This is a genomic window from Cupriavidus phytohabitans (assembly GCF_017815025.1).
GTDB lineage: Bacteria > Pseudomonadota > Gammaproteobacteria > Burkholderiales > Burkholderiaceae > Cupriavidus.
On record NZ_JAGIQB010000050.1, the window covers coordinates 1 to 53,454 of the forward strand.

At 65.0% G+C, this 53,454-nt stretch carries 55 protein-coding genes and 1 tRNA gene; 8 read left to right on the forward strand and 48 right to left on the reverse strand.

Annotated elements, in window-relative coordinates; all coding sequences use genetic code 11:
* Nucleotides 1-124: 124 nt before the first annotated feature.
* Nucleotides 125-1,792 carry an energy-dependent translational throttle protein EttA gene (gene ettA / locus J8I34_RS27085; protein WP_209807439.1) on the reverse strand — a complete coding sequence of 556 codons (1,668 nt, stop codon included), beginning with the start codon at nt 1,790-1,792 and terminating at the stop codon, nt 125-127.
* 138 nt (nt 1,793-1,930) lie between these two features.
* On the opposite strand from ettA, the gene J8I34_RS27090 reads away from it, so the two are divergent.
* The 3 genes from J8I34_RS27090 to J8I34_RS27100 all read left to right on the forward strand — a co-directional run bounded on the left by J8I34_RS27090 (nt 1,931) and on the right by J8I34_RS27100 (nt 3,213).
* Nucleotides 1,931-2,155, forward strand: a complete 225-nt coding sequence (locus tag J8I34_RS27090) for a hypothetical protein (protein ID WP_029048367.1) — start codon at nt 1,931-1,933, stop codon at nt 2,153-2,155.
* Between the two features lie 59 nt (nt 2,156-2,214).
* Nucleotides 2,215-2,703 carry a M48 metallopeptidase family protein gene (locus J8I34_RS27095; protein ID WP_209807452.1) on the forward strand — a complete coding sequence of 163 codons (489 nt, stop codon included), beginning with the start codon at nt 2,215-2,217 and terminating at the stop codon, nt 2,701-2,703.
* A 189-nt stretch (nt 2,704-2,892) separates the two neighbouring features.
* On the forward strand, nt 2,893-3,213 hold the full coding sequence (locus J8I34_RS27100) for a 2TM domain-containing protein (protein WP_209776152.1): 321 nt from the start codon (nt 2,893-2,895) through the stop codon (nt 3,211-3,213).
* Nucleotides 3,214-3,252: 39 nt separating this feature from the next.
* On the opposite strand, the gene J8I34_RS27105 is transcribed toward J8I34_RS27100, so the two are convergent.
* On the reverse strand, nt 3,253-4,017 hold the full coding sequence (locus J8I34_RS27105; RefSeq protein WP_209807440.1) for a LytR/AlgR family response regulator transcription factor: 765 nt from the start codon (nt 4,015-4,017) through the stop codon (nt 3,253-3,255).
* Nucleotides 4,014-4,925 (reverse strand): sensor histidine kinase, encoded by a 912-nt coding sequence (locus tag J8I34_RS27110; RefSeq protein ID WP_371748147.1) that lies wholly within the window; start codon nt 4,923-4,925, stop codon nt 4,014-4,016. Before J8I34_RS27110 ends, J8I34_RS27105 begins: the two co-directional genes overlap by 4 nt.
* Before the next feature lie 84 nt (nt 4,926-5,009).
* Here J8I34_RS27110 and J8I34_RS27115 point away from each other — a divergent pair, with 84 nt between their 5' ends.
* Entirely contained in the window at nt 5,010-5,198 is a 189-nt protein-coding gene (locus J8I34_RS27115) for a hypothetical protein (RefSeq protein ID WP_209776247.1), read from the forward strand.
* 65 nt (nt 5,199-5,263) lie between these two features.
* Here J8I34_RS27115 and J8I34_RS27120 read toward each other — a convergent pair.
* The 6 genes from J8I34_RS27120 to petA all read right to left on the reverse strand — a co-directional run bounded on the left by J8I34_RS27120 (nt 5,264) and on the right by petA (nt 9,571).
* Nucleotides 5,264-5,339: transfer RNA gene (locus J8I34_RS27120), tRNA-Thr, on the reverse strand.
* A gap of 52 nt (nt 5,340-5,391) precedes the next feature.
* Entirely contained in the window at nt 5,392-5,880 is a 489-nt protein-coding gene (locus J8I34_RS27125) for a ClpXP protease specificity-enhancing factor (protein ID WP_209807441.1), read from the reverse strand.
* A 57-nt stretch (nt 5,881-5,937) separates the two neighbouring features.
* Nucleotides 5,938-6,549 carry a glutathione S-transferase N-terminal domain-containing protein gene (locus J8I34_RS27130; RefSeq protein ID WP_010812311.1) on the reverse strand — a complete coding sequence of 204 codons (612 nt, stop codon included), beginning with the start codon at nt 6,547-6,549 and terminating at the stop codon, nt 5,938-5,940.
* Between the two features lie 218 nt (nt 6,550-6,767).
* Complete coding sequence (locus J8I34_RS27135) at nt 6,768-7,511, reverse strand: cytochrome c1 (RefSeq protein WP_029047650.1); 744 nt, start codon at nt 7,509-7,511, stop codon at nt 6,768-6,770.
* A 36-nt stretch (nt 7,512-7,547) separates the two neighbouring features.
* Nucleotides 7,548-8,951: a cytochrome b gene (locus tag J8I34_RS27140; RefSeq protein ID WP_029047649.1), complete on the reverse strand. Its 1,404-nt coding sequence runs from the start codon at nt 8,949-8,951 to the stop codon at nt 7,548-7,550.
* A gap of 2 nt (nt 8,952-8,953) precedes the next feature.
* Complete coding sequence (gene petA / locus J8I34_RS27145; RefSeq protein ID WP_209807442.1) at nt 8,954-9,571, reverse strand: ubiquinol-cytochrome c reductase iron-sulfur subunit; 618 nt, start codon at nt 9,569-9,571, stop codon at nt 8,954-8,956.
* Between the two features lie 214 nt (nt 9,572-9,785).
* Here petA and mscL point away from each other — a divergent pair, with 214 nt between their 5' ends.
* Nucleotides 9,786-10,211, forward strand: coding sequence for a large conductance mechanosensitive channel protein MscL (gene mscL, locus J8I34_RS27150; protein ID WP_209775500.1), 426 nt, complete (start codon nt 9,786-9,788; stop codon nt 10,209-10,211).
* A 45-nt stretch (nt 10,212-10,256) separates the two neighbouring features.
* Here mscL and J8I34_RS27155 read toward each other — a convergent pair whose 3' ends face one another.
* On the reverse strand, nt 10,257-11,003 hold the full coding sequence (locus J8I34_RS27155) for a Nif3-like dinuclear metal center hexameric protein (RefSeq protein WP_209807443.1): 747 nt from the start codon (nt 11,001-11,003) through the stop codon (nt 10,257-10,259).
* 20 nt (nt 11,004-11,023) lie between these two features.
* Here J8I34_RS27155 and J8I34_RS27160 point away from each other — a divergent pair, with 20 nt between their 5' ends.
* Nucleotides 11,024-12,217, forward strand: coding sequence for a Do family serine endopeptidase (locus J8I34_RS27160; protein WP_029047645.1), 1,194 nt, complete (start codon nt 11,024-11,026; stop codon nt 12,215-12,217).
* A 441-nt stretch (nt 12,218-12,658) separates the two neighbouring features.
* Here J8I34_RS27160 and J8I34_RS27165 read toward each other — a convergent pair whose 3' ends face one another.
* The 27 genes from J8I34_RS27165 to J8I34_RS27295 all read right to left on the reverse strand — a co-directional run bounded on the left by J8I34_RS27165 (nt 12,659) and on the right by J8I34_RS27295 (nt 33,928).
* Nucleotides 12,659-13,759, reverse strand: a complete 1,101-nt coding sequence (locus J8I34_RS27165) for a porin (RefSeq protein WP_209807444.1) — start codon at nt 13,757-13,759, stop codon at nt 12,659-12,661.
* Between the two features lie 243 nt (nt 13,760-14,002).
* Entirely contained in the window at nt 14,003-14,800 is a 798-nt protein-coding gene (gene tatC / locus J8I34_RS27170) for a twin-arginine translocase subunit TatC (protein WP_209775499.1), read from the reverse strand.
* Nucleotides 14,801-14,933: 133 nt separating this feature from the next.
* On the reverse strand, nt 14,934-15,443 hold the full coding sequence (gene tatB / locus J8I34_RS27175; RefSeq protein WP_209807445.1) for a Sec-independent protein translocase protein TatB: 510 nt from the start codon (nt 15,441-15,443) through the stop codon (nt 14,934-14,936).
* A gap of 84 nt (nt 15,444-15,527) precedes the next feature.
* Nucleotides 15,528-15,767 carry a Sec-independent protein translocase subunit TatA gene (gene tatA / locus J8I34_RS27180; RefSeq protein WP_029047641.1) on the reverse strand — a complete coding sequence of 80 codons (240 nt, stop codon included), beginning with the start codon at nt 15,765-15,767 and terminating at the stop codon, nt 15,528-15,530.
* A 147-nt stretch (nt 15,768-15,914) separates the two neighbouring features.
* A complete protein-coding gene (locus tag J8I34_RS27185) occupies nt 15,915-16,271 on the reverse strand; it encodes a histidine triad nucleotide-binding protein (RefSeq protein WP_029047640.1) in 357 nt (118 codons plus the stop codon).
* Between the two features lie 53 nt (nt 16,272-16,324).
* A complete protein-coding gene (locus J8I34_RS27190; protein ID WP_209775497.1) occupies nt 16,325-16,714 on the reverse strand; it encodes a DUF4870 family protein in 390 nt (129 codons plus the stop codon).
* Nucleotides 16,715-16,787: 73 nt separating this feature from the next.
* Nucleotides 16,788-17,165, reverse strand: a complete 378-nt coding sequence (locus J8I34_RS27195; RefSeq protein WP_029047638.1) for a phosphoribosyl-ATP diphosphatase — start codon at nt 17,163-17,165, stop codon at nt 16,788-16,790.
* Nucleotides 17,162-17,566, reverse strand: coding sequence for a phosphoribosyl-AMP cyclohydrolase (gene hisI / locus J8I34_RS27200; protein WP_029047637.1), 405 nt, complete (start codon nt 17,564-17,566; stop codon nt 17,162-17,164). The genes J8I34_RS27195 and hisI overlap by 4 nt, the downstream gene beginning before the upstream one ends.
* A 2-nt stretch (nt 17,567-17,568) precedes the next feature.
* Nucleotides 17,569-18,339 carry an imidazole glycerol phosphate synthase subunit HisF gene (gene hisF / locus J8I34_RS27205; RefSeq protein ID WP_029047636.1) on the reverse strand — a complete coding sequence of 257 codons (771 nt, stop codon included), beginning with the start codon at nt 18,337-18,339 and terminating at the stop codon, nt 17,569-17,571.
* An 81-nt stretch (nt 18,340-18,420) separates the two neighbouring features.
* Nucleotides 18,421-19,167, reverse strand: coding sequence for a 1-(5-phosphoribosyl)-5-[(5-phosphoribosylamino)methylideneamino]imidazole-4-carboxamide isomerase (gene hisA, locus J8I34_RS27210; protein ID WP_029047635.1), 747 nt, complete (start codon nt 19,165-19,167; stop codon nt 18,421-18,423).
* Between the two features lie 182 nt (nt 19,168-19,349).
* Nucleotides 19,350-20,003 (reverse strand): imidazole glycerol phosphate synthase subunit HisH, encoded by a 654-nt coding sequence (gene hisH, locus J8I34_RS27215; protein WP_209775495.1) that lies wholly within the window; start codon nt 20,001-20,003, stop codon nt 19,350-19,352.
* Complete coding sequence (locus J8I34_RS27220; RefSeq protein ID WP_018004934.1) at nt 20,000-20,623, reverse strand: YchE family NAAT transporter; 624 nt, start codon at nt 20,621-20,623, stop codon at nt 20,000-20,002. The genes hisH and J8I34_RS27220 overlap by 4 nt, the downstream gene beginning before the upstream one ends.
* Before the next feature lie 97 nt (nt 20,624-20,720).
* A complete protein-coding gene (gene hisB, locus J8I34_RS27225; RefSeq protein WP_019451384.1) occupies nt 20,721-21,308 on the reverse strand; it encodes an imidazoleglycerol-phosphate dehydratase HisB in 588 nt (195 codons plus the stop codon).
* A 4-nt stretch (nt 21,309-21,312) separates the two neighbouring features.
* Nucleotides 21,313-22,413 carry a histidinol-phosphate transaminase gene (gene hisC / locus J8I34_RS27230; protein WP_209807446.1) on the reverse strand — a complete coding sequence of 367 codons (1,101 nt, stop codon included), beginning with the start codon at nt 22,411-22,413 and terminating at the stop codon, nt 21,313-21,315.
* Between the two features lie 35 nt (nt 22,414-22,448).
* Nucleotides 22,449-23,792: a histidinol dehydrogenase gene (gene hisD / locus J8I34_RS27235; RefSeq protein WP_029047632.1), complete on the reverse strand. Its 1,344-nt coding sequence runs from the start codon at nt 23,790-23,792 to the stop codon at nt 22,449-22,451.
* Nucleotides 23,793-23,843: 51 nt separating this feature from the next.
* The gene (gene hisG, locus J8I34_RS27240) at nt 23,844-24,518 is read right to left on the reverse strand and encodes an ATP phosphoribosyltransferase (RefSeq protein WP_029047631.1); all 675 of its coding nucleotides are present in this window, start codon (nt 24,516-24,518) and stop codon (nt 23,844-23,846) included.
* Between the two features lie 18 nt (nt 24,519-24,536).
* Nucleotides 24,537-25,787 carry a UDP-N-acetylglucosamine 1-carboxyvinyltransferase gene (murA, locus tag J8I34_RS27245; protein WP_029047630.1) on the reverse strand — a complete coding sequence of 417 codons (1,251 nt, stop codon included), beginning with the start codon at nt 25,785-25,787 and terminating at the stop codon, nt 24,537-24,539.
* 80 nt (nt 25,788-25,867) lie between these two features.
* The gene (locus J8I34_RS27250) at nt 25,868-26,116 is read right to left on the reverse strand and encodes a BolA family protein (RefSeq protein ID WP_029047629.1); all 249 of its coding nucleotides are present in this window, start codon (nt 26,114-26,116) and stop codon (nt 25,868-25,870) included.
* Between the two features lie 51 nt (nt 26,117-26,167).
* Nucleotides 26,168-26,989: an ABC transporter permease gene (locus J8I34_RS27255; protein ID WP_029047628.1), complete on the reverse strand. Its 822-nt coding sequence runs from the start codon at nt 26,987-26,989 to the stop codon at nt 26,168-26,170.
* Nucleotides 26,986-27,936, reverse strand: a complete 951-nt coding sequence (locus tag J8I34_RS27260) for an ABC transporter ATP-binding protein (RefSeq protein WP_029047627.1) — start codon at nt 27,934-27,936, stop codon at nt 26,986-26,988. The genes J8I34_RS27255 and J8I34_RS27260 overlap by 4 nt, the downstream gene beginning before the upstream one ends.
* Nucleotides 27,937-28,198: 262 nt before the next feature.
* Nucleotides 28,199-28,516: an STAS domain-containing protein gene (locus J8I34_RS27265; RefSeq protein WP_029047626.1), complete on the reverse strand. Its 318-nt coding sequence runs from the start codon at nt 28,514-28,516 to the stop codon at nt 28,199-28,201.
* A gap of 149 nt (nt 28,517-28,665) precedes the next feature.
* A complete protein-coding gene (locus tag J8I34_RS27270) occupies nt 28,666-29,295 on the reverse strand; it encodes an MlaC/ttg2D family ABC transporter substrate-binding protein (RefSeq protein WP_029047625.1) in 630 nt (209 codons plus the stop codon).
* Nucleotides 29,296-29,519: 224 nt separating this feature from the next.
* A complete protein-coding gene (locus J8I34_RS27275; RefSeq protein ID WP_209807447.1) occupies nt 29,520-30,518 on the reverse strand; it encodes an MlaA family lipoprotein in 999 nt (332 codons plus the stop codon).
* A complete protein-coding gene (gene mlaD / locus J8I34_RS27280) occupies nt 30,515-31,033 on the reverse strand; it encodes an outer membrane lipid asymmetry maintenance protein MlaD (protein WP_209775494.1) in 519 nt (172 codons plus the stop codon). Before mlaD ends, J8I34_RS27275 begins: the two co-directional genes overlap by 4 nt.
* 76 nt (nt 31,034-31,109) lie before the next feature.
* A complete protein-coding gene (gene mlaE / locus J8I34_RS27285) occupies nt 31,110-31,889 on the reverse strand; it encodes a lipid asymmetry maintenance ABC transporter permease subunit MlaE (RefSeq protein ID WP_029047622.1) in 780 nt (259 codons plus the stop codon).
* Nucleotides 31,886-32,704, reverse strand: coding sequence for an ABC transporter ATP-binding protein (locus J8I34_RS27290; protein ID WP_209807448.1), 819 nt, complete (start codon nt 32,702-32,704; stop codon nt 31,886-31,888). Before J8I34_RS27290 ends, mlaE begins: the two co-directional genes overlap by 4 nt.
* 135 nt (nt 32,705-32,839) lie before the next feature.
* Entirely contained in the window at nt 32,840-33,928 is a 1,089-nt protein-coding gene (locus J8I34_RS27295; RefSeq protein WP_029047620.1) for a Bug family tripartite tricarboxylate transporter substrate binding protein, read from the reverse strand.
* A gap of 238 nt (nt 33,929-34,166) precedes the next feature.
* Here J8I34_RS27295 and J8I34_RS27300 point away from each other — a divergent pair, with 238 nt between their 5' ends.
* Nucleotides 34,167-34,706 carry a GNAT family N-acetyltransferase gene (locus J8I34_RS27300; protein ID WP_029047619.1) on the forward strand — a complete coding sequence of 180 codons (540 nt, stop codon included), beginning with the start codon at nt 34,167-34,169 and terminating at the stop codon, nt 34,704-34,706.
* An 85-nt stretch (nt 34,707-34,791) separates the two neighbouring features.
* On the opposite strand, the gene J8I34_RS27305 is transcribed toward J8I34_RS27300, so the two are convergent.
* The 11 genes from J8I34_RS27305 to pilM all read right to left on the reverse strand — a co-directional run bounded on the left by J8I34_RS27305 (nt 34,792) and on the right by pilM (nt 50,579).
* A complete protein-coding gene (locus J8I34_RS27305; RefSeq protein WP_029047618.1) occupies nt 34,792-36,255 on the reverse strand; it encodes a glutamate synthase subunit beta in 1,464 nt (487 codons plus the stop codon).
* 122 nt (nt 36,256-36,377) lie between these two features.
* Nucleotides 36,378-41,171, reverse strand: coding sequence for a glutamate synthase-related protein (locus tag J8I34_RS27310; protein WP_209775492.1), 4,794 nt, complete (start codon nt 41,169-41,171; stop codon nt 36,378-36,380).
* A gap of 286 nt (nt 41,172-41,457) precedes the next feature.
* Nucleotides 41,458-42,183, reverse strand: a complete 726-nt coding sequence (locus J8I34_RS27315; RefSeq protein WP_209807449.1) for a transposase — start codon at nt 42,181-42,183, stop codon at nt 41,458-41,460.
* A gap of 88 nt (nt 42,184-42,271) precedes the next feature.
* Nucleotides 42,272-43,408 (reverse strand): deoxyguanosinetriphosphate triphosphohydrolase, encoded by a 1,137-nt coding sequence (locus J8I34_RS27320; protein ID WP_156914387.1) that lies wholly within the window; start codon nt 43,406-43,408, stop codon nt 42,272-42,274.
* 57 nt (nt 43,409-43,465) lie between these two features.
* A complete protein-coding gene (gene aroB / locus J8I34_RS27325) occupies nt 43,466-44,572 on the reverse strand; it encodes a 3-dehydroquinate synthase (RefSeq protein WP_209807450.1) in 1,107 nt (368 codons plus the stop codon).
* Nucleotides 44,569-45,102, reverse strand: coding sequence for a shikimate kinase (locus J8I34_RS27330; RefSeq protein ID WP_209807454.1), 534 nt, complete (start codon nt 45,100-45,102; stop codon nt 44,569-44,571). Before J8I34_RS27330 ends, aroB begins: the two co-directional genes overlap by 4 nt.
* Nucleotides 45,103-45,455: 353 nt before the next feature.
* A complete protein-coding gene (locus tag J8I34_RS27335; protein ID WP_029047613.1) occupies nt 45,456-47,579 on the reverse strand; it encodes a type IV pilus secretin PilQ in 2,124 nt (707 codons plus the stop codon).
* The gene (locus J8I34_RS27340) at nt 47,576-48,073 is read right to left on the reverse strand and encodes a pilus assembly protein PilP (protein WP_371748148.1); all 498 of its coding nucleotides are present in this window, start codon (nt 48,071-48,073) and stop codon (nt 47,576-47,578) included. The genes J8I34_RS27335 and J8I34_RS27340 overlap by 4 nt, the downstream gene beginning before the upstream one ends.
* A 68-nt stretch (nt 48,074-48,141) precedes the next feature.
* Nucleotides 48,142-48,813 (reverse strand): type IV pilus inner membrane component PilO, encoded by a 672-nt coding sequence (locus J8I34_RS27345; protein ID WP_029047611.1) that lies wholly within the window; start codon nt 48,811-48,813, stop codon nt 48,142-48,144.
* A gap of 2 nt (nt 48,814-48,815) precedes the next feature.
* A complete protein-coding gene (locus J8I34_RS27350) occupies nt 48,816-49,490 on the reverse strand; it encodes a PilN domain-containing protein (protein WP_029047610.1) in 675 nt (224 codons plus the stop codon).
* Between the two features lie 18 nt (nt 49,491-49,508).
* Nucleotides 49,509-50,579: a type IV pilus assembly protein PilM gene (pilM, locus tag J8I34_RS27355; protein ID WP_029047609.1), complete on the reverse strand. Its 1,071-nt coding sequence runs from the start codon at nt 50,577-50,579 to the stop codon at nt 49,509-49,511.
* A gap of 380 nt (nt 50,580-50,959) precedes the next feature.
* Here pilM and J8I34_RS27360 point away from each other — a divergent pair, with 380 nt between their 5' ends.
* Nucleotides 50,960-53,335, forward strand: a complete 2,376-nt coding sequence (locus J8I34_RS27360; protein WP_029047608.1) for a penicillin-binding protein 1A — start codon at nt 50,960-50,962, stop codon at nt 53,333-53,335.
* Nucleotides 53,336-53,454: the final 119 nt, after the last annotated feature.

Sequence of the window (53,454 nt, forward strand, 5' to 3'; positions counted from 1 at the left end):
GCTTCGCTTCGTTCGCTGTGATCAACTTACGGTGGGACTTGCACCCACAAGAGTGCGCCCATGCTGGGCGCACAAAAAAAAACCAGGCCCGCCGGCCTGGTTCTCTTTCATACTCAGCAGTACTTCACCGCGCAATCGGCTTATACCGGATCCGCTTCGGCTTGGCCCCTTCTTCGCCCAGCCGCTTCTTCTTGTCCGCCTCGTATTCCTGATAGTTGCCCGGGAAGAACTCGACATGCGAGTCGCCTTCGAACGCCAGGATGTGCGTCGCGATCCGGTCCAGGAACCAGCGATCGTGCGAGATCACCATCACGCAGCCGGCGAACTCGAGTAGCGCATCTTCCAGCGCGCGCAGCGTTTCCACGTCGAGGTCGTTCGACGGCTCGTCCAGCAGCAGCACGTTGCCGCCGGCGATCAGCGTCTTGGCCATATGCAGGCGGCCGCGCTCACCGCCCGACAGCGTGCCGACCTGCTTCTGCTGGTCGCCGCCCTTGAAGTTGAAGCGGCCGATATAGGCGCGCGACGGGGTTTCGTACCGGCCTACCGTCAGGACATCGGCGCCGCCCGAGATTTCCTCGAACACGGTCTTGGTGCCGTCCAGCGCGTCGCGGCTCTGGTCGACAAAGGCCATCTTCACGGTCGGCCCGATCTTGATCTCGCCGCTGTCCGGCTGTTCCTTGCCGGTGAGCATCTTGAAGAACGTCGACTTGCCGGCGCCGTTCGGACCGATGATGCCGACGATGGCGCCCGGCGGCACCTTGAAGCTCAGGTTTTCGATCAGCATGCGGTCGCCGAATCCCTTGCTGACGTTGTCGAATTCGATCACTTCGTTGCCCAGGCGCTCACCCACCGGGATGAAGATTTCCTGGGTTTCGTTGCGCTTCTGGTATTCCTGGCTGTTCAGCTCGTCAAAGCGGGCCAGACGCGCCTTGGACTTGGCCTGGCGGCCCTTGGGGTTCTGGCGCACCCACTCCAGTTCCTTGTGCAGCGCCTTCTGGCGCGCCGATTCGCTGGCCTCTTCCTGCTTCAGGCGCGCTTCCTTCTGGTCCAGCCACGAGCTGTAGTTGCCCTTCCAGGGGATGCCCTGGCCGCGGTCCAGTTCCAGGATCCACTCGGCGGCGTTGTCGAGGAAGTAGCGGTCGTGGGTCACGGCCACCACGGTGCCGGGGAAGCGCGTCAGGAACTGCTCCAGCCAGTCGACCGACTCGGCATCCAGGTGGTTGGTCGGTTCGTCGAGCAGCAGCATGTCGGGGCGCGACAGCAGCAGGCGGCACAGCGCCACGCGGCGCTTCTCACCACCGGAGAGAAGTCCGATCTTCGCGTCCCACGGCGGCAGGCGCAGCGCGTCGGCGGCGATCTCCAGCTGCAGCTCGACGTTGTTGCCGTCGCTGGCTGCCAGGATGGCTTCGTACTTGGCCTGGTCGGCGGCCAGCGCGTCAAAGTCGGCGTCCGGCTCCGCGTACGCGGCGTAAATCTCGTCGAGCTTCTTGCGCGCCTCGAACACGCCGCCCAGTGCTGCTTCCACCGATTCGCGCACGGTCTGCTCGGGATCGAGCTGCGGTTCCTGGGGCAGGTAGCCGATGTTCAGGTTCGGCATCGGCGTGGCCTCGCCCTCGATCTCCTTGTCGAGGCCGGCCATGATCTTGAGCAGCGTGGACTTGCCCGAGCCGTTCAGGCCCAGCACGCCGATCTTGGCGCCGGGGAAGAACGACAGCGAGATGTCCTTCAGGATGTGACGCTTGGGCGGAACGATCTTGCCCACGCGGTTCATGGTGAAAACGTACTGTGCCATGGGTGCGTGTTGGGGTTGGTGCGGGAATGGCGGGAGTGTATCAGGCACGCCGGGGCGCTCAGGCCGGCCCCAGCCAGCTTTGGCCCCCGCCGGTACAATGACAGGTTCGACCTTCCGCTGATTTTTCAAGCCATCGCCATGAGCAGACCCGCCCTGACCCTGAAGTTCAAGTGCAAGAAGTGCGCGAAACCCGTCACGCTGTACCTGCAGAAAACGTCCGCGTGCTCGCACATCACTCCGTACCAGGGCTTCTGCAAGTGCGGCGAAATGATGCGCCACGCCACCGGCGACAAGGACGCGGTCGAGTCCTTCGTCAATTCGCTGGACAACAGCTGGATGCATCACCATCACCACCACCATTGACCACGACTAGGCAGGCCACTGCAGTGACCGAAACCTGGCGCCCCGCCGCCAAGGACCCGATGCGCTTCCTGGGCGGCTATCCGCCCGAAGTGCTCGACCAGGTGCGCGAACTCGCCGCCGCCGGTCGCCTGGGCGACCACCTGGCCCGCCGCTATCCCGGCCGCCATACCGTGCAGACCGATCGCGCGCTGTACGACTACGCCACCGAACTGAAGCAGGAATACCTGCGCAGCGCGCCGCCGCTGCACAAGGTCGGCTTCGATGCCACGCTCGACTCGGCGCACAAGGCATTGGGCCTGCACACCGCGATCTCGCGCGTGCAAGGCGGCAAACTGAAGGCCAAGAAGGAAATCCGCGTGGCCTCGCTGTTCAAGGAAGCGCCGCCGGAATTCCTGCGCATGATCGTCGTGCACGAACTCTCGCACCTGAAAGAGCGCGACCACGACAAGGCCTTCTACCGGCTCTGCGAACACATGGAGCCGCGCTACCACCAGCTGGAGTTCGACACGCGCCTGTGGCTGGCGTGGCGCGAAATGGAGCGCGCGTAGCAAATGTAGCGGCATGCACGTCCTTCGTGCAGCATAGAGAAGCTGCGCCGGGAGGCATTCGCGCCACGACGTTTGCCATTTGCGAACGATATCCGTCGATTCGGCCCATGGCGCTGGTACCCCTTACCGGTCGCATATACCTTACGCATGACAACGAACTCCATGCCGAGGTATTCCATGCGCCACGATATGCATCAACCCTATCCGCCAAACGACCCGAACGCCATGGCCTACTGGCGCGCCCGCCGCATGGTCCGCGCGCTGCGCGGCTGGTACATCCACCTGCTGGTCTATGCCGTGGTCAATGCCTGGTTGTGGTTTCGCTTCTTCTACTTCGGCAGCCCGGCCTGGTCGCACTACACCACCACCGGCTGGCCGTGGCCGCTGACCACCACGCTCGCCTGGGGCCTGGGGCTCGGTGTGCACGGATTGCTGGTCTGGATGCGGCTGTCGCGCCGCGGGCGGGACTGGGAGCAGCGCAAGATCCAGGAGTTCATGGATCGTCAGTAGAGCGCCCCGGCGGCGGCAGTGCGATGCGCTGCCGCCACGTTACATCTGCCGGAACTTGTGCATATAGGCGCGCGATACCGGCAACTCCGTATCGCTATTGCGCATCCGAACAAGCAGCCGCCCGGATTCATCGCGGCGCGTACCGGCCACGAATTCCATGTTGACGATGGACGAGCGGTGGATCTGCCAGAACACCTCGGGATCCAGGCCGGCGATCAGCTCCGCCAGCGGCGTGCGGATCAGGTGCTCGCCCTCGCGGGTATGGACGACCACGTATTTGTCGTCGCTCTGGAAGTACATCACCTCCTGGATCGGCACGTGGCTGGTGGTATTGCCGCGACTGGCACGGACCCAGCGCAGCAGACCAGGGTTCTCCGTGCGCGGCTGATGCCCGCGCGTCAGCCGGCTCAGGAGCTGGGCCAGTTCGGGTAGCGGTGCGGCATCCTGCAATGCCTTGCGCAAGCGCTCGATGGTCCGGCCGAGGCGTTCGTCGCTGACAGGCTTGACCAGGTAATCCACCGCGGCGCGTTCGAAGGCATCCAACGCAAATTCATCGTAGGCGGTAACAAACACCAGCCGAGTATCGGTCTCTATGCCCTGCGCCACTTCCAGCCCGGACAGCCCCGGCATCTTGATATCGAGGAATGCCACGCTGGGCGACAGCCTTGCGATGGCTTCGGCCGCTTCGATGCCGTTGGCGGCCTCGGCAACGATCAGCAGTTCCGGCCACAGACGCTCCAGCTTCCCGCGCAGATGGGCGCGCAGGTGTTCTTCGTCGTCGGCGATCAATGCGGTTAGGGTCATTGGGCGTCTCCGGGTCGGACAGGCTGCTGCATGGGAACATCGATCAGCACCGCGGTGCCGGGCGAGCGCTCCTCGATACGCACGTGCGCATCGCCGTCATACAGCACGGCCAGCCGCTCGCGCAGGTTGGCAAGGCCCACCCCCGAGCCCGCCGTCGGGCGAAAGCCCATGCCATCGTCCTCGATGGTCGCGAGCATTCGAGCGCCCTGCCGCTCCAGCCTGACCAGCAGCCGCCCGCCTTCGATCTTCGGCTCCAGGCCATGCTTGATCGCGTTCTCGACCACCGGTTGCAGCAGCATGGGCGCCAGCGGCATCGGTTCCAGTTCGGGATCGACATGGATCGAGTAATGCAGCCGGTCTCCCATGCGGATGCGTATCAGGGCCAGATAGTCGCGCAGCAATTTCGCCTCCTGCGCCACCGTTCCCTGCGCCGCGCGACTCGCGGCCAGCGAGGCACGCAAATACGCAATGAAATGCTCCAGCATCAGCGTCGCCTTCTGCGGCGCCGGCTCAATCAGGCTGACCACGTTGGCAAGCGTATTGAACAGGAAATGCGGCTCGATCTGGGCCTGCAGCAACTTCATCCGCGCCTCGACCAGCTGCTTTTCGGTGGACAACGTGCGCACCTGTTCGCGCGCCATGTACTCAGCAATCTTGCGCTCCTCCCACTCACGGCCAAGCAGGCCGACCCGGGCCCAGGTCATGACGCCGTGCATCGCCAGGCCGATGCCCCAACCGATGAGCGGTCCGCCAGACCAGGGACGATGCGGCGATCCCACCAAATGGAACGCGATGATCAATCCATTGACCACCACATAGACCATGGCGTGCACATAGAAGAAGCGCAGCGCACGGACGCGGCGGCGGGCGTCTTCATAAGCGCGCTGCTCGGGGGCGGATCGCCAGATGCGGGAGTCAGAGGGATGCACGGGCGGATGAGCTGGTGCTGAGTTGCGGGAGGTTACCACCGTGTCTCCGGAGGTGACACTGGGGTGACGGCAACCGACGGATTTCCGGCGCCAACTGCTGAATGCACGGCGCCGATGACTTGGACAGAACAACGCCGCAACCTCATCCTCGCCAACAGCAATCCTGGCTGGATACCCCCTGAACCGTTCAAGCGGATCGCCTCGGCCTATCGGCTCAGGCAGGCGCTTGCGGGCGCCGGCGGCGACATCTAGTCGAACGGCCGCCGGTCAAAACAAAACGGGCTACGCGATGGTGGTCGCATAGCCCGTTCTTTATCTGGTGCCGGCTGCAGGACTCGAACCCGCCACCTGATGATTACAAATCAACTGCTCTACCTGATGAGCTAAGCCGGCATGTCTGGTGCAGACCGCGATTCTACTGCATCGCGGCCTACTTTGGGATGGCTTACTTCACCACCTTCAACGCTGGCTTCTTGCCGCCGATGCGCGGTACCGGGGGCGGCGTTTCATCGTCTCCCGGGCCGGAGTCGGCCGTGGTGGCCGGCGTTTCGGCTTCCACCGGCGCCAGCTTGGGCGCCGGGTTGTTTTCGCGTTCGGTGGCCGCCTGCGTTTCCGGCAGGCTGCGCTCGACCGGGAAGGCCATGCCCTGCCCGTTTTCGCGGGCGTAGATGGCCAGCACGTTCTCGACGGGGACGTCGATCTTGCGCGACACACCGCCGAAGCGTGCGCTGAAGGTGATCCACTCGTTGCCCATATCCAGGCCGCTGGTGGCATCGAAGCTCACGTTGAGCACGATCTCGTTGTTCTTCACGAACTCGCGCGGCACGTTGGTGTTGGCATCGACGAACACGGCGACGTACGGCGTGAAGCCGTTATCCGTGCACCACTCATAAATGGCGCGGATCAGGTAAGGCTTGGTGGAGGTTTCAGGCATTGTGCTTCCAGTGGCGCCGTGTGGCCCGAGGGCGGGATGCCTTCGGGCCGGTGCCGATTAGCGGCGCATCACCTTCTCGGAGGGGGTGAGCGCTTCGATGTACGCGGGACGGCTGAAAATGCGTTCAGCATACTTCAGCAGCGGCGCGGCGTTCTTCGACAGTTCGATGCCGTAGTGGTCCAGGCGCCACAGCAGCGGCGCGATGGCGACGTCAAGCATCGAGAACTCTTCGCCCAGCATGTACTTGTTCTTGACGAAGATCGGCGCGAGCTGCGTCAAACGGTCGCGGATCGCGGCGCGGGCGCGTTCGTGGTTCTTCTCCGCGGCCTTGCCCTTTTCGTTCTCGAGCGTGTACACGTGCGTGAACAGTTCCTTTTCAAAGTTGAACAGGAACAGTCGGGCGCGGGCGCGCTGGACCGGGTCGGCCGGCATCAGCTGCGGGTGCGGGAAGCGCTCGTCGATGTATTCGTTGATGATGTTCGACTCATACAGGATGAGGTCGCGCTCGACCAGGATGGGCACCTGGCCGTAGGGGTTCATCACCGAAATATCTTCGGGCTTGTTGAACAGGTCGACGTCGCGGATTTCAAAATCCATGCCCTTTTCGAACAGGACAAGGCGGCAACGTTGGGAAAACGGGCAAGTCGTACCCGAATACAACACCATCATGGTTGGATTCCTTGGGCTTAGCCGGAGCTGGGTCGGACGGTAAGGTCTGCCATTCTGCCAAAAGCGGACACCGAAAAGCAAATAAGTGGCAATTGATCCACTTACCAAGGCATGTTTGATCACCCATCCAATGAAAAAGGCCAGAGCGATGCTGCTTTCGCAACGTCCGCATCTGGCCTTCGGCGTGGCTGCCGGCTCCGGGCCGCCACCAGCGAGACTTACTTCACATCCTTCCAGTAGGCCGCGTTCAGGCGCCACGCGAAGACGGTGAACATGCCCAGGAACAGCAGCACCCACACGCCAAGGCGCTTGCGGTGGTTCTGCGCGGGTTCGGCCATCCAGTCCAGGAAGCCGACCAGGTCGGCGGTGGCCTGGTCATACTCGACCTTGCTCATCTTGCCCGCGCTCAGTTGCTCGAAGCCGGCGAACTTGTGGACCTTCTCGCCGTGCTCTTCCACTTCCGTGAACTTCGCGGCGCGCTGGCCCTGCAGCTCCCACAGCACGTGCGGCATGCCGACGCTCGGGAACACCAGGTTGTTCCAGCCGGTGGCGCGGCTGTCGTCACGGTAGAAGGTGCGCAGGTAGGTATAGAGCCAGTCGTCGCCGCGGGCACGCGCAATCACCGACAGGTCCGGCGGCTGCGCGCCGAAGAAGGCCTTGGCTTCCTTCGGCTGCATGGCGATGGTCATGGTCTCGCCGACCTTGTCCGCGGTGAACAGCAGGTTCTGGCGGATCTGGTCGTCAGTGAGGCCGATGTCCTTGAGCCGGTTGTAGCGCATCATCGATGCGCCATGGCAGTTCAGGCAGTAGTTGACGAACAGCTTGGCGCCGCGCTGCAGCGACGACAGGTCGGCAGTGTTCACCGGTGCCGGCTCCAGCGGGAAGCCTCCCTCTGAAGCCATGGCAGGCGCGCCGGCAAAACAGGCGCCGGCCAGCGCGATGATCGAAAGCAGCTTTTTCATCTTGTGTCCTTGTGCTCTTGTCGGGGTTCGCGTCGCTCAGTGCGGATGGAACGTGACACGCTCAGGCACCGGCTTGAACTCGCCGGCACGGCTCCACAGCGGCATGGTCAGGAAGAAGGCGAAGTACAGCAGCGTACCAAGCTGCGACACCTTCTCACCAACCGGCGACGGCGGTTGCACGCCGAGATAGCCGAGCACCAGGAACACCACCACAAAGACGATCAGGATGGTCTTGTGGAAAGCGGGACGATAGCGGATGGACTTGACCGGCGAGCAGTCCAGCCACGGCAGGAAGAACAGGATCACGACCGAGCCGCCCATCACCAGCACGCCCCAGAACTTGGCGTCGATGAAGTAGAAGCCCACTGCCAGGATCACGGCGATGGCGATCGCACCGATCTTGACGCGTGCGTCCTTGCTGCGCAGGAACACCATGCCGAGCAGCAGCGCGAAGAACACCCACAGGATCGGCAGGAAGTTCGACGTGGTGGCGCGCAGCATCGAGTAGAACGGCGTGAAGTACCAGACCGGCGCGATATGCGGCGGCGTCTTCAGCGGATCAGCCGGGAAGAAGTTGTTGTGCTCCAGGAAATAGCCGCCCACTTCCGGGAAGAAGAAGATCACCGCCGAGAAGATGATCAGGAAGCCGGCAACGCCCAGCGTGTCGTGCACCGAGTAGTACGGGTGGAAGGGGATGCCATCCAGCGGCACGCCGTTCTCGTCCTTCTTGGCCTTGATCTCAACGCCATCCGGGTTGTTCGAGCCCACTTCATGCAGCGCGATGATGTGTGCAATGACCAGTGCCAGCAGCACCAGCGGCACCGCGATGACGTGGAACGAGAAGAAGCGGTTCAGCGTTGCATCGCTCACCACGTAGTCGCCGCGGATAAACAGCGACAGGTCCTGGCCGATCACCGGAATCGCCGAGAACAGGTTCACGATCACCTGCGCGCCCCAGTACGACATCTGGCCCCACGGCAGCAGGTAGCCCATGAAGGCTTCCGCCATCAGGCACAGGAAGATCAGGCAGCCGAAGATCCAGACCAGTTCACGCGGCTTGCGGTACGAACCGTACAGCAGTCCGCGGAACATATGCAGGTAGACCACGACAAAGAAGGCCGAGGCGCCGGTCGAATGCATGTAGCGCACCAGCCAGCCCCACGGGACTTCGCGCATGATGTATTCCACGCTGGCGAAGGCCACGGGAATGCCGGCGGCGTTGAGCGTGCCATCCGGCTTGTAGTTCATCACCAGGAAAATACCCGTGACGATCTGGATCACCAGCACCAGCAGCGCGAGCGAACCGAAGAAGTACCAGAAATTGAAGTTCTTCGGCGCGTAGTACTTGGAAAGGTGGTCTTCCCACAGTTGCGTTGCCGGGAAGCGGGCGTCGATCCAGCCCATCAGGCCGGTCGTCTTGACTTGTTTTTCGGCCGCCATGATCAGGCTTCTCCTTTCTCATCCTTGCCGATCACGATTTTGGTGTCAGTCAGGAATTGGTAGGGGGGAACATCGAGATTCTGCGGAGCCGGCTTGTTCTTGAAGACGCGCCCGGCCAGGTCGAACGTGGAGCCATGGCAAGGGCAAAGGAAACCGGGATCGGCGCCGAGTTGGGGATTGGCACCGGAAGCAAAGGGGCCGGAAGGCGAACAGCCGAGGTGGGAACAGATGCCGACCACGACCAGTACGTCCTTGTGCTCCGCACGCGAACGGGTTTCGTTCTTGCAGTAGTCCGGCGTCTGCATGGTAAACGGAACCTCGGAATCCGGATCGGCCACCTCGCCGTCCGTCTTCTTCAGCGATGCCAGTTGTTCCTCGGTCCGCTTCATGATCCAGACCGGCTTGCCGCGCCACTCGACAGTCATCATCTCGCCCGGCTTCAGCGCACCGATATCTGCTTCAACTGGCGCGCCCGCGGCCTTGGCTTTCTCCGATGGTGCAAAGGTACTGACGAAAGGAACCGCTACCGCTACGCCTCCGACGCCGCCGGCGACGGATGTCGCGATCAACCAATTGCGGCGACCTTTATCCACGCTCTTCACGTCTTGCTGGTCACTCATTCCAAACCCCAGGGGAAGTCAATTTAGATTTTGCGTCAACCATAAAGTGTACCTTAGACATCTGCGCGCTAGATAGGCGCAAATTGCCTTGTCCATGCGCGATAATCGGACATGCAAGCCGGAAAGCCGCCACCAGACTTGCTTTCAGGGCAGTGATGCGGCAGGCTGATAGCTTGATACCGTTCATCGCTAGCAACAAGAAGGAGAACCCCCCATGGGCATGATCTCGGAATTCAGGACCTTCGCAATGCGCGGCAATGTCATCGACCTTGCGGTCGGTGTGATCATCGGCGCTGCATTCGGGAAGATTGTTGATTCAGTGGTCAATGACCTGATCATGCCGGTAGTGGGCCGCATCGTCGGCAAGCTGGACTTTTCTAATATGTTTGTCACGCTGGCCGATCCACCGCCTGGAACGCCAATGACGTTGGATGCGTTGAAGAAGGCAGGTGTGCCCGTATTTGCCTATGGAAATTTCCTGACTATCGTTGTCAACTTTGTGATCCTGGCCTTCATCATCTTCATGATGGTGCGCGCCTTCAACAAGATGCGCGAAAAGGAACCGCCCCCGGCCCCGGCCGCACCGCCTGAAGAAGTGGTACTGCTGCGCGAGATCCGCGACGCCCTCAAGACGCGCTGAGTCCAGAACGATAATACGGCCCCGATGGGGCCGTATTGTTTTGAGTCAGACGGGATTGGGAATATCGATGAACGTGTGCCGCAATCCGAAGTGTTGCGCCACATGCTCGCCCAGTGAGCGGATGCCATAGCGCTCGGTGGCGTGATGACCAGCTGCCAGATATGCCACGCCGCTCTCGCGCGCAAGGTGCGTGGTCTGCTCCGAGACCTCGCCACTCAGGTAAGCATCGACGCCAGCCGCCACCGCCGCATCGAAGTAGCCTTGCGCCCCACCCGTGCACCAGCCGATCGTGCGGATCATCTGCTCCGGCTCGCCAATGGCCAGCGGCTCTCGCCCGAGCACGCCACCAACATGCGCTGCCAGGGCAGACAGCGGCATCGGCGCGGGCAAGGTGCCGGTCCAGCCGAGCTGGTCATCGCTGAAGCGTCCGGTCGGTGTGAAGCCGAGCTGCAGCCCGAGCTGCGCGTTGTTGCCGAATTCCGGATGGTTGTCCAGCGGCAGGTGGAAGGCGAACAGGTTGATGTCGGCGCCAAGCAACCGCTTCAAGCGCGCGTGCTTCTGCCCGACCACACGCGCATCTTCGTTTTTCCAGAAATAGCCGTGATGGACCAGGATGGCATCGGCGCCGGCTTCGGCAGCGGCCTCGACCAGCGCCAGGCTAGCCGTGACGCCGGTGATGATGTGAGTGACTTCCGGGCGACCTTGCACTTGCAGCCCGTTGGGACAATAGTCCTTGTAACGGGAAACCTCCAACAGGGCGTTCAAGTACAATTCAAGCTCTTTTGTTTTCATTTTCTGCTCAAAACTCCAATATGTTGCGGCGCTTTTGGCTGTTCTTTGCCCAGGCTGTCACCGTCGTGCTGGCGGTCTGGTTCGTCGTGGCAACGCTCAAGCCGGATTGGCTGCAGAGGGGGCGCGTCGCGGTCCAGTCTGGGTCGCCCATTGTGGCGCTGAAGGAAGTCGTGCCTAACGTCTCCGGCCCGGCCGCCGAAGGGTCTTACAGTGAAGCGGCCCAATCCGCCATGCCGGCGGTGGTCAACATCTTTACCAGCAAGAACGGCAACAAGCGCTCGCCCAACCCGCAGGCCGAGGATCCGTGGTTCCGCTTCTTCTTTGGCGACCGCCTGCCTGAACGGCAGGAGCCGGTATCGAGCCTGGGATCGGGCGTGATCGTCAGTGCCGAGGGTTACATTCTAACCAACCACCACGTGGTGGATGGCGCCGACGAGATCGAGATTGCCCTGACAGACGGCCGCAAGGCCAACGCCAAGGTCGTCGGCTCCGACCCGGAGACCGACCTGGCTGTGCTGAAGGTGACGCTGAAGGACCTGCCCGCGATCACTCTGGGCCGGCTGGAGAACGTCAAGGTCGGCGATGTGGTGCTGGCGATCGGCAACCCGTTCGGCGTGGGCCAGACGGTGACGATGGGCATCGTGTCGGCGCTGGGGCGCAGCCATCTCGGCATCAATACCTTCGAAAACTTCATCCAGACCGACGCGGCGATCAACCCGGGCAACTCGGGCGGCGCGCTGGTCGACGCACAGGGCAATCTGCTGGGCATCAATACGGCGATCTACTCGCGTTCGGGCGGTTCGCTCGGGATCGGCTTCGCGATACCGGTATCGACAGCCAAGCAAGTGATGGAGTCGATTATTTCCACCGGAAGCGTCACGCGCGGCTGGATCGGCGTCGAGCCGCAGGATATGACGCCGGAGATTGCCGAGTCCTTCGGGCTGGATGCCAAGGAAGGCGCACTGATCGCCGCGGTGGTCCAGGGTGGGCCGGCCGACAAGGCAGGCGTGAAGCCGGGCGATGTCCTGACCAAGGTTGACGGTCTTTCGATCACTGACACAACGGCGCTGCTCAATGCCATTGCGCAGCTCAAGCCGGGCGTAGACATCAAGATGACCGTGATCCGTCGCGGAAAGCCTGCCGATCTGACGGTGACGATCGGAAAGCGGCCACCGCCGCCGCGTAGGGTCTTGCCGTTTGATGAAGAGGAGTGAGGCCGGGCCGTTACCTCCCAGCCCCGTCTCCAAAGAGCCCCGTCAGCGATGACGGGGTTTTTTTGTGCGTTGGGATTGGAGCGTCGGTTGTGAGCGCCTGATTGATTACCCTGAGGCGCTTGCTGCGATATCTTTCCGTCGCGGTTAGCTACTCGTGACAAGAACCGCCCATACGTCGGCCACTACAAAGGGCAAGCACCGGTCACCCGCGAAGTTGCGGCAGACCCAAGGCAGAAGCGCCCGAGCGGGCCGTACCAAGTGCTCATCCGGACGGGCCCTCCACGCGTGCCACGGCCGCAAGCCTCGATTGGCCCCGCGAGCGGCCCATCCTTGGTCGAGTGGCTCGCACAGCGCTACGCCGTGAAATGACAAAAGGCCGGCATCCTTGCGGACGCCGGCCTTCTGCAAGCCAATCTCAAGCGAGCTTACGCCCGCATCAGATTAGAACTTGTGGCGCAGACCAACCACAGCACCGAACTGATCCTTGTTCGGCTGAACGTTGGTGGTCGTGGCGGTGTTGAAGCCGTTCACGCCCAGGGCCGAGCCCTTGTCGTTCAGAGCGTACGACAGCGAGGTGTACACGTCGGTACGCTTCGACAGCGCGTAGTCGGCCGTGATCACGAACTGCCACGGATCGGCTTCGCTCTTGCGGAAGTCCTGGTAGTACGCAGCGCCCGACAGCGAGAACGCCGGGGTCAGCTGGTAGCCCAGACCCAGCCAGTACAAGTTCGACGAGGTGGACGTGGTGACAACACCGTTGTCGACCGTCGTGCCGCCGGTCAGCGGGGCGCCGTCGAAAGCCTTGGCCCAGCGATAGCCAGCGTAGACCTTGGCCGGACCGAAGGCGTAGTTAGCGCCAACGGTAGCACGGCGGGTGCGCTGACCGCTTTGGTCAACACCAGCGGCCGACACGGTGCCGTGGATTTCGTCGTAGGCAGCACCAACCGAGAACGGGCCGGCTGCGTAGTTCAGCATTGCGCCGTACTGTTGGCCGCGGCGGAACGCACCAGCGGTTTCCTGGCCGTTGTTGTTGAAGCTGTAGAAGGCGTTAGCGGTCAAGCCACCGAAGGTGCCGATGTACTTGACGGTGTTGTCAGCGCGAGCAGCGAACTGGGCGTCTTGTGCCAGGATGCCGTAGCGCGACGAGATGGCCATCGGGTCATAGATCAGACCGAAGTCATAGAACGAGGTCTGTTGACGGCCCAGCAGCAGCGAACCGAACTGGCTTTGCACACCGACGTAGGCTTGACGACCGAACAGACGACCGCCTTGGGCCGAACGGCCGTCATCGAGGTCGAAACCGCTTTCCAGGACGAACACGCCCTTCAGGCCGCCGCCCAGATCTTCCACACCACGCAGGCCCCAGCGCGAACCGGACTGGTTACCCGAAGCCATACGGAACAGGTCGTCGCCATTGGCGTTGGCATTGCTGTTGTACTCGAGGCCAACGTCAGCCACGCCGTACAGGGTTACGCTCGATTGGGCATACGCGCCACCAGCGGCCAGAGCGGCGACGGCAGCAGCAAACAGTTTCATCTTCATATCGACACTTTCCTTGTCAACTGATTGGGAAATCTTGGTTGCCCAAGTGCTTGGGCGACGTATTTACATTCACGTCTGCTGCGTATTATGTGCCAGCCCCCCCAGCCCTCAGAAGGCTTTTTCGGCGTAAACCATGCTTAGCAGCGGTTTTTGTTGTGATCGAACAACACGATCGGGCAAAAAAAATCCCCGTTTTGGTGCAAAAACGGGGATCGATGGCTAGGAATACCTGCCTCAGCGGCACTAATCCGTTTGTGTTTCCCCTGAAGCTTCGGCTTGCCCGGCCGGACGGCCGACAAAGCGGGCCATGAGCAGACCAAGTTCATAGAGCATCACGAGCGGAACCGCGAGAAGCAACTGAGACAGCACGTCCGGGGGCGTCACGATGGCAGCAATGATGAACGCCCCGACGATCACATACGGGCGAATCTGCTTCAGCTTTTCCAACTCGACCACGCCGAACCGAACCAGCACGATCACTACCACCGGCACCTCGAAGGTGATGCCGAAGGCCAGGAACGTGGTCATGGCAAAGCTGAGGTATTTGTCGATATCCGTAGACATGTCCGCGCCCAATGGCGCGTTGTAGTGCGCCATGAAGTGGAACACGGTTGGGAACACCAGGAAGTACGCAAACGCCACGCCGCACAGGAACAGGATGTAGCTGCTCGATACCAGCGGCAGGATCAGCCGCTTCTCATGCTGGTACAGCCCGGGCGCAACGAACTGCCAGACCTGGTAGAGGACCCATGGCAGCGCGATCAGGAAAGCCACCAGCAAAGTGACCTTCATCGGTACGAAAAATGAGCCGGTGACGTCGGTCACGATCATCTTGCCACCCTTGGGCAGCGACTCCATCAGCGGCGCCGCAAACAGGTTGAAGATGACAGGCGCCCAGTAGACGAGGCAAACGAAGACCAGGATGATCCCGGCCACCGCCTTGACCAGGCGCTGGCGCAGCTCGATCAGGTGGGAAATGAAGGTTTCCTGCTGCGACTCGTCTTGCGGGTCTTGGGGATCTGGGGACCGGGTGTCGCTCATGGCGTGAACCGCTCAGCCGCACTGGCTGGCAAGTTGGGGATCGATGTGCCGCTCGCGCGGCGCGGTTGGACGGGCATGGCGATGGCAGCGGCGGCCCTGGCTCGGGCCATCGACCCGTCGCCGCGCAACGTGCTCACTCGAAGAAGGAACGGGACGGCCGGCTGGCCGGACGGTGGCGCTTCACGCGCGCGGCGCCCGACTGCACCCAGACCCGGACATTATGCTGGCGCTTGAACCACAGTGGCCGTGCGCCCTGCTTCACGCGCCAGCTCTTGCGGCCGTTGTGCGCCTTGTGCGCCGCGTCCCAGCTGGGCACGAAGCTGTTGCCGCCGGCGCTGACGCCTTCGGTGCTCGCTTCGGTGCCGGCGAGCGCCTCGTTCAGCGCCTGGGTCTGCTCGTTGACTTCCTTGTGGATGGTGCGCTCGACGTCGCGCGCCGCTTCCTCAAATTCAGAACGCATCTTGCGCAATTCTTCCAGCTCGACTTCGCGGCTGACCTCGGCCTTGACGTCATTGATATAGCGTTGCGCGCGGCCGACCAGGGCGCCAACGGTGCGTGCGACCTTGGGCAGCCGCTCGGGACCGATCACGATCAGTGCCACGGCACCGATCAGCGCCAGCTTGGAAATGCCGAGATCAATCATGCGGACATCATGCGAAAGACAGCAAAGACGCGGGGCTGCGCGCAGGCAGCCACAATCACGGGAAGGGGACGGCTCACCGCCGGCTTACTGCTGCTGGCGCGACTTTTCCTTGGCCTCGACATCGATGGTGGTGGAGTCGCGCAATTCCTTGGACTGGGTGGCCTGAGCCGACTTGTCCTTGTCTTCGCCATCCTTCATGCCGTCCTTGAAACCCTTGACCGCGCCGCCCAGGTCCTGGCCGATATTGCGCAGTTTCTTGGTGCCGAACACAAGCATGACGATCACCAGCACGATCAGCCAGTGCCAAATGCTAAACGAACCCATCTCTTGCTCCTGATGAAGCCTCGGGCGTAGTCATAGTCGCCCGGACCCGTTGTTCCGTCCCGTTATGGCCGCGCCGGGCGACGGTTGCCGGCGCAGCATTTGCCCAGGCGTTGCCGCCGCGGGCGCTTCCATGCCAAGGCTGCCCGGTCAGGGCAGCGGTCCCTTCCACTGGTGGCGCGGCCCACCGAGCACATGCAGGTGCAGGTGGTAGATTTCCTGGCCGCCGTCCGGTCCGGTATTGATCACCGTCCGGAAACCGTTGCCACAGCCTGCCGCGCGCGCCAGTTCAGGCACCTTCAACATCATTCTAGCAAGCACCTCACCTTCGCCGGCGCCGCAATCGGCCAGCGAGTCGACATGCGACTTGGGGATGACCAGCAAGTGTACCGGGGCCTTGGGATGGATATCGTGGAAGGCCACCATGTCGTCGTCTTCGTACACCTTGCGCGACGGTATCTGGCCGGCCACGATCTTGCAGAAGATGCAATTATCCTGAACGTTCATGAAAATTTCATTGCGGCGAACCCTGCACCCGGAGGGTATCGGTCCGCCCGGCATCAGAACGGCTGATCCGGGTACATCGGCTTGCTGTCGTTGAGGTACAGCCAGCCCTTGACGATACGATACAGCATCCATAGCGACAGCACGCCCCAGGCCGCAAACGCCAGCGGCATCAGCACCACGGTGGCGAAGAGCACGCCGCCCAGCACCGCCCACACCACCGACCACCAGAACGAGCGGATCTGCCAGGCGAAGTGCGAGGCATACAGCGAACCGCGCGCGTCGTCGCGCTTGACGTAGTCGATGACGATGGCGATCAGCGCGGTAATGCCGCCGGTCAGCCAGAAGATTGCGTACAGCGCGTACAGGATATGCAGCAGCTTGCGCAGGCTGCTCTGTTGTTCGCCGCTGGGGCCTGTAACCTGCGCGGTGTAGTCGTTCGCCATGTTTGCCCTTGTTCTGCGATGGCCTGCCTCGCGGCAGGCGGGAGACTGGCCAGCACAGCGACTGGTCAGCCGGTCATCCCTCTTCCTTGCGCCGGGCCTTTTCCTCGAGGCCGGAGAGGCCTTCGCGCCGCGCCAGTTCGTTGACCACGTCGTCGGGGCCCAGCCCGAAGTTTGCCAGCAACACCAGGGTGTGGAACCACAGGTCCGCCACTTCATAGACCAGCTTGCCGGCCTCGGTGCCGGTGTGGCCAGCAGCGCGCGCATCCTTGGCCGCCATCACGGTTTCGGTGGCTTCCTCGCCGATCTTCTTCAGGATGGCGTCGTCGCCCTTGCTGTACAGCTTGGCAACATAGGATCTGGCGGGGTCGCCGCCATTGGCGGGCTTGCGCGATTCGAGCACTTCGGCCACGCGCGCCAGCACATCGCTGCTGCTCGGTCGGGAGTCGGTCATGGCTTGCTATAGATCTGTGCAGGGTCCTTCAACACGGGCTCGACGGTCTGCCAGTCGCCCGCTTCCGCATCGCCCTCGAATTTCTGGAAGAAGCAGGAATGGCGCCCGGTATGGCAGGCGATGCTGTCGACCTGCGTGACCTTGAGCAGCACCACATCTTCATCGCAGTCGAGGCGGATCTCATGCACCTTCTGCACGTGGCCGGACTCTTCGCCCTTGTGCCACAGGCGCTTGCGCGAGCGCGACCAGAACACGGCCTCGCCCAGTTCCACCGTGCGTTGCAGCGCGTCGCGGTTCATGAACGCGAACATCAGCACGTCGTTCGAACCCATTTCCTGCACGATCACCGGCACCAGGCCGTTATCGTCCCACTTGACCTTGTTGAGCCACTTCTTTGCCATGATCAGATCCGCACGGGAATGCCCTCGCGGGCCATGAATGCCTTGGCTTCGCCCACGGTATGCTCGCCGTAGTGGAAGATGCTGGCGGCCAGCACCGCGTCGGCGCGGCCCTTGGTGATGCCGTCGGCGAGGTCCTGCAGCCCGCCGACGCCGCCCGAGGCAATCACCGGCACCGGCACCGCGTCGCTGACGGCACGGGTCAGTTCCAGGTCGAACCCGCTCTTGGTGCCGTCGCGGTCCATGCTGGTCAGCAGGATCTCGCCGGCGCCGCGTGCGGCCATCTCGCGGGCCCATTCGACCGCGTCCAGGCCGGTCGCCTTGCGCCCGCCATGGGTGAAGACTTCCCAGCGCGACGGCTCGCCCGGGGCGGAGCTGCGCTTGGCATCGATCGCCACCACGATGCACTGCGAACCATATTTGGCCGTGGCGTCGGACACCAGCTGCGGATTGGCAATAGCCGACGAGTTGACGCTGATCTTGTCCGCGCCGGCATTGAGCAGGCGCCGCACATCTTCAACCGTGCGCACGCCGCCGCCGACCGTCAACGGGATGAAAACTTGCGAGGCGACGTCCTCGATAATGTGCAGCATCAGGTCGCGCCCATCGCTGGTGGCGGTGATGTCGAGGAATGTGATCTCGTCGGCGCCCTGTTCGTCATAGCGGCGCGCGATTTCCACGGGATCGCCCGCATCGCGCAGTTCGACGAAATTGACGCCCTTGACCACCCGCCCGTTGGTCACGTCCAGGCAGGGGATGATACGTTTGGCTAGCATGAGAGTCCTTGTCCGCCGCCGCGCCGGCAAGTGACCGGTGCGACAGCGGCTGCGCCCGAGGCGCGTTGGCTTGCGTTTGGCTTACTGGCCGTCGCGCAGCTTGTCGGCACGAGCCTGCGCATCGGCAAAGTTGAGATCACCGGAGTAGATTGCGCGACCGCAGATGACGCCTTCCACACCCTCGCCTTCGACCGCGCACAGGTTGTCGATATCCGCCAGGTTGGACAGGCCGCCGCTGGCGATCACCGGGATCGACATCGACTGCGCCAGCTTGACGGTGGCGTCGATATTGATCCCCTGCAGCATGCCGTCGCGGCCGATGTCGGTATAGATGATGGCTTCGACACCGTAGTCTTCGTACTTGCGCGCGAGGTCCGCCACTTCATGGCCGGTCAGCTTGCTCCAGCCGTCGGTGGCGACCTTGCCGTCCTTGGCATCGAGGCCGACGATGATGTGGCCGCCGAAGGCGGAGCAGGCGTCCTTCAGGAAGCCGGGGTTCTTCACCGCCGCCGTGCCGATGATGACGTACGACAAGCCGTCGTCCAGCCAGCGTTCGATGGTGTTCAGGTCGCGGATGCCGCCCCCCAGTTGCACCGGGATCTCGTCGCCGACCTCGGCGATGATGGCCTTGATGGCCGCCTCGTTGCGGGGCTTGCCCACGAACGCGCCGTTCAGGTCCACCAGGTGCAGGCGCCGCGCGCCCTGCTCCACCCAGTGGCGTGCCATGGCGGCGGGATCTTCGGAAAAGACGGTGGCCTGGTCCATGTCGCCTTGTTTGAGGCGTACACACTGACCGTCCTTCAGGTCGATGGCCGGAATGAGCAACATATGCGTGACGAGCGTGGTTGAGTAAGTGAGGTTGAGCGAGACCGGCGGGGCCGGTCAGGTCGGGTCGATGTTTCGATCGGGAACTGGTCGCTTGACGGGTTGCGTGAAGGGTCCGGTGACGGGTCTGTCTGGTTCTCGGTCTAACAATCGTCAAACAAGCGATTCGGGGTGTCCGGTGCGCCTTATGGATTCCAGTGGACGAAGTTCCGGTACAGCCGCAGGCCAAGGGCCGCGCTCTTCTCGGGGTGGAACTGCGTCGCGAAAATATTATCGCGGGCTACCGCGCTGGTAAACACGACTCCATACTCCGTCTCACCGGCGATATGGGCCGGATCCTGCGCCTGCACGTAGTAACTGTGGACGAAATAGAACCAGCTGTCGTCCGGAATCCCGCTCCACAGCGGGTGCGGCTTAGCCTGGCGCACCCGGTTCCAGCCCATCTGCGGCACCTTGAAACGCGAGCCGTCGGGCTGCGTCATGCCTTCCAGCGCAAAACGCACAACCTGCCCGGGCATCAGGCCCAGCGCTGGCGTGCGGTCCGCGCCAGCACGACTTTCGGTGCTGAACTCAAACAGCATCTGTTCGCCGACGCACACACCCAGCATCGGCTTGCTGCCGGCGGCCTCGACCACCGCTTCCTGCAGGCCCGAGGCGCCCAGCGCCGACATGCAATCGGGCATCGCGCCCTGACCGGGCAACACCACGCGATCCGCACTGCGGATGCCTTCGGGGGCATCCACCACCCGCACGTCCGCTTCCGGCGCCGCGGCACGCAGCGCCTGCGCCACCGAGCGCAGGTTGCCCATGCCGTAATCCACAATTGCTATGGTAGTCATGATTTCAAAACAGGCAACAATGTCTTCAGCCCGTCCACAATGAATTCGACGGCCAGCGCCGACAGGATCAGCCCCATCAGGCGCGTGCCGATATTGATGCCGGTGCGGCCGATGACCCGGGCGATCGGGTCGGCCGCGCGGAACACCAGGTACACCACCGAGCCCAGCAATGCGCCGATGCCTACCAGGATCAGCAACTGGTACCAGTGCTGGGTCTTGCCGGCATAGACGATCACCGTGCTGATCGAGCCCGGCCCGGTCAGCAGCGGCAGCGCCAGCGGCACCACCGCAATGCTGGACTTTACCTCGGCCTCATCCTCTTCTTCCGGCGTGGCCTTGGTGCGGCTGGTCTGCGCGTTCAGCATGTTCATGGCCATCATGATCATGATGAGACCGCCACCCACCTGCAGTGAAGCCACCGAGATATTGAAGAACTCGATGATCTGCTGCCCCAGCAACGCCGACACCGCCACCACGATCGCCACCGAGATCGACGCGATCTTGATGGTACGCAGCTTTTCCGCTTCAGTCTGCTGGCTGGTCAGGCTGATGAAGAACGGGATCGCCCCGATCGGGTTGATCAGCGCCAGCAGCGAGATAAACGACTTGAGCGTATCCATCGGTTGCGGGTTGCCAGCATCGCTGGCCGGGATTCAGGCAGGAAAAAAAAGTGGGCGGGCGCCGCAACCAGCCGGCACGCCTACGGGTTCAGGAAGCTCAGAGCGTACCCTTGGTCGACGGGATCGTGTTGGCCGCGCGCGGATCCAGCTCAACCGCCATGCGCAGGGCCCGGCCAAAGGCCTTGAACACGGTTTCGCACTGATGGTGGGCATTGATGCCGCGCAGATTGTCGATATGCAGGGTGACGCCGGCATGGTTGACGAAGCCGCGGAAGAACTCGATGGTCAGGTCGACGTCGAAGCTGCCCACGCGCGCACGCGTGAACGGCACGTGGAACTCCAGGCCGGGGCGGCCGGAGAAATCGATCACCACGCGCGACAGGCACTCATCCAGCGGCACGTAGCTATGGCCGTAGCGGGTGATGCCTTTCTTGTCGCCAATGGCCCTGGCGACGGCCTGGCCGAGCGTGATGCCGACATCTTCCACCGTATGGTGGTCGTCGATATGCGTGTCGCCGGTGGCTTCGACCTCCAGGTCGAACATGCCATGCCGGGCGATCTGGTCGAGCATGTGGTCGAGGAACGGCACGCCCGACGCCAGCTTCTGGCGGCCGGTGCCGTCGAGATTCAGGGAAACGCGGATTTGCGTTTCCGAAGTATTGCGGGTGACCTCTGCAACACGCATGGTGTTAATCCTGCAGCGACGCTGCGAATGCCTCAAGGAACTGCGCGTTTTCTTCGGGCGTGCTGACCGTGACGCGCAGACAATTGGCCAGCAACGGGTGCATTTTACTCACGTTCTTGATCAATACCTTCCGCGCCAGCAGCCGGTCGAAGGCCTGTGCCGCATCCGGCACGCGCGCCAGCAGGAAGTTGGCGGCGCTGGGGAACACCGTGACGCCGGCATGCGCGGCCATGCCGTCGGCCACGCGGGTGCGCTCGGCGCGCAGCTGCGCGGCCTGTTCGTCCAGCACCGACACATGCCCGAGCGCGAACAGCGCGGCGGCCTCGGTCAGCACATTGACGTTGTATGGCGGACGCACCTTGTCGATCTGCGCCAGCCACTCCGGCGCACCGGCCAGGTAGCCCAGGCGGATGCCGGCCAGGCCGAGCTTGGACACGGTTCGCATCACCAGCAGGTTGCCGAAGTCCGACAGGCGCGGCATCCAGCTGTGCTGCGCGAACGGCTGGTAGGCCTCGTCGACCACCACCAGGCTGTTGCAGACGTCGCCCTGTGCGGCACGCAGGATGGCCTCCATGTCGGCGGCGTCAAACAGGTTGCCGGTGGGGTTGTTCGGATAGGCCAGGTAAATGATGGCGGGCTGGTGCTCGGCCATCGCCGCCAGCATGGCTTCGCGATCCAGCGTGAAGTCCGCGCGCAGCGGCACGCCGACGAACTCGAGGCCGGCAAATTGTGCAGACATCGCGTACATGACGAAGCCCGGCACCGGGGCCATCACCTTGGCGCCCGGTTTGGCCGCGGCCAGCGCCAGCATGCTGATGATCTCGTCCGAGCCGTTGCCCAGCAGGACGTCCATGCCGGCGGGCACGGCCATCACATCCTTCAGCCTGGCGCGCAGCGCTTCGCTGCTGGGCACCGGATAGCGGTTCAGCGCCACCTCGCCCAGCCGCGCGGCCAGTTGCTGGCGCAGTTCGGGCGGCAGGCGGTACGGGTTCTCCATCGCGTCGAGCTTGACCAGACCGTGCGAATCCGGCACGTGATAGGCGCCCATGGCGCGCACGTCGTCACGGATGATGCGTTCGATCAGGGAGGGCTCTACGGCTGACATGGGAACTCCAGGTTTGACTGCGTTGGTTCAGGAAATCAACTGCGCTTGAAACGGTATTCCGCGCTGCGCGCGTGGGCCTGCAGGCCTTCGCCATACGCCAGCTCGGCGGCGATCTGGCCCAGCATCTGCGCCCCGCCCTCGCTCACCTCGATCAGGCTGGAGCGCTTCAGGAAGTCATAGACGCCCAGCGGCGACGAGAAGCGCGCGGTGCGCGAGGTCGGCAGCACGTGGTTGGGGCCAGCGCAGTAATCGCCCAGCGACTCGCTGGTATAGCGGCCGAGGAAGATGGCGCCGGCGTGGCGGATCTTCTCGCTCCACTGGCGCGGGTTTTCGGCGGAAATCTCCAGGTGCTCCGGCGCGATCGCGTTGGCGATCTCGCAGGCTTCCTCCATGTCGCGCACCTTGACCAGCGCTCCACGGCCCGAGATCGACGCGGCGATCACTTCGCGACGCGGCATGGTCGGCAGCTGGCGCTGGATGCTGGCCTCGACGCGGGCGATGTACTCGGCGTCCGGGCACAGCAGGATCGACTGCGCCAGTTCGTCGTGTTCGGCCTGCGAGAACAGGTCCATCGCCACCCAGTCGGGGTCGGTGGTGCCGTCGCAGATCACCAGGATCTCGGACGGCCCTGCGATCATGTCAATGCCGACGGTGCCGAACACGCGGCGCTTGGCGGCAGCCACGTAGGCATTGCCCGGGCCGACGATCTTGTCGACCTGCGGCAGCGTAGCGGTGCCGTAGGCCAGCGCGCCCACGGCCTGCGCGCCGCCGATGGTGAAGACGCGATCGACCCCGGCGATCTGCGCGGCAGCCAGCACCAGCTCGTTGCGCACGCCGCCGGGCGTGGGCACGACCATGATGATTTCCTTCACGCCGGCCACGCGCGCCGGGATCGCGTTCATCAGCACCGACGATGGGTAGGCGGCCTTGCCGCCCGGCACGTAGATGCCGACGCGGTCCAGCGGCGTCACCTTCTGGCCCAGCATGGTGCCGTCGGCCTCGGTGTACTCCCAGCTGTGGCTGCCGCACTCGATCTTCTGCTTCTCGTGGTAGGCGCGCACGCGCGCGGCGGCTGCTTCCAGCGCGGCGCGGCGCTTGGGCTCGAGGTCCTCGAGCGCGGCTTCGAGCTCGGTTTGCGACAGTTCGAGCGCCGCGATCGAAGGCGCGGCCATGCGGTCGAAGCGTTGCGTGTACTCCAGTACCGCGGCGTCGCCGCGCGCCTTCACGTCGGCCAGGATCTGTGCCGCGGCGCGGTCGATGGCCTCGTCCTCGCCAGCCTCGAAGGCCAGCACCTGGCGCAGTGCCTCGGCAAAGCCCGGCTCGCTGGAATCAAGCCGGCGGATCGGCAGGTTTTCCATTTCGGATACGGTTGCGTTCATGACTTCTTTTCCTTCTCAGTCGGCACCGGCCTGGTGTGGCCCGATGTGGCCTTACACCAGCGCCGCCGAAGCGCGTTCGAATGCGTCGAGGATCGGCGCCAGCCGCTCGCGCTTGAGTTTGAGCGCGGCCTGGTTCACCACCAGCCGCGACGAAATTTGCACGATCTCTTCCACTTCGACCAGGTTGTTGGCGCGCAGCGTGCTGCCGGTGCTGACCAGGTCGACGATGGCATCGGACAGCCCCACCAGCGGGCCCAGCTCCATCGAACCGTACAGCTTGATCAGGTCGACGTGAACGCCCTTTTTCGCAAAATGCTCGCGCGCGGTCTGCACGTATTTGGTGGCCACCGCCAGGCGCGCGCCCTGGCGCACCGCGCTGGCGTAGTCAAACCCGGCCGGCACCGCCACCGACATGCGGCAGCGGGCGATGTTGAGGTCGATCGGCGCATACAGGCCGGCCATGCCATGTTCCATCAGCACGTCCTTGCCGGCCACGCCGAAGTCGGCGGCGCCATACTGCACGTAGGTCGGTACATCCGAGGCGCGCACGATCACCACGCGCACGGCGGGGTCCGAGGTCGGCAGGATCAGCTTGCGCGAGGTCTCGGGATCCTCGGTCACCTGGATGCCGGCGGCTTCGAGCAGCGGCAGCGTTTCGGTAAAGATGCGGCCCTTGGACAGCGCCAGCGTCAGCTGGTTGGGCGAAGCGTTGAATGTGGGGCTCATCGGCGTCAGTCCTCGTGCTCAGGCAATGCGGCGGATCTTGGCGCCCACTGCAGACAGCTTGTCTTCCATGCGGTCGTAGCCGCGGTCCAGGTGATAGATACGGTCGATCACGGTGTCGCCCTCGGCGACCAGGCCGGCGATGACCAGGCTGGCGGAGGCGCGCAAGTCGGTCGCCATCACGCTGGCACCGGACAGGCGCGGCACGCCGTTGACCACCGCGGTGTTGCCTTCGACGACGATGTCGGCGCCGAGGCGGTTCAGTTCCTGCACGTGCATGAACCGGTTCTCGAAGATGGTCTCGGTCACGCGCGCGGTGCCTTCGGCCACGGCATTCAGCGCCATGAACTGGGCCTGCATGTCGGTCGGGAAGGCGGGATATTCCGAGGTGCGGAAGCTCACCGCCCTGGCGCGGCGCGGCATCGCCAAACGGATCCAGTCGGCACCGGTCTCGATGCGGGCGCCGGCTTCGCGCAGCTTGTCGAGCACGGTGTCGAGCAGGTCCGGGCGCACGTCGCGCAGCACCAGTTCGCCCAGCGTCGCGGCCGCGGCGCACAGGAAGGTGCCGGCCTCGATGCGGTCGGCGATCACGCTGTGGCGCGCGCCGTGCAACTTGTCGACGCCCTGCACCACCAGCCGGTCGGTGCCGATGCCGTCGATCTTCGCGCCCATCCTGACCAGCAGGTGCGCCAGGTCGCTGACTTCGGGCTCGCGCGCGGCGTTTTCCAGCACGGTCTCGCCTTCGGCCAGCGTGGCGGCCATCAGCAGGTTTTCGGTGCCGGTCACGGTGATCATGTCGGTGACCACGCGCGCGCCCTTCAGGCGCCGGGCGCGGGCATGGATAAAGCCATGCTCGATGCTGATCTCGGCGCCCATCGCCTGCAGGCCCTTGATGTGCTGGTCGACCGGCCGGGCGCCGATGCCGCAGCCGCCGGGCAGCGAAACCCGGGCCTCGCCGAAGCGCGCCACCAGCGGACCCAGCACCAGGATCGACGCGCGCATGGTCTTGACCAGCTCGTACGGCGCCTCGAGCGAGTTGACGTCGGCCCCGTTGAGCGCGACGGTGGCGCCATCCTGTTCGGCACGCATGCCCATCAGGCGCAGCAGCTTGAGCGTGGTGCGCACATCCTGCAGGTCGGGCACGTTATCCAGCGAGACGGTATCGGCCGTGAGCAAGCCCGCGCACAGGATCGGCAGCGCGGCATTCTTGGCGCCCGAAACGCGGACTTCACCCCGTAGCGGACCGTTGCCCTGGATCTGGAATTTGTCCATGTTGTGTCGGTTCTGGCCGGGCCTGCGCCCGGAGTCATTGTTCTCGGACCGCGCATGCAGCGCGGTGCGGCACGGCCGGCTTACTTGCCCTCGCCTGCCTGCCACTCGGCGGGCGTCAGCGTCTTCATCGACAGCGCATGGATCTCGGCGCGCATGCGGTCGCCCAGCGCGGCATAGACACGCTGGTGGCGCTGGATCAGCCGCTTGCCTTCAAACTCGGTACTGACGATGGTGGCAAAGAAGTGCTGGCCGTCGCCCTCGACTTCCAGATGTTCGCAGGGCAATCCTTGGGCAATGTATTCCCTGACTTGTTCCGGTGTAGGCAGCATGGAGTTCTCTTCAGCGTATTCAGTAAGTGCGCGGTGTCAGTGCGGCCGCGCTCAGTGGCGCAGCTTGTATCCGGACTTCAGCAGCCGCAGCGCCAGCGCCGCCAGCACCACGAAGGCCGATCCCACCACCGCCAGGCTGAACAGCGGCGACACGTCCGAGACGCCGAAGAAGCCATGGCGGAAGCCGTCGATCATGTAGAAGAACGGATTGGCATGGGACACCGCCTGCCAGAAGGCCGGCAGCGAATGGATCGAATAGAACACGCCGGACAGGAAGGTGGCCGGCATGATCAGGAAATTCTGGAACGCGGCGAGCTGGTCGAACTTCTCGGCCCAGATGCCGGCGATCAGGCCCAGCGTGCCGAGAATGCCCGCGCCCAGCAGCGCGAACACCACGATCCAGCCGATGCTGGCGAAATGCAGGTTGGCAAACCACGCCGTCACCAGCAGCACGCCCAGGCCCACGGTCAGCCCGCGGATCACCGAGGCCAGCACATAGGCACCGAACATCTCCCAGTGCGACAGCGGCGGCAGCAGCACGAACACCAGGTTGCCGGTGATCTTGGACTGGATCAGCGACGACGAGCTGTTGGCGAAGGCGTTCTGCAGCACGCTCATCATCACCAGGCCGGGCACCAGGAAGGCGGTGTAGCTGATCTGGTCGTAGACCTTGACGCGGTCTTCCAGCACATGGCCGAAGATCAGCAGGTACAGCACCGCGGTCAGCACCGGCGCGGCCACGGTCTGGAAGCTGACCTTCCAGAAGCGCAGCACTTCCTTGTACAGCAGGGTCCGGAAGCCGACCAGGCCGCCAACGGCCATCGGGCCCAGGCGGGCGTCTTCCACCAGTTCGATTTCGCCAGGCTGCTTCATGCCGCGGCCTCCATGGCGGGGTCGGGCAGCGCGCCCGGCATGTGGCCCTCGCGGCGCATGATCTGGACAAACACGTCTTCGAGGTCGGCCTTGTTGATTTCCATGTCTTCGATGTCACAGCCCGCTTCGCGGCAGGCGGCCAGGATCGGCTCGACCGCCTGGTAGCCCGACAGCCGCAGCCGCACCGCACGCTCGCCCGGGTTGGCCGGCATGCGCAACGGCTCCAGCGCCGACGGCAGGCTGCCGTGCGCGAAGGTCAGCACCAGCTGCAGCCCGGCGAACTGCGTCAGCAGGTTGCTGGTGCGGTCCAGCGCCACCACTTCGCCGAACTTGAGCATGGCGATGCGGTCGCACAGCGCCTCGGCCTCTTCGAGGTAATGCGTGGTCAGGATGATGGTGTGGCCTTCCCGGTTCAGGCGCGAGATGAACTTCCACAGCGTCTGGCGCAGCTCGACATCGACGCCGGCGGTGGGCTCGTCCAGCACGATCACGGGCGGGCGGTGCACCAGCGCCTGGGCCACCAGCACGCGGCGCTTCATCCCCCCGGACAACTGGCGCATGTTGGAATCGGCCTTGCTGGTCAGGTCCAGGTTGGCCATGATCTCGTCGATCCAGTCGTCGTTGCGGGTCAGGCCGAAATAGCCGGACTGCAGCCTCAGTGTCTCGCGCACCGTGAAAAACGGGTCGAATACCAGTTCCTGCGGCACCACGCCAAGCATACGCCGCGCCATCCGGTAGTCGGACACGACATCGTGGCCCAGCACACGGACGCGGCCGGAGTCGGCGCGGTTCAGGCCGGCGAGGATCGAGATCAGCGTGGTCTTGCCGGCGCCGTTCGGCCCGAGCAGGCCGAAGAATTCGCCGCGTTCAACGGTGAAGCTGACGCCCTTGAGCGCCTGCAGGTTGCGGTAGCGCTTGCGAACGTCGTGGATTTCAATGGCTTTCATGGCCGATTGTCTGTGGCGTGTCCAGCCCTTTTGGGAGGCCAGCCGCCTGAAATGGGGAGCTGCTGCGTGCCCGGATTTCCTGGGCCGGCTTGGCATACACCGGAATCAGGCGGGGGGAAGGGCGAACAACCCGGAATTATAGGGGATGCGGGGTGGGTCCCGCTTGATCCCCACCGGATCCGCCCGCTGGGCGCGGCGACAGCGTCAGGCCGTCGCCGGGGCATCGCGGTCGGCCGCAATCGCTGCGTCCGGCGATGCCGGATCAATGTCGGTGGTGGTGGCCCGGGCGGGAAAGCGGCTCGGCGCTGGTCGCCAGGCCCAGCAGGCTGTCGACGCCATACAGGTTGGCCAGCTGCGACAGTTGCGCCGGCACCCCGCGCAGCGCCAACGCCAGGTTGCGCGCGGCCGCGGCACGATGCCATGCCAGCAGCACGGCAACCGCGGAGGAATCCACCTGCGCCAGGCCCGTGCAGTCGACCTGCACCTTGCCCTGCACCCCGCCCTGGCCCACGCGCGCCAGCCCGTCGCGCAGCACGGCGGCGGCGTTCTGGTTGGTCAGCGAGGTGCCCAGCGAAAGCATGGTGGCGTCAGGAAGCGTGATCGGCGTGATTGGCAATGCGGTGCAAACAAAAGCTCCCGCGCTGAGGCGGGAGCCAGTGCCGCGAACGGTCATTGTAGTGCAAGATCGGCGCGCCGTGCTGCATTGCAGCGGCGCGCGCTCGCCGCGGCTTAGCTCTTGGCGTTGGCCAGCTGGCGGTTGCGGTCCTGCAGCGTCTTGATCACGCCCTCGACGCCCTGCTGGCCGACGATGGTGTTGAAGCTGCCCTTGTAGGCCTCGGTCAGCCACGCGCCCAGCACGTTGATGTCATAGACCTTCCAGCCGTTCGCGGTCTTCTCCAGGCGGTAGTCCATCTGGATCGGCTCGCCCTTGTTGATGACCTGGGTGCGGATGGTGGCATCGGTGTCCTCAGGCGTACCGCGGTACGGGCGGTACTGCACGGCCTGGTCGCGGATCTGGGCGATGGCGCCGGCGTAAGTGCGGATCAGCAGGGTCTTGAACTCCTCGGTGATCTGCTGCTGCTGCTCCGGGGTCGCCTTCGACCAGTTGCGGCCCATCGCGATTTGCGTGGTCTTCTGGAAGTTGGCGTTCGGGATGATCTTCTGCTCGACCAGCGCGGTGATCTTGGCGATATTGCCGCCCTGCATGTCCTTGTCGGACTTGACGGTCGTCATCACGTCGCTGACCACGGCCTTGACCAGCCCGTCCGGAGTGGCCGCGTCCGTGCCCGACACCTGCGCGTGGGCAGCGCCGGCGAAGGCTACTACCGTAAGGAAGGGGACCAACAGTCGCTTAATCATGGATTTTTTCCTTCTTTCTCAAAGACGTTTGCCGGCGAGGTCCACCGGACGAGCGCCGCCGGGCGGCAGCGGCCTTGCGGTGATTGGAACATAAGCGCGGGCCCCGGGTTGCACCGGCCAGCGCCCTCCCCGCCACTTCCAAACAAATTGTTTCAGCCCTGACAGGGCATTCACAGCCTGGCGCCAGCCCGTCGGGACTAGTGCCACAAAGACCACAAAGGCGGTCAGCGAATCCGGATCACGCCCGGGACGATACGCTGCATCGGCTCCACCGGTGGCACCGGCAGGCTCTGGCCTTCCGGCTGGATGTCGCCTTTGGGCGGCGTCGCCGCGGGCGTGGAGGCGTCGGCGGGCGGCGCGGCCGCAGGGGCGGAGGCGTCAGCGGGCTGGGCCGCCGGCGCCGGCTGGGCTGGCGTTTGCGGTACCGCCGGCGCCTCTGGTTTGCCGCCTTCGCTCGCATCCGGAGCCGCGGGAGCAGCCTCATCGCTGTCGGCTTCGGCGTCCGGCGGATTGCCGTCGTAAACCAGGTACTGACGGCGCTGCAGGTAGGAGTCGCGCAGGAACGAGTACTTGTCCAGCGCCGCCTGCTCCAGCAGGTTGCTGGCGCCCAGCAGCTGCGCGCGGCCCGCCACGATGCGTACGCCGACCAGCGAATTGCGCAGCGATACCGGGTCGAGATAAGCCGACGGGTCGAACTGGCGGTCGACCAGCATGCCTCCCGTGTCGCGCACCGAGCTCGGCCCGAACAGTGGCAGCACCAGGTACGGGCCCGGCGGCACGCCCCACACACCCAGCGTCTGGCCGAAGTCTTCCTTGTACTTGGGCAGGCCTGCAGGCGTGGCGATGTCGATCAGGCCACCCAGGCCCAGCACGCTGTTCATCGCCACGCGCATGGAGTCTTCCGCCGCGCGCGTGGGCTTGCCCTGCAGCAGGTTGTTCACCGCCGAATAGACATCGCTGACGTTGGAGAAGAAATTCTCCACCGCGCGCTGCACCGGCGTCGGCATGTAGTCGGCGTAGACCTCGGCCACCGGGCGCAGGATGCCCTTGTCGAAGTCTTCGTTGATCTTCGAGACTTCGCGGTTAAAGGGCTCCAGAGGATCCTTCGGGTTGGCCGTAGGGCCCGTGGCACAGCCGGCGAGCAACGCGGCGGCGGCGGCCATCAGGCCAGCCGCCGGGCGGCGCGCGGCGCGGCCCGGCTTGCCGGGGGGAACAGCACTCATTTGGCATCCCCGCCCAGCGCCGGCGCGCTGGCGCCGGCCGCGGGCGAGCCGCTGGCACCGGCATCCGCCGCCTTGTTGTACAGGAACTGGCCGATCAGGTTTTCCAGCACCACCGCGGACTGCGTCATGGTGATGCGGGCGCCATCGGCCAGCATCGCGGTGTCGCCGCCGGCCTCCAGGCCGATGTACTGCTCGCCCAGCAGGCCCGAGGTCAGGATCTTGGCCGAGGTGTCCTTGGGAAACTGGTAGCGCTTCTCCAGGCTCATCTCGACGGTGGCCTGGTAGGTCTTGTCGTCGAAGCGGATCGCGGCAACGCGGCCGACCACCACGCCGGCGCTCTTGACCGGCGCACGCGGCTTGAGTCCGCCGATATTGTCGAAGCGGGCCTGCACAGCGTAGGTTTCCTGGAAGGTGAAGGCGCTCATGTTGCCGGCCTTGAGGGCCAGGAACAGCAGGGCGACGAACCCCGCCGCCACGAACAGCCCCACCCAGAAATCGAGTGTGTTCTTTCTCATTGGAATCTCTTTCTTCAACCCCGTAGTGTCTTGTCGCTGTGTTGCAGTCAGAATGGTCCGCGCCGGCTGCCAGCCGTCAGTTGCTGAACATCAGCGCGGTCAGCAGGAAATCCAGCCCCAGCACCGCCAGCGACGCGATCACCACGGTGCGGGTGGTCGCGCGCGAGACGCCCTCGGGCGTCGGCTTGGCCTCGAAGCCCTGGTACAAGGCAATGAACGTCACGGCAATGCCAAAAATAAAGCTCTTGATCACGCCATTGAGCACGTCGGCGCGCACGTCGACGCCGCCCTGCATCTGCGACCAGAAGGCACCGGCGTCGACGCCGATCAGCTGCACGCCGACCACGTAGCCGCCCAGGATGCCCACCGCGCTGAAAATCGCCGCCAGCACCGGCATGGCAATCACGCCCGCCCAGAAGCGCGGCGCGACCACGCGCTGCAGCGGGTTCACCGCCATCATTTCCATCGCGGTCAGTTGCTCGCCCGCCTTCATCAGGCCGATCTCGGCAGTCAGCGAGGTGCCGGCGCGCCCCGCAAACAGCAGCGCGGTCACCACCGGCCCCAGTTCGCGCACCAGCGACAGCGCCACCAGCAGACCCAGCGCCTGCTCGGAGCCGTAGCGGTTCAGCGTGTAGTAGCCCTGCAGGCCGAGCACGAAGCCGACGAACAGGCCCGACACGGCGATGATTACCAGCGACAGGTTGCCGACAAAGAAAACCTGGTCGGTCACCAGGCGGAAACGGCGCAGCAATGCCGGTGACAGGCCCAGCACGGTAAGGAACATGCGGGTGGCATGGCCCAGGCCCGTCACGTTGCGGCGCACGGCCGCGCCGATGGTGGTAAAGAAACCGATCACCGCGCCCTCCCGGCAAAGTCCTCAGCCAGCGACGGCCCCGGGTAATGGAACGGCACCGGGCCGTCGGCCTCGGCGTGGACGAACTGGTGCACGAACGGATCGTTGGAGGCTCGCAGTGCCTCGGGCTCGCCCTGCGCGGCGATGCGCCCGTCGGCAATGAAATACACGTAGTCGGCGATCTGGAAGGTCTCGTGCACGTCGTGCGAGACGATGATCGTGGTCGCGCCGAGCGCGTCGTTCAGGCTGCGGATCAGGCGGGCGGTCAGGCCGAGCGAGATCGGGTCGAGGCCAGCGAAGGGCTCGTCATACATCAGCAGCGCGGGATCGAGCGCGATCGCGCGCGCCAGCGCCACGCGCCGCGCCATGCCGCCCGAGATCTGCGACGGCATCAGGTCGCGCGCACCGCGCAGGCCGACCGCGTTCAGCTTCATCAGCACCAGGTCGCGGATCATCGAGTCCGGCAGGTCGGTATGCTCGCGCAGGGGAAAGGCCACATTGTCGAAGACCGACAAATCGGTAAACAGCGCGCCGAACTGGAACAGCATGCCCATCTGGCGCCGCACCGCGTACAGGCCGCGGGTATCGAGCTGGTGGATATCGGTGCCGTCGAAGCGAACCGCGCCCGCCTGGGGGCGCACCTGGCCGCCGATCAGCCGCAGCACCGTGGTCTTGCCGCACCCCGAACCGCCCATGACCGCAATCACCTTGCCACGCGGAAATTGCATGGTGAGGCCGGACAGGATGGGCTTGCCGTGGTCCGCATAAGCGAAATCCACCGCATTCAGTTCGACGAGGTTTTGAGCAGAATCGGTCACGTTGGCACCGGTCGGGACAGGGGCGCATTATAAGGTGTACTACCTAGCCCTGCTGGCACCCGTGTGTCGCGCGCCACATCGCTGCGGACCGATGCAATAGGAAAGCGTCTGATTCTGTGAGCGGAAATTTTTCCTTCAGGGTTCCTGCACTTGGCTGGCGTCCCGCAGAATCACCTGCCACTGGATCGATTCCGAACGGATCGCCGTGGCGAAGGCCTCCGGCGAATCGCGCAGCGTGGTCAGCCCGGCGGCCTGGAGCCGGGAGCGCACTTCGCGCTCGGCCATCACCGCGTCGAGTTCGACTGCCAGCCGCGCAACGATCGCCCGCGGCGTCTTGGCGGGCGCCATCACGCCAAACCAGGCCGCCGCCGCGTACCCATCCAGCCCCGACTCCTGCAGCGTCGGCACCAGCGGCGCCAGCGGCGAGCGCGCCACGCCGGTCACGCCGATCAGCCGCAGCCCGCCGCTGCGGACCTGGCTCTGTACCGCGGCAAACGAACAGAAGCAGGCGCTGATGCGACCGGCCAGCATCTCCTGCACCACCGCGGACTCACCCTTGGCGGTGACCAGCGGCACGCCGCTGCGGACGCCGCGCACGGCGTACTCGGCGTACAGATGGGAAGGGCTGCCCGGCTGGCCGTAGCCATAGCTGTAGGAACCCGGGTTGGATTTCACCGCGGTCATCCACTGCTCCGGCGTACGCATCGGCAGCCGGGCGTCGATCACCAGGAACAGCGGCGTGGTGGCGACCCGCGCCACCGGGGTGAAATCGCGCACGACGTCGTATGGCACCGGCTCCAGCCCCGGCTGGATCAGCATATTGGCCTGGTGGAACAGCAACGTGTGGCCGTCCGAGCTGGCCTTGGCGACGACATCGCCCGCGGTGGTGCCGCCTGCGCCGGGGCGGTTGTCGACCTCCATTGGCACGCCCAGCCGCTCCGACAGGCGCTCTGCCAGCAGGCGGGCGACCGCGTCGGCCACCCCGCCGGCCGGGAACGGCACGATCAGGCGCATCGGCCGGTTCGGGAAAGACATGCTGCGTACCAGTCCCGGCCCGGCTACAGCGGGCGTCGCGGGCACGGCAAGGGCGAGCGAGGCACAGCCCAGCGCATACAGGCACAGGAAAGGCTGGAGCCAGCGTCGGAGCACCGCCCATGCGGACGGCCACGACGCAAACTTCACTTTACCTCGCCAAAGTTGCGGCATATTGCGCACTTCGGTCATCAATTTCCTCCCACCCATCCCCTGAGGGGACGGCGAGCTGGTTCTGGGGAAAAAGGATTCGCGAGGCGGTTTCCGTTAGTTGTTTTCTGAAAATTGTAAGTACATCGCCCGGATGGCCACAGGCACGTAAACCATAGCCGGGAGAACCCTGAAGGCCTTGTCCAGCCTTGCCAAACGCGCCATGCCCGCAATGCTGCCGCACCGCGGCCCCGCCTGGGCCGCCGGCTATAATCGCGCGATGACGATGTTTCCCCTGCGGCCCATGGCGGCCGCCGACCTGCCTGCCGTGCTGGCCGTGCAGGCCGCCTGCTATACCGAAGTGCTGCTGGAAAGCCGCGACGCGCTAGCCAGCCGGCTGGCGCTCTCCCCCACCACCTGCTGGGTCGCCGACGATCCGCGCCAACCCGGCACCCTGGCCGCCTACCTGTTCACCCACGCCTGGCCCGAGACCAGCCTGCCGCCGCTCGATGGCCTGCTCGACGACGGCTCGCGCCAGGCGGCGGCGCCGGCACCACTGACCTGGTTCGTCCACGACATGGCCGTGGCGCCCACCGGGCGCGGCGGCGGGCTTGCGGCACGGCTGTATGCGGCAGCGCAAGCGGCTGCGCTGGCGGCCGGACTGAAGCATTCGCGGCTGATCGCCGTACAGTCGGCCGCGCCCTGGTGGCGCAGGCTCGGGTACGCGCCGGTAGCGGCAGAGACCGCGGCACGGCACGCCGGCGAGCTGGCAGACTATGGTGCCGCTGCGATCCTCATGGAAAGGACGCTGGCCGGCTGAAACCGGCTACGGCATCGCGCCCGCAACGAAAAAAGCCCGCCGGCTTGCGCCGGGCGGGCTTTTTGCTGCGGCAGTGACCTGCGGATCAGCGCGGCAGGTCGGTATGCCCCATCAGGAAGGCATCGACCGAACGCGCGGCCTGGCGGCCTTCGCGGATCGCCCACACCACCAGCGACTGGCCACGGCGCACGTCGCCGGCGGCGAACACCTTGGGCACGTTGGTGTGGTAAGCGCGCTCGCCTTCGGTGGCGGCCTTGGCGTTCTTGCGCGCATCCGTGTCGACGCCGAAGGCTTCCAGCATCGAGCCCACCGGGTTGGTGAAGCCCATCGCCAGCAGGACCAGGTCGGCCGGCAGGATGAACTCGCTGCCTTCCACTTCCTGCATGCGGCCATCCTTCCATTCGACGCGGCAGGCCTTCAGCGCGGTGACCTTGCCGTTCTCGCCGATGAATTCCTTGGTGGCGACCGACCAGTCGCGCTCGCAGCCCTCATCGTGCGACGACGAGGTACGCAGCTTGATCGGCCAGTACGGCCACACCAGCGGCTTGTTCTCTTCTTCCGGCGGCTGCGGCAGCAGTTCGAACTGGGTCACCGAGGTGGCGCCGTGGCGGTTGGACGTGCCCACGCAGTCGGAGCCGGTATCGCCGCCGCCGATCACGATCACGTTCTTGCCCTCGGCGCGGATCTCGTTGGCGCCGTCGCCGGCCACCTCCTTGTTCTGCGGGATCAGGAATTCCAGCGCGAAGTGGATGCCGTTCAGGTCGCGGCCCGGCACCGGCAGGTCGCGCGGCACTTCCGAGCCGCCCGCCAGCACCACGGCGTCGAACTGGTCCATCAGGGCCTGGGCCGAGATGGTTTCACGCGCATAGTTCTTGATGCCGGCCGGCAGCTCGCCGTCGGTCACCATGACGCCGGCGCGGAAGGTCACGCCTTCGGCCTGCATCTGTTCCATGCGGCGGTCGATCAGCGACTTCTCCATCTTGAAGTCGGGGATGCCGTAGCGCAGCAGGCCGCCGACGCGGTCGTTCTTCTCGAACACGGTCACGTCATGGCCGGCACGCGCCAGCTGCTGCGCGGCAGCCATGCCGGCGGGGCCGGAGCCGACCACGGCGACGGTCTTGCCGGTCTTGTGGCGCGGCAGCTGCGGCTTGACCCAGCCCTCTTCCCAGGCCTTGTCGATGATGGCGTGCTCGATCGACTTGATGCCCACCGGCAGCTCGTTGATGCCCAGCGTGCAGGCGGCTTCGCACGGCGCCGGGCAGATGCGGCCGGTGAACTCGGGGAAGTTGTTGGTCTGGTGCAGCACCTCGATCGCCGACTTCCAGTCCTGGCGGTACACCAGGTCGTTGAAGTCGGGGATGATGTTGTTGACCGGGCAGCCGTTGTTGCAGAACGGGATGCCGCAGTCCATGCAGCGCGCACCCTGGAGCTTCGCTTCGCTGTCGGACAGCGCGAACACGAATTCCTTGTAGTGCTTCACGCGCTTGACTACCGGTTCGTAGCCCTCATTCTGGCGCGGAAATTCGAGAAAGCCAGTCGCCTTACCCATGTTGCGTCCTTGGTCATGCTGCGCGGGACCGGCGGCTTCGCCGGCCCTGCGGTGGGGTCAGTATCTTGTCAGGGCCGCCGCGGCTTGCCGCGACCCGTCGCTACGTTGGTTTGCTGCTGCGCTCAGGCCGCGATGGCTTCGCGGTCGCTGTCGCGGGCTGCCTGTTCCTTGGCGTACATCTCGCCCAGCGCGCGCTTGTACTCGGTCGGGAAGACCTTGACGAACTTGCGGCGTGCCGTGGTCCAGTCAGCCAGCAGCGCCTTGGCGCGCTCGGAACCGGTGTAGCGGAAGTGCTGCTCGATCAGGTTGCGCAGGATGGCTTCATCCAGCACGCGCTTGCCGTCGACCTTGTGCCACGAGGCCTGGGGCTGGCCCTTCTCCTGGTCGGCCGAGGCCAGCACGGCTTCCAGCGCCACCATCGAGGTGTTGCAGCGCTTGTCGAACAGGCCGTCCTCGTCATAGACGTAGGCCACGCCGCCCGACATGCCGGCCGCGAAGTTGCGGCCGGTGCCGCCCAGCACCACCACCGTGCCGCCGGTCATGTACTCGCAACCGTGGTCGCCGGTGCCTTCCACCACTGCCACGGCGCCGGAGTTGCGCACCGCGAAGCGCTCGCCGGCCACGCCGTTGAAGAACGCTTCACCGGCAATGGCACCGTACAGCACGGTGTTGCCGACGATGATGTTGCGGGTCGGGTCGCCGCGGAACTCGTGCGGGGCACGCACGATCACGCGGCCGCCCGACAGGCCCTTGCCGACATAGTCGTTGCCGTCGCCCACCAGGTCCAGCGTGATGCCGTGCGCCAGGAACGCGCCGAACGACTGGCCGGCGGTGCCTTGCAGCTGGATGTGGATGGTGTCGTCGGGCAGGCCTTCGTGGCCGTGCTGCTTGGCGACCACGCCGGACAGCATCGCGCCGACGGTGCGGTTGACGTTCTTGACCGGCTGGATGAACGACACGCGCTCGCCCTTCTCGATCGCCGGGCGGGCCTTGGCGATCAGCACGTGGTCCAGCGCCTTGCCGGCTTCCTGCGACAGGCCGTGATCCTGCACGTCGGTGTGGTACAGCGGCACGTCCGCGCCCAGCGACACCTGGTGGAAGATGCGGCTGAAGTCCAGGCCGCGTGCCTTCCAGTGTTCGATGCCTGGCTTGGTGTCGAGCAGGTCGGCGCGGCCGATCAGCTCGTCGAAGGTGCGGATGCCCAGCTGGGCCATGATCTCGCGGGCTTCTTCGGCAACAAAGAAGAAGAAGTTCACCACGTGTTCCGGCTTGCCCTGGAACTTCTTGCGCAGCTGCGGATCCTGCGTGGCCACACCCACCGGGCAGGTGTTCAGGTGGCACTTGCGCATCATGATGCAGCCCTCGGCGACCAGCGGTGCCGTGGCGAAGCCGAATTCGTCGGCGCCCAGCAGCGCGCCGATGACGACGTCGCGGCCGGTCTTCATCTGGCCGTCGGCCTGCACGCGGATGCGGTTGCGCAGGCCGTTGAGCAGCAGCGTCTGCTGCGTTTCGGCCAGGCCCAGCTCCCACGGCGTGCCGGCGTGCTTGATCGACGACCACGGCGAGGCGCCGGTGCCGCCATCATGGCCAGCGATCACGACGTGGTCGGCCTTGGCCTTCGACACACCAGCGGCCACCGTGCCGACGCCCACTTCGGACACCAGCTTGACCGAGATATCCGACGACGGGTTGACGTTCTTCAGGTCGTGAATGAGCTGTGCCAGATCCTCGATCGAGTAGATGTCGTGGTGCGGGGGCGGCGAGATCAGGCCCACGCCCGGCACCGAGTAACGCAGCTTGCCGATGTAGTCCGAGACCTTGTGGCCCGGCAGCTGGCCGCCTTCGCCCGGCTTGGCGCCCTGCGCCATCTTGATCTGGATCTGGTCGGCGGAAGCCAGGTATTCGGCGGTCACGCCGAAACGGCCAGACGCCACCTGCTTGATCTTCGAGCGCAGGGAGTCGCCGTCCTGCAGCGGCAGGTCGGCCTCGACCACGTCGCCCAGCAGGCTCTTCAGGCTGTCGCCCTGCTTGATGGGAATGCCGCGCAGTTCATTGCGATAGCGCTTCTCGTCTTCGCCGCCTTCGCCGGTGTTCGACTTGCCGCCGATGCGGTTCATCGCCACGGCCAGCGTGGCATGGGCTTCGGTCGAGATCGAGCCGAGCGACATCGCGCCGGTGGCAAAGCGCCGCACGATTTCCTTGGCAGGCTCGACTTCTTCCAGCGGAATCGCCTTGGCCGGGTCGACCCTGAACTCGAACAGACCGCGCAGCGTCATGTGGCGCTTGCTCTGGTCGTTGATGATGTTGGCGTATTCCTTGTACGTCTGGTACGCGCCCTTGCCGTCGTCGGCGCGCACCGAGTGCTGCAGCTTGGCGATCGAGTCCGGGGTCCACATGTGCTCTTCGCCACGGATGCGGAAGGCGTACTCGCCGCCGGCGTCCAGCATGTTTTCCAGCACCGGGCTGTTGCCGAAGGCGTCGGTGTGCAGGCGCAGCGCTTCCTCGGCCACTTCGAAGATGCCGATGCCCTCGACGTTCGACGGCGTGCCGTGGAAGTACTTCTGCACCAGTTCGCGCGACAGGCCGATGGCTTCGAAGATCTGCGCGCCGGTGTACGACATGTAGGTCGAGATGCCCATCTTGGACATTACCTTGAACAGGCCCTTGCCGACCGCCTTGACGAAGTTCTTGACCGCCTTTTCCGGCGACAGGTCGCCCGACAGGCCGCTGGCCATGTCGGCCAGGGTTTCCATCGCCAGGTACGGGTGCACGGCTTCGGCGCCGTAGCCGGCCAGCAACGCGAAGTGGTGCACTTCGCGCGCGGTGCCGGTCTCGACCACCAGGCCGGTCGACGTGCGCAGGCCCTTCTCCACCAGGTGGTGGTGGATCGCGGACGTGGCCAGCAGAGCCGGGATGGCGACATGGTCGGCATCCACCGGGCGGTCGGTCACGATCAGGATGTTGTAGCCCGAGCGCACCGCATCCACGGCTTCGGCGCACAGCGAGGCCAGGCGCGCTTCGATGCCTTCCTTGCCCCACGCGGTCGGGTAGCAGATGTTCAGTTCATACGAACGGAACTTGCCGCCGGTGTAGTGCTCGATGTTGCGGATCTTGGCGATGTCCTTGAAGTCCAGCACGGGCTGGGACACTTCGAGGCGCATCGGCGGGTTGATGTTGTTCAGCTCGAGCAGGTTCGGCTTCGGGCCGATGAACGACACCAGCGACATCACCATGTTCTCGCGGATCGGGTCGATCGGCGGGTTGGTCACCTGGGCGAACAGCTGCTTGAAATAGTGGTACAGCGTCTTGTTCTTGGACGACAGGATCGCCAGCGGCGAGTCGTTGCCCATCGAGCCGGTGGCTTCTTCGCCGGCCAGCGCCATCGGCGCCATCAGGAACTTGACGTCTTCCTGGGTGTAGCCGAAGGCCTGCTGGCGGTCCAGCAGCTTGGCCACCGGCTTCTTCTCGGCGGCGACGTCTTCGGGCTTGGCGTCGATCTCGTCCAGCTTGATGCGAACGGCGTCGATCCAGCTCTTGTACGGCTTGGCGTTGGCCAGGTTGTCCTTGAGCTCCTTGTCGTCGATGATGCGGCCCTGCTCCATGTCGATCAGGAACATCTTGCCCGGCTGCAGGCGCCACTTCTCAACGATGCGCGACTCGGGGAACGGCAGCACGCCGGCTTCCGAGGCCAGCACCACGACGTCGTCCTCGGTCACGTAGAAACGTGCCGGGCGCAGGCCGTTGCGGTCCAGCGTGGCGCCGATCTGGCGGCCATCGGTGAAGCAGATCGCGGCGGGGCCGTCCCACGGCTCCATCATGGCGGCGTGGTACTCGTAGAAGGCGCGACGGTTGTCGTCCATCAGCGTGTGCTGTTCCCAGGCTTCCGGGATCATCATCATCATCGCGTGGACGAGCGGGTAGCCGGCCATCGTCAGCAGTTCGAGGCAGTTGTCGAACGATGCCGTATCGGACTGGCCCGGGTAGATCAGCGGCCACAGCTTGGGCAGGTCGTCGCCCAGCACCGGCGACGAGATCGCGCCGGTACGCGCGTTGATCCAGTTGACGTTGCCCTTGACCGTGTTGATTTCGCCGTTGTGGGCGACCATGCGGTACGGGTGGGCCAGTTCCCAGGCCGGGAAGGTGTTGGTCGAGAAGCGCTGGTGCACCAGGGCCAGTGCCGACACGGCGCGCTGGTCCTGCAGGTCCAGGTAGTACTCGCCGACCTGGTTGGCCAGCAGCAGGCCCTTGTACACCACGGTACGGGCCGACATCGACGGCACGAAGTATTCCTTGCCGTGCTTGAGCTTGAGCGCCTGGATGGCGTGGCTGGCGGTCTTGCGGATGACGTAGAGCTTACGTTCCAGCGCGTCCGTGGTCATGATATCGCGGCCGCGACCGATGAAGATCTGGCGGATCACCGGTTCGGTCTTGCGCACCGTCGGCGACATCGGCATGCGGGCGTCGACCGGCACGTCGCGCCAACCCAGCACGACCTGGCCTTCCAGGCGGACCGTGCGTTCCAGTTCCTGCTCGCAGGCCAGGCGCGAAGCGTGCTCCTTCGGCAGGAAGATCATGCCGACGCCGTATTCGCCGGCGGGCGGCAGGCTCACGCCCTGCGCGGCCATTTCCTCGCGGTAGAACTGGTCCGGAATCTGGATCAGGATACCAGCACCGTCGCCCATCAGCGCGTCCGCGCCGACGGCACCCCGGTGGTCCAGGTTCTCCAGGATCTTCAGGCCCTGGGAAATGATCTCGTGGGACTTCTTGCCCTTGATGTGCGCGACCATGCCGACGCCGCAGGCGTCATGCTCGTTGGTCGGGTCATACATGCCTTGCGCCTGCGGACGCAGGTCGAGGGCGGAGGAAGACTCGCTGATTTGCTCGCTGGTCTGCGCTTGGGCCGAAAGGTTCTTCATTTGGTCCACGGGCTGAATTCCGGTGAAGGCTGCGCGAACTGCTGGACTACCGGAACGGGGACCGCGCGCTTTCTTTAAATCCACCCAAACCGGTGGACCGGCGGGAAGGGAAATGGGGACGAAGCTGTCTGCGGGCCGCAGCGGCGTACACGAGCGTGACGCGCCGCACAATGACTGTGGGTGGAGCAACTATATGGGAATCCTGAAAAGCTCGCAAAAATTTTAAATAGGGTCAGAACACATTTAATATCGCACCGTTTCGGTGATTGAATTAAATGGGGACACATTAATTCTGCGCGGCTGGCGTCACCTCCCCCGGCGCGGGACGCACCTTTTTGGGGCGTCCTTTCGGGAGGGGCTGGACACGTCGGGTTGCGCCACGCTCGAGTTGCGCCAGGAATACCTCGTCGCCGAGAGGCCAACCGCTGTGAGCGTGGCTGCGGAGGGTCTCCAGCGTGCGGCCGGAAAGCCCCTCGGCAGTCAGCATGCGGTAGTTCGACTGGCGCTCGAACGGAGTATTGCCAAGTTCCCAGTAGGCGGAGTGATCGCTCACAAATGGGCTGGCCTCGATGCCAGCGTGATGGCGATAGCTGCTCCAGCGGTCGGCTTCAGGCGTCGATACTTCGCCCGCGCGCATAGCATTGCCTTCGACGTACAGCATGGCTGGCAGAATCCACGGTGTCGGGTCGAATACCGCCGAGCGGAAGCGTCCTTCCCACAGCGTGCCGGTACGATTGGCGACGCGATTGAAGTAGCGCGCATAGCGGCGGCCGACCGCCTGCATGGTCAGGCTCAACGAGTCCGGGCCCTTGGGCGTGGCCACGAGGTGGACATGATTGGGCCGCAGCGCGTAGGCGTGGACCGCCAGGTCATGCTCGCGCGCGGCCATGCGCAGGCAGTCGAGGTAGTGCAGGTAGTCGTCCGGGCCGAGAAAGACGTCCTGGCGATTGTTGCCACGTTGCAACACCAGGGCGGGAAGTCCGGCGGGGGAAAAACGGGGAAGTCGGGCCATGGCAGGTCATGCGAGCGTCGATGCCCACATGATAGCCTGATCCGTCCCCACTTTATCTGAAGAGCCGGCGCCCTTCCGCGCGTCTCGGTCAGTTGCCCTCGCTGACCGCGAAGATGCGCCGGTGCTCGCGGATCGCATAGCGGTCCGTCATGCCGGCGATGTAGTGGGCGATCAGCCGTGGCTGATCGGCGCCATGGCCGGCCTGGTACTGCGGCGGCAGCAGGCGCGGATCGGACATGAAGGCTCCGAACAGGTCGCCGACAATGCGCTGGGCCTTGGCCGACATCCGCATTACCAGGTAATGCCGGTACAGGTGCCGGAACAGGAAGCGCTTCAATGTCGCCGCTTCCTCATGGAGTTGTGGACTGAAGCCCACCAGCGGGCCGGCGGCGCGCACGGCGTCGATATTACGCGGGTTGGCGGCGGCGATATTGCGGCTGGTGGTCTCGATCAGGTCGACGATCAGCGTGTTGATCATGCGCCGGACGGTCTCATTGATGGCACGCCGGCCATTCACGTCCGGGAAGGCATCGGCAACCTCGGCGCGATGGCGCGCCCACATCGGGACTTCGTCCAGCTGCTCCAGCGTCAGCAGGCCGGAGCGCAGGCCATCGTCGATATCGTGGTTGTTGTAGGCGATTTCGTCGGCCAGGTTGGCGAGCTGTGCCTCCAGCGACGGCTGCGTGCCCTCCAGGAAGCGCCGGCCCAGCTCGCCCAGCGCCGCGGCATTGACGCGCGAGCAATGCTTCAGGATGCCCTCGCGGGTTTCGAAGGTGAGGTTCAGGCCATTGAAGCCGCCGTAGCGCTCCTCCAGCTCATCCACCACCAGCAGGCTCTGCAGGTTGTGCTCGAAGCCGCCATGATTCTTCATGCAGGCGTTGAGCGCATCCTGCCCGGCATGGCCGAAGGGCGTGTGGCCGAGGTCGTGCGCCAGCGAGATGGCCTCGACCAGGTCTTCGTTGAGGCGCAGGTTGCGCGCGATCGAACGGGCGATCTGCGCCACCTCCAGGCTGTGCGTCAGCCGGGTGCGGAACAGGTCCCCCTCATGGTTGACGAAGACCTGGGTCTTGTACTCGAGCCGCCGGAACGCGGTGCTGTGGATGACCCGGTCGCGGTCGCGCTGGAATTCGCTGCGCGACTGCGAAGCGGGTTCGGCGTGCACCCGCCCGCGCGTCTGCGCGGAGCGGGCGGCGTACGGGGCGAGGTGGCTTTCAAAGTCGGTCATGCGGCAATCCATTGGCTGGAGGTTTGGGGGCCTGGGTTGCGAGGCATAACCGGTCAATCACGCGACCGTGGCCTCGGTGGGAGGTTTAAGCACCGCGTGCTGCAGCGTGGCACGCAGGTCGGCGTCCGGCACCGTGGTGATGAACGCCTCGCCGAGCTTCTTCAGCAGGATGAACTTGATGCTGCCGGCCTCGGCCTTCTTGTCGACCTTCATCAGTTCGATATACCGGTCGGTGGCCAGTTCCGGCGCCACCACCGGCAGGTTGGCTGCCTGGGTCAGCTGGCGGATGCGGGCGCGCGTCTCGGTATCGATAAAGCCCAGCCGCAGCGACAGGTCCGCGGCCATCACCATGCCGCAGCCCACCGCTTCGCCGTGCAGCCAGGCGCCGTAACCCATACCGGCCTCAATCGCGTGACCGAAAGTGTGGCCGAAGTTGAGGATGGCGCGCAGGCCGCCTTCGCGCTCGTCCTGCGCCACCACGCCGGCCTTGATTTCGCATGAACGCTGCACCGCCACCGCCATCAACTCAGGATCGCAGTCGTTCAGCGCCTTGATGTTGCGCTCGATCCAGGCAAAGTATTCGGCGTCGGCGATGGCGCCGTGCTTGATCACCTCGGCCATGCCGGCGGCCAGTTCGCGCGGGGGCAGCGTGCGCAGCGTGTCGATATCGGCGATCACCGCATTGGGCTGGTGGAACGCGCCGATCATGTTCTTGCCGAGCGGATGGTTGATGCCGGTCTTGCCGCCCACCGACGAATCCACCTGCGACAGCAACGTGGTCGGCACCTGGATGAACGGCACGCCGCGCATGTAGCAGGCGGCGGCAAACCCGGTCATGTCGCCCACCACCCCGCCGCCCAGCGCGACCAGCGTGGTCTTGCGGTCGGCGCCGGCCTGCAGCAGCGCATCGAAGATCAGGTTCAGCGTTTCCCACTGCTTGAAGGCCTCGCCGTCGGGCAACGTGACCGTGCGTACGGTCTTGCCGAGCGATTTCAGGCAGGCCTCGACGCGCGCCGCATAGAGCGGCCCCACGGTTTCGTTGGTGACGATGACGGCGTGCTGGCCGCGCACGTGCGGGCGCAGCAGCTCGGCATTGTCGAGCAGGCCGGTACCAATATGGATGGGGTAGCTGCGCGCTCCCAGGTCGACTTCAAGCGTGATCATGGATGGGTGGGGTCCTGCGGCGCCGGTTGCGCGGGATCGATCGCAAAGCCGGCCATTTCGAGTTGCATCAGCACCATATTAGCAAGCTGCGCCACCGAAGGCTTGCCGGTTTCAATAATGAAATCCGCCACCTCGCGGTAAAGCGGGTCGCGCTGGGCGTACAGCGCCTCTAGCTTGCCCTTGGGGTCTTCGGTCTGCAGCAGCGGGCGGTTCCGGTCGTGCCGGGTACGCAGCCACAGGTCGTGGGGGCTTGCGCGCAGGTAGACCACGGTGCCGCGGGATTTCAGCACCTCGCGGTTTTCGGCGCGCAGCACCGCGCCGCCGCCGGTGGCCAGCACGATGCCCTGGCGCCCGGCCAGTTCTCGGATCATCGCGGTCTCTCGGTCGCGGAAACCGGCTTCGCCCTCGACCTCGAAGATCACCGGGATGCGCACGCCGCAGTGGGCCTCGATCTCGTGATCGGAATCGAAAAACGGATAATGCAGGCGCCGCGCCACCGTGCGGCCCACGGTGGTCTTGCCGGCGCCCATCAGGCCGACGAAAAAGAGATTGGGTCGATCGGATTCCGGTCGGTCGGATTCCTGTCGATCGGGGTGCGGGCGCGGTGCCGACCCTGTCGCAGAGGCTGTCACGGGACTGTCGTTCGGGAGCGCGGCGCCTGGGCCACCCTCCCCGGTTAGGAACTGCATCATCTTCTTATGTTGTGGTGCGCACGGCAAGTGCCGGCATGCAGCATCAGCCACATCCACGCATGTCTTGCCGCGCATGCCGGGCTCCTCCTGGCCTGGCCGGCCACCGGTCCAGTCCGGCGGCAACAAAAAAGGCCGCATCTGTCGATGCGGCCTGCCAGTCTACTGTATCCGGCGTCGGACGCCCGGCGCGGTCACCGCAGCGACACGCTTTCGTTAAGGATCCGCGGCGTGAGGAACACCAGCAGCTCGGTCCGGTTGCGGACCTTGGCGTTGTTCTTGAACAGGTAGCCGAGCACCGGGATATCGCCCAGCAGCGGCACCTTGTCGGTGTCGTTGGACTCCGTCTGCGTGTAGATGCCGCCGATCACCACGGTGCCGCCGTTTTCCACCAGCACCTGCGTCTGCACGTGCTTGGTGTCGATGGCAAAGCCCGAAGTGGTCTGGATACCGACGCTGTCCTTGTTGACGTCCACGTCCAGCAGCACATTGCCTTCAGGCGTGATCTGCGGCGTCACCTCCAGCTTCAGGTTGGCCTTGCGGAACTGCACCGAGGTGGCGCCGCTTGAGGTGGCGGCCTGGTACGGCAGCTCGGTGCCCTGCTCGATCAGCGCCTTGATGTTGTTGGCCGTGACCACGCGCGGGCTGGAGATGATCTTGCCCTTGCCGTCCGCCTCGAGCGCCGACAGCTCCAGCGCCAGGAAGCGGGTGGCCGCGCTGTTGAACAGGCTGACCGCGATGTTGGCCGGGTTGGTGCCGTTGATCGAGGCGGCCGGCAGACTCAGGAACGGGCCGTTGTCCGAGGTTGCGCCCGGCAGCACGTTGTTATAGGTGTTGCCGACTCTCGCGTTGTTGTACTGCCCGGCAAAGCCCAGCTTCACGCCGAGATTGCGGCTGAAGGAATCGGTCGCCTCGACGATGCGCGCCTCGATGATGACCTGGCGCACCGGGATGTCGATCTTGCCGATAAAGCTCTGCACCTCTTCCAGCTTGCTGGCGATATCCGACACGAACAGCTGGTTGGTGCGCGCATCGGCGGTCAGCGAGCCGCGCTTGGACAGCATGCGCGCACTCGCGCCCGCGCCACCCGCCACGCCGGCCGGGGCCGCTGCGCCGCCGCCGGCACTCATGCCCAGCAGCATCCGGCGCACGTCTTCAGCGCGCTGGTAGTTGAGCTGGAATACCTGGCTGCGGATCGGCTCGAGGTCATTGATCTGCTGCTGCGACTCGAGCTCGAGCTTTTCCTTGGTCTGGAGTTCCGCCTTGGGCGCCACCCACAGCACATTGCCGTTGCGGCGCGAGGCCAGTCCCTTGGCATCCATCACGATCTGCAGCGCCTGGTCCCACGGCACATCCTTCAGCCGCAGCGTGATATTGCCCTGCACGCTTTCGCTGGTGATGATGTTCAGGTTGGTGAAGTCCGCGAACACCTGCAGCAGTGAACGGATGTCGATGTTCTGGAAGTTCAGCGACAGGCGCTCGCCACGGTAGCCCGGGCCGCTGATCAGCTTGGTCGGGTCTTCCTTGACTGGCCTCACCTCGACCACGAACTGCGTGTCGGTCTGGTAGGAACTGTATTCCCAGTGGCCGCGCGGCTCGATGCTCAGGCGCGCATTGCCATTGGTGTCGGAGGCAACCAGGCTCTGCACCGGCGAGCCGAAGTCGCTGACATCAAAGCGCCGCCGCAGGTGCTCAGGCAGCGTGGTGCCGAGGAAATCGACCACCACGTTCTTGCCCTGCTGCGCGATATTGATGCCCGAATCGCGCGAGGACAGGTCCACCACGACGCGTCCGGCGCCGTCCGCACCGCGCCGGAAGTCGATATGGCGCACCGACGGCCGCGCCGCCGCGGCCGCAGGCGTCATCGCCGCCGGCGCGAACGTGGGCGCGGCGTTCTTGACCGCGGGCGCCACATTGTCCAGCGCGACCACGAAGACATTGCCGCGCTGGTCGGTGCGATAGGTTGCGTTGCGCGTGAGCTCGAGGATCACGCGGGTGCGGTTGCCGATCTGCACCACGTTGGCGGCCTTGACCAGCTTGCCGTTGTAGTCATACTGCGCGCGCCCGTTGGCGATGCCGGTATCGGCAAAATCGATCGCCAGCCGTGCCGGGTTCTGCGTGGTGAAATCCATCGGCTTCTGCGCCGGTGGCCGTTCGAGTTCGATCGTGAACACGGTCTGCTCGCCGACCGTACTGACGTCGACCGCCTTGATCCGGTTGCTTTGTGCCAGTGCTGCCGGCGCGGCAATCAGCAGCAACAGCGCCAGCATTGCGCTTGCGGCGCCCGCGAGCGCACGATACCAGCGCGCGGGGGTCATGCCGACACCTCCAGCTTGAGGCTGGTCATTTTCTCTTTCCACTCGGATACCCCCTCCCGGACTAATTCGCGCAACACGATCTCCTGATCGGTGATGCGGACCACCCGGCCGTAACTCTGGCCGAGATACTGACCCACCTTCACGTGGTGGATCTTGTTATCGACGCGTACGATGCCGAAGGTCTCCCCCTGCTTTTTCAGCATCCCGAGCATCTTGAAATTCTCGAGGGGGTAGTCTTCCAGCGGCTGGCGCGGCCGCCCGGCTTCGGGCGAATCCGGCAGCGTTTTGTTCAGTTCGCCGATCTTGGCCTGGGCGAAGGGCTCCGGAGCATTGGCCGCGGCGTATTCGCGCGCCACGTAGGGCCTGGCTTCGGGCAACGGCTCGGGCGGCTTGGCGCGGGCGTTGCGCGTGGCATCCATCCACTGGCGCAGCGCGTCTTCGTCGCTGGCGCCGCAGGCGCCCAGCAGGCCCACGGCAAGCGCCGCAGCCGCCATCACGCGTGGCGATGCCTGCAGGCCCGACCATGCCGAGCCGCGAGCACGATGGGTGCGATGAGTGCGGCTCATTTGGCACCTCCCGTCTTGGCGGCGGCGGCAGCCGCGGCGGCCTTGCGTTGCGCGGCCTGCTCGTCCGGATCGAGCGCACGGTACGCCATTGCGACGGCCTCCATGGAGAGGCCGCCCTCCTTGGTATGGGCAAGCTGCAGGCTTTGCATCGACACGATCCGCGACAGCGCGGCCACGTCGGCGTTGAATTGCGCCACCTCGTGGTACCGGCCGGTCACGCGCAGGTTCACCGGGATCTCGGCGAAGTAAGGCTTGAGCACCGCCGCCTGCGGCTTGAACAGCTCGAACTGGAGGCCGCGCGCCACGCCGGCATGGTTGACGTCGGCCAGCAGCGCATCCATCTCGGTCTTGTTGGGCAGTTGCCGCTCCAGCAGGGCAACGCGCTGCTCGACCTGCTTCTTCTGTTCGCGCAATGCGTCGAGGTTGGCCACCTGCGCCACCTTGGACTGGTACGCCTGTTTCAGGTTTTCCTGTTCCAGCCGCTGGCGGTCGAGCTCGTCGAACTTGCCGCTCCAGTAGAACTGCCAGCCCAGCAGCAGCACCAGCGCCGCCGCCATCACGGCAAACAGCACGCGCGGCGCGGCCGGCCACGTTTCCGGCTCGTTGAGGTTGAGCCCGCGGAACTGGCTCGTCAGGTCGGCCAGGTTGATTTCACTATTGAGCGCCATGGTCAGGCTGCCTTTCCGGATGCGGCTGCTGGTGCGGGAGCTGAAGCGGGTGCGGTGGCGGGATTGCCCGGCGTAGCCTGCTTGCCATTGGCGCCCGGCGGCGTCTCCGGCGCGCGGTACGCGAAGCGCATCGAGAAATCGAACAGCCGGCGCTGCTCGCGCAGGTTGTTGGTCATCGTGACCGCCTTGGACTCGACCAGCTCGGCCTTGTCCAGCCACGGCACGCCGCCAAGGTTGCGCAGCAGTTCGGAAATGCGCTCGTTGGACTGCGCCACGCCGGCGATGGTGAAGGCCTCGCCCGCCTGCTTCAGGCTGGTGAGGTAGACGCCTTCCGGCACCTGGCGCACCAGTTCTTCCAGCAGCTGGACCGGGCGGTTGCGCTCGGTCTGCAGGCTTTCCACCGCCTTCTGGCGCTGCAGCAGCGCGTCGATATCCTTCTTGAGGTTATTGACTTCGCGGATCTGGCCATCGAGCCTGGCGTTCTCCGCGCTCAGCACCTGGTTCAGCGCGACCACGGAGTCGATGCGCCCGTCGATATAGAGCCCGCCCAGCAGCAGCACCGCGGCACCGGCCGCGGCAGCGCCGCCCAGCATGGAATACACCTTCTTGCGCCGCGCCGCCTTGCGGGCTTCGTGGTAAGGCAGCAGGTTGACCGAAGGCAGCGTGTTCGTGGACATTCGAATGCCTCCGGTGCGTTATTGCAGGCCGCGCAGGGCCAGGCCGGCACTGACGATATACGCCGGCAGGTCGCGCTGCAGGTAGCGCTCGTTGACCTTGGCGTGGGTCGCCATGTTGGCGAACGGATTCGCCAGCGTGGTGGTGATCTTGGTCTGCTGCTGGATCGCCGCCTGCACGCCCAGCAGCGAGGCATGGCCGCCGGACAGCAGGATCTCGTCGACGCGTCCCAGGCTGGAGCTGGCGATGAAGTTGCCGATGGCGGCCTGGACTTCCAGCGCCAGCGCATCGAGTGACGGCTTGAGCAGCTGCGCGCGCCACGCTTCGGGCAGCGTGTTCTTGCGCTTCTTGATCTCGGCCTTGAGCGCGTCGAGCGTGAACATGCGCGCCGCGCTCTGCGTGAGCTGGTCGCCGTAGCTGTTCAGCGGCTGTTCGTAGAGCTCTTTCCAGCCCTGGTAGAAGATCGCCTTGGAGCGGCTGCCGCCGAGGTGGACCACCGCCACCACGGGCAGCGCGCGCGCGTCGGCCTCGGACATTTCCTGGGGCACGCCCAGCATCTGCACGATCGAGCGCTGCACCGCGTACTCTTCGACGTCCATCACCTGCGGCTTGAGGCCGGCCATTTCGGCAGCGGTCACACGCTCCTGCACGCGGTCGCTGTTGGCCGCGGTGACGCGCACGCCGATGCCGCCCTCGGTCTCGCTGGGGCCGATCACGGCGAAGTCGAAGTTGACCGCCTGCGATGGCGGATAGAGCCGGTGTGCCTCGGACTCGACCTGCGAATACAGTTCGTCCTCGGACAGGTTGTCCGGCAAGCTGACCGTCTGCGATTCGGTCAGCATGGACGGCACGCCCAGCACCACCTCTTTCGAGCGGATGCCGGCCTTGCCGAGCGCACGCTTGAGCGCGATCCCGACGGCTTCAATGTTGATGACGTTGCCATCGGCAACGGCATTGCGGTCCAGCAGTTCGCTGGCGCACTTTTCCAGCCGATAGTCGTGCTTGCCGCCACCGACGGACAACTCGACTACCTTGATACTGGACGACCCGATATCCACGCCGACCGTAGTCCGGCGCAGAAGCCCCGACAAAATGCCCCGTCGCAAGGTGACCCCCCCTGACTTTGAACTCGCCCACGGCATGTACGCTCTAATCGGGCGAGCCTTGTTTCTTGACCGAAACACTTGCTCTTATATGTTGGCCGATTCTCACAAAAACCGGCATCGGTGGCAACGTGCCGGTCTGATCACGATTCTTTTTTCAGAAGGCTCTCGCCAATCCGTTGCCAAAACCCCACGGTCGTCGGGTTCCCTTCCTCCTGAGCTTGCTGCATGCAACTTCGCCCTGCTTGCCGCCTTCCGCTGTCTTACATCTTGTAACAGCGCGGTAGCGGCGCGCGGGGCACTGCGCGCGCGGAGCGCCCGATGCCGGAAGATATAATGCCCGGCACCCCTGACTAGGTATTTTCCTTATGGCCACAGCACAACAGAAGCCGACCCATCCTGCCCGCCGCCCGATCTGGGCGCGCTTCATGTTCTGGGCGGTGGGGCTGGTTGTTGCCGGTGCCGTCATGATCGCGCTGCTGCTTGGCTATGCGCTGCTGGTGGCCGCGCCCAACCTGCCCTCGCTGGACACCATCACCGACTACCGGCCCAAGATCCCCTTGCGGATCTACACGGCGGACAATGTGCTGATCGGCGAGTTCGGCGAAGAGCGCCGCAACTTCGTGCCGATCGCCGAGATCCCGGATGTGATGAAAAAGGCCGTCCTGGCGATCGAGGACGACCGCTTCTACGAACACGGCGGCGTCGACTTCGTCGGCGTGATGCGCGCGGGGCTGGCCAACTTGCGCGGGGGACTGTCGCAAGGTGCGTCGACCATCACCATGCAGGTAGCGCGCAACTTCTTCCTGTCGAGCGAGAAGACCTATACCCGCAAGATCTACGAGATGCTGCTGGCGTACAAGATCGAGGCCAACCTGAACAAGGACCAGATCCTCGAGCTGTACATGAACCAGATCTACCTGGGCCAGCGCGCGTACGGCTTCGACAGCGCCGCGCGCGTGTACTTCGGCAAGTCGGTGCGCGACGTGACGCCGGCCGAAGCCGCGATGCTGGCCGGCCTGCCCAAGGCGCCGTCGGCGTACAACCCGGTAGTCAACCCGCGCCGCGCCAAGGTGCGCCAGGAATACATCCTGCAGCGCATGCGCGACCTGCGCTACATCACGCCCGAGCAATATGACGCAGCGGTGCGCGAGGAACTGAAGGTGCGCACCGAGGGCAACGAGTTCTCGACCCACGCCGAGTATGTCGCCGAAATCGTGCGCCAGCTGATGTATGCGCAATACCGTGAAGAAACCTATACGCGCGGGCTGACGGTCTACACCACGCTGACCAAGCCCGACCAGGATGCGGCGTACGAATCCGTGCGCACCGGCATCATGAACTACGAGCGCAAGCACGGCTACCGCGGCCCCGAGGCCTTTATCGACCTGCCTTCCGATCCGGCCGAGCGCGAGCAGGCGATCGACGATGCGCTGGTCGAGCACCCGGGCAGCGGCGACCTGCGCTCGGCCGTGGTCACCAGCGTGTCGTCGAAGCAGGTCAGGGCCACCCTGCTGTCGGGCGAGGTGGCGACCATCGAAGGCTCGGCGCTGCGCTTTATCTCGCCATCGATGTCGGCAAACGCGCAGCCCAAGATGAAGATGCGCCCCGGCGCGATCATCCGCGTGACGCAGGATGACAAGGGCAACTGGTCGGTCACGCAGCTGCCGGAAGTGGCAGCCGCGTTCGTGTCGCTGAACCCGCAGGACGGCGAGATCCGCTCGATGGTGGGCGGCTTCGACTTCAACCGCAACAAGTTCAACCACGTGACGCAGGCCTGGCGCCAGCCGGGTTCGAGCTTCAAGCCGTTCATCTATTCGGCGGCGTTGGAGAAGGGCTTCTCGCCAGCCACGGTGATCAACGACGCGCCGCTCACGATCGGTCCCGATACTGGCGGCCAGGTGTGGGAGCCGAAGAACTACGACGGCCGCTTCGAAGGGCCGATGACCATGCGCCGCGCGTTGGCCAAGTCGAAGAACCTGGTTTCGGTGCGGATCCTGCGCGCGATCGGCACGCAGTATGCGCAGGACTACATCACCCGCTTCGGCTTCGAGGCCGACAAGCATCCCGCCTATCTGCCGATGGCGCTGGGCTCCGGCGCCGTGACCCCGCTGCAGATGGCGGGCGCGTATTCGGTGTTCGCCAACGGCGGCTACCGCGTCAACCCTTACCTGATCCAGAAGGTGGTGGACGCGCGCGGCAACGTGATCTCCGAAACGCATCCGCAACGCGCCGGCACCGATGCCGTGCGCGTGCTCGACGCACGCACCGCGTTTATCGCCGACACCATGCTGCGCGACGTGGTCCGCTACGGCACCGCCAACAGCGCCAAGCAGCGCCTGGGCCGCAACGACCTGGCCGGCAAGACCGGTACCACCAACGATGCGGTCGATGCCTGGTTCGCCGGCTACACGCCCAACCTGGTGGCGATCGCCTGGATGGGCTACGACCAGCCCAAGAGCCTGGGCGTGCGCGAGACCGGTGGCGGGCTGGCGCTGCCGATCTGGGTCGGCTACATGAGCAAGGCGCTCAAGGGCGTACCCGAGTCGCCGGAGCGGCCGGCGCCCGAAGGCGTGCTGATGGTGGGTGGCGACTGGACCTTCGAGGAGAACGCGGGCGGTGCCGGCGTGGCCTCGGTCGGCCTGGGCGATCCGTGGCCGGGCAAGCCGGACGAATCCACGACACCGTCGCCGGATACCGAGCAGGAGAAGAAGAAGATCCTGGAAATGTTCGGCGGCGCCTGACGGGCCGCCAGCATCCGCCAGAAAGCAGAAAAGCCGGCCCGTGGCCTAATGCCGTTCAGTTAAGTCTGAACGGCATTTTTCTTTGCAGGGGTTGTAAACAAGGTGTCGAGCTGTTAACT

Coding starts and splice junctions, on each gene's coding strand:
- ettA (WP_209807439.1), bottom strand. CDS start 1,792: ATGGCACAGTACGTTTTCACCATGAACCGCGTGGGCAAGATCGTTCCG.
- J8I34_RS27090 (WP_029048367.1), top strand. CDS start 1,931: ATGAGCAGACCCGCCCTGACCCTGAAGTTCAAGTGCAAGAAGTGCGCG.
- J8I34_RS27095 (WP_209807452.1), top strand. CDS start 2,215: ATGCGCTTCCTGGGCGGCTATCCGCCCGAAGTGCTCGACCAGGTGCGC.
- J8I34_RS27100 (WP_209776152.1), top strand. CDS start 2,893: ATGCATCAACCCTATCCGCCAAACGACCCGAACGCCATGGCCTACTGG.
- J8I34_RS27105 (WP_209807440.1), bottom strand. CDS start 4,017: ATGACCCTAACCGCATTGATCGCCGACGACGAAGAACACCTGCGCGCC.
- J8I34_RS27125 (WP_209807441.1), bottom strand. CDS start 5,880: ATGCCTGAAACCTCCACCAAGCCTTACCTGATCCGCGCCATTTATGAG.
- J8I34_RS27130 (WP_010812311.1), bottom strand. CDS start 6,549: ATGATGGTGTTGTATTCGGGTACGACTTGCCCGTTTTCCCAACGTTGC.
- J8I34_RS27135 (WP_029047650.1), bottom strand. CDS start 7,511: ATGAAAAAGCTGCTTTCGATCATCGCGCTGGCCGGCGCCTGTTTTGCC.
- J8I34_RS27140 (WP_029047649.1), bottom strand. CDS start 8,951: ATGGCGGCCGAAAAACAAGTCAAGACGACCGGCCTGATGGGCTGGATC.
- petA (WP_209807442.1), bottom strand. CDS start 9,571: ATGAGTGACCAGCAAGACGTGAAGAGCGTGGATAAAGGTCGCCGCAAT.
- mscL (WP_209775500.1), top strand. CDS start 9,786: ATGGGCATGATCTCGGAATTCAGGACCTTCGCAATGCGCGGCAATGTC.
- J8I34_RS27155 (WP_209807443.1), bottom strand. CDS start 11,003: ATGAAAACAAAAGAGCTTGAATTGTACTTGAACGCCCTGTTGGAGGTT.
- J8I34_RS27160 (WP_029047645.1), top strand. CDS start 11,024: ATGTTGCGGCGCTTTTGGCTGTTCTTTGCCCAGGCTGTCACCGTCGTG.
- J8I34_RS27165 (WP_209807444.1), bottom strand. CDS start 13,759: ATGAAGATGAAACTGTTTGCTGCTGCCGTCGCCGCTCTGGCCGCTGGT.
- tatC (WP_209775499.1), bottom strand. CDS start 14,800: ATGAGCGACACCCGGTCCCCAGATCCCCAAGACCCGCAAGACGAGTCG.
- tatB (WP_209807445.1), bottom strand. CDS start 15,443: ATGATTGATCTCGGCATTTCCAAGCTGGCGCTGATCGGTGCCGTGGCA.
- tatA (WP_029047641.1), bottom strand. CDS start 15,767: ATGGGTTCGTTTAGCATTTGGCACTGGCTGATCGTGCTGGTGATCGTC.
- J8I34_RS27185 (WP_029047640.1), bottom strand. CDS start 16,271: ATGAACGTTCAGGATAATTGCATCTTCTGCAAGATCGTGGCCGGCCAG.
- J8I34_RS27190 (WP_209775497.1), bottom strand. CDS start 16,714: ATGGCGAACGACTACACCGCGCAGGTTACAGGCCCCAGCGGCGAACAA.
- J8I34_RS27195 (WP_029047638.1), bottom strand. CDS start 17,165: ATGACCGACTCCCGACCGAGCAGCAGCGATGTGCTGGCGCGCGTGGCC.
- hisI (WP_029047637.1), bottom strand. CDS start 17,566: ATGGCAAAGAAGTGGCTCAACAAGGTCAAGTGGGACGATAACGGCCTG.
- hisF (WP_029047636.1), bottom strand. CDS start 18,339: ATGCTAGCCAAACGTATCATCCCCTGCCTGGACGTGACCAACGGGCGG.
- hisA (WP_029047635.1), bottom strand. CDS start 19,167: ATGTTGCTCATTCCGGCCATCGACCTGAAGGACGGTCAGTGTGTACGC.
- hisH (WP_209775495.1), bottom strand. CDS start 20,003: ATGACTACCATAGCAATTGTGGATTACGGCATGGGCAACCTGCGCTCG.
- J8I34_RS27220 (WP_018004934.1), bottom strand. CDS start 20,623: ATGGATACGCTCAAGTCGTTTATCTCGCTGCTGGCGCTGATCAACCCG.
- hisB (WP_019451384.1), bottom strand. CDS start 21,308: ATGCGTGTTGCAGAGGTCACCCGCAATACTTCGGAAACGCAAATCCGC.
- hisC (WP_209807446.1), bottom strand. CDS start 22,413: ATGTCAGCCGTAGAGCCCTCCCTGATCGAACGCATCATCCGTGACGAC.
- hisD (WP_029047632.1), bottom strand. CDS start 23,792: ATGAACGCAACCGTATCCGAAATGGAAAACCTGCCGATCCGCCGGCTT.
- hisG (WP_029047631.1), bottom strand. CDS start 24,518: ATGAGCCCCACATTCAACGCTTCGCCCAACCAGCTGACGCTGGCGCTG.
- murA (WP_029047630.1), bottom strand. CDS start 25,787: ATGGACAAATTCCAGATCCAGGGCAACGGTCCGCTACGGGGTGAAGTC.
- J8I34_RS27250 (WP_029047629.1), bottom strand. CDS start 26,116: ATGCTGCCTACACCGGAACAAGTCAGGGAATACATTGCCCAAGGATTG.
- J8I34_RS27255 (WP_029047628.1), bottom strand. CDS start 26,989: ATGAAGCAGCCTGGCGAAATCGAACTGGTGGAAGACGCCCGCCTGGGC.
- J8I34_RS27260 (WP_029047627.1), bottom strand. CDS start 27,936: ATGAAAGCCATTGAAATCCACGACGTTCGCAAGCGCTACCGCAACCTG.
- J8I34_RS27265 (WP_029047626.1), bottom strand. CDS start 28,516: ATGCTTTCGCTGGGCACCTCGCTGACCAACCAGAACGCCGCCGCCGTG.
- J8I34_RS27270 (WP_029047625.1), bottom strand. CDS start 29,295: ATGATTAAGCGACTGTTGGTCCCCTTCCTTACGGTAGTAGCCTTCGCC.
- J8I34_RS27275 (WP_209807447.1), bottom strand. CDS start 30,518: ATGAGTGCTGTTCCCCCCGGCAAGCCGGGCCGCGCCGCGCGCCGCCCG.
- mlaD (WP_209775494.1), bottom strand. CDS start 31,033: ATGAGAAAGAACACACTCGATTTCTGGGTGGGGCTGTTCGTGGCGGCG.
- J8I34_RS27295 (WP_029047620.1), bottom strand. CDS start 33,928: ATGACCGAAGTGCGCAATATGCCGCAACTTTGGCGAGGTAAAGTGAAG.
- J8I34_RS27300 (WP_029047619.1), top strand. CDS start 34,167: ATGACGATGTTTCCCCTGCGGCCCATGGCGGCCGCCGACCTGCCTGCC.
- J8I34_RS27305 (WP_029047618.1), bottom strand. CDS start 36,255: ATGGGTAAGGCGACTGGCTTTCTCGAATTTCCGCGCCAGAATGAGGGC.
- J8I34_RS27310 (WP_209775492.1), bottom strand. CDS start 41,171: ATGAAGAACCTTTCGGCCCAAGCGCAGACCAGCGAGCAAATCAGCGAG.
- J8I34_RS27315 (WP_209807449.1), bottom strand. CDS start 42,183: ATGGCCCGACTTCCCCGTTTTTCCCCCGCCGGACTTCCCGCCCTGGTG.
- J8I34_RS27320 (WP_156914387.1), bottom strand. CDS start 43,408: ATGACCGACTTTGAAAGCCACCTCGCCCCGTACGCCGCCCGCTCCGCG.
- aroB (WP_209807450.1), bottom strand. CDS start 44,572: ATGATCACGCTTGAAGTCGACCTGGGAGCGCGCAGCTACCCCATCCAT.
- J8I34_RS27330 (WP_209807454.1), bottom strand. CDS start 45,102: ATGGGCGCCGGCAAGACCACCGTGGGCCGCACGGTGGCGCGGCGCCTG.
- J8I34_RS27335 (WP_029047613.1), bottom strand. CDS start 47,579: ATGACCCCCGCGCGCTGGTATCGTGCGCTCGCGGGCGCCGCAAGCGCA.
- J8I34_RS27340 (WP_371748148.1), bottom strand. CDS start 48,073: ATGGCGGCTGCGGCGCTTGCCGTGGGCCTGCTGGGCGCCTGCGGCGCC.
- J8I34_RS27345 (WP_029047611.1), bottom strand. CDS start 48,813: ATGGCGCTCAATAGTGAAATCAACCTGGCCGACCTGACGAGCCAGTTC.
- J8I34_RS27350 (WP_029047610.1), bottom strand. CDS start 49,490: ATGTCCACGAACACGCTGCCTTCGGTCAACCTGCTGCCTTACCACGAA.
- J8I34_RS27360 (WP_029047608.1), top strand. CDS start 50,960: ATGGCCACAGCACAACAGAAGCCGACCCATCCTGCCCGCCGCCCGATC.